The sequence below is a fragment of the Pantoea sp. 22096 genome (assembly GCF_052045955.1).
Classification (GTDB): Bacteria; Pseudomonadota; Gammaproteobacteria; order Enterobacterales; family Enterobacteriaceae; genus Pantoea; species Pantoea alfalfae.
This window is the reverse complement of record NZ_JBQEPW010000003.1, coordinates 402541-444840: the sequence shown is the minus strand read 5'-3', so window position 1 is coordinate 444840 and position 42300 is coordinate 402541. Positions and strand designations below refer to the sequence as shown.

37 protein-coding genes, 1 tRNA gene and 2 rRNA genes are annotated in these 42300 nt (G+C 54.5%); 18 read left to right on the top strand and 22 right to left on the bottom strand.

Annotated elements, in window-relative coordinates:
* The first annotated feature begins 109 nt into the window (after positions 1–109).
* The 3 genes from rrf (ACTJKZ_RS14730) (at position 110) to rrf (ACTJKZ_RS14720) (ending at position 465) form a co-directional block, all read left to right on the top strand.
* Positions 110–225 (top strand): 5S ribosomal RNA (rrf, locus tag ACTJKZ_RS14730).
* 14 nt (positions 226–239) lie between these two features.
* Positions 240–315: transfer RNA gene (locus ACTJKZ_RS14725), tRNA-Thr, on the top strand.
* Between the two features lie 34 nt (positions 316–349).
* Positions 350–465, top strand: a 5S ribosomal RNA gene (gene rrf, locus ACTJKZ_RS14720).
* A gap of 199 nt (positions 466–664) precedes the next feature.
* Here the strand turns inward: rrf (ACTJKZ_RS14720) and ACTJKZ_RS14715 are convergent.
* The 14 genes from ACTJKZ_RS14715 to msrP all read right to left on the bottom strand — a co-directional run bounded on the left by ACTJKZ_RS14715 (position 665) and on the right by msrP (position 13812).
* A complete protein-coding gene (locus ACTJKZ_RS14715; RefSeq protein WP_161735976.1) occupies positions 665–1426 on the bottom strand; it encodes an amino acid ABC transporter ATP-binding protein in 762 nt (253 codons plus the stop codon).
* Between the two features lie 8 nt (positions 1427–1434).
* Positions 1435–2535, bottom strand: a complete 1101-nt coding sequence (locus ACTJKZ_RS14710) for an amino acid ABC transporter permease (RefSeq protein WP_222924930.1) — start codon at positions 2533–2535, stop codon at positions 1435–1437.
* Positions 2536–2550: 15 nt separating this feature from the next.
* Positions 2551–3729, bottom strand: a complete 1179-nt coding sequence (locus ACTJKZ_RS14705; RefSeq protein WP_033784127.1) for an amino acid ABC transporter permease — start codon at positions 3727–3729, stop codon at positions 2551–2553.
* A 68-nt stretch (positions 3730–3797) separates the two neighbouring features.
* Positions 3798–4823, bottom strand: coding sequence for an amino acid ABC transporter substrate-binding protein (locus tag ACTJKZ_RS14700; protein WP_013359218.1), 1026 nt, complete (start codon positions 4821–4823; stop codon positions 3798–3800).
* Between the two features lie 544 nt (positions 4824–5367).
* Entirely contained in the window at positions 5368–5664 is a 297-nt protein-coding gene (gene fis / locus ACTJKZ_RS14695) for a DNA-binding transcriptional regulator Fis (RefSeq protein WP_003855228.1), read from the bottom strand.
* A gap of 23 nt (positions 5665–5687) precedes the next feature.
* On the bottom strand, positions 5688–6653 hold the full coding sequence (gene dusB, locus ACTJKZ_RS14690; protein WP_031592707.1) for a tRNA dihydrouridine synthase DusB: 966 nt from the start codon (positions 6651–6653) through the stop codon (positions 5688–5690).
* Positions 6654–7020: 367 nt separating this feature from the next.
* Complete coding sequence (gene prmA / locus ACTJKZ_RS14685; RefSeq protein WP_440829763.1) at positions 7021–7902, bottom strand: 50S ribosomal protein L11 methyltransferase; 882 nt, start codon at positions 7900–7902, stop codon at positions 7021–7023.
* Positions 7903–7918: 16 nt separating this feature from the next.
* Positions 7919–9364 carry a sodium/pantothenate symporter gene (gene panF / locus ACTJKZ_RS14680; protein WP_222924932.1) on the bottom strand — a complete coding sequence of 482 codons (1446 nt, stop codon included), beginning with the start codon at positions 9362–9364 and terminating at the stop codon, positions 7919–7921.
* Positions 9354–9596, bottom strand: coding sequence for a YhdT family protein (locus ACTJKZ_RS14675; RefSeq protein WP_285087379.1), 243 nt, complete (start codon positions 9594–9596; stop codon positions 9354–9356). The genes panF and ACTJKZ_RS14675 overlap by 11 nt, the downstream gene beginning before the upstream one ends.
* Positions 9597–9668: 72 nt before the next feature.
* A complete protein-coding gene (accC, locus tag ACTJKZ_RS14670) occupies positions 9669–11018 on the bottom strand; it encodes an acetyl-CoA carboxylase biotin carboxylase subunit (RefSeq protein WP_013359213.1) in 1350 nt (449 codons plus the stop codon).
* A gap of 11 nt (positions 11019–11029) precedes the next feature.
* Complete coding sequence (gene accB / locus ACTJKZ_RS14665; RefSeq protein ID WP_013359212.1) at positions 11030–11491, bottom strand: acetyl-CoA carboxylase biotin carboxyl carrier protein; 462 nt, start codon at positions 11489–11491, stop codon at positions 11030–11032.
* 25 nt (positions 11492–11516) lie between these two features.
* Positions 11517–11969, bottom strand: coding sequence for a type II 3-dehydroquinate dehydratase (gene aroQ / locus ACTJKZ_RS14660; protein ID WP_033734740.1), 453 nt, complete (start codon positions 11967–11969; stop codon positions 11517–11519).
* A gap of 232 nt (positions 11970–12201) precedes the next feature.
* Entirely contained in the window at positions 12202–12807 is a 606-nt protein-coding gene (gene msrQ, locus ACTJKZ_RS14655) for a protein-methionine-sulfoxide reductase heme-binding subunit MsrQ (protein WP_260060207.1), read from the bottom strand.
* Positions 12808–13812 carry a protein-methionine-sulfoxide reductase catalytic subunit MsrP gene (msrP, locus tag ACTJKZ_RS14650; protein WP_253420195.1) on the bottom strand — a complete coding sequence of 335 codons (1005 nt, stop codon included), beginning with the start codon at positions 13810–13812 and terminating at the stop codon, positions 12808–12810.
* A 284-nt stretch (positions 13813–14096) separates the two neighbouring features.
* Here msrP and csrD point away from each other — a divergent pair, with 284 nt between their 5' ends.
* The 8 genes from csrD to tldD all read left to right on the top strand — a co-directional run bounded on the left by csrD (position 14097) and on the right by tldD (position 26596).
* Positions 14097–16046, top strand: a complete 1950-nt coding sequence (gene csrD / locus ACTJKZ_RS14645) for an RNase E specificity factor CsrD (RefSeq protein WP_161735983.1) — start codon at positions 14097–14099, stop codon at positions 16044–16046.
* A gap of 311 nt (positions 16047–16357) precedes the next feature.
* The gene (gene mreB, locus ACTJKZ_RS14640; RefSeq protein WP_003855260.1) at positions 16358–17401 is read left to right on the top strand and encodes a rod shape-determining protein MreB; all 1044 of its coding nucleotides are present in this window, start codon (positions 16358–16360) and stop codon (positions 17399–17401) included.
* Between the two features lie 148 nt (positions 17402–17549).
* The gene (gene mreC, locus ACTJKZ_RS14635; RefSeq protein WP_161735984.1) at positions 17550–18578 is read left to right on the top strand and encodes a rod shape-determining protein MreC; all 1029 of its coding nucleotides are present in this window, start codon (positions 17550–17552) and stop codon (positions 18576–18578) included.
* Complete coding sequence (mreD, locus tag ACTJKZ_RS14630; protein WP_013359205.1) at positions 18575–19063, top strand: rod shape-determining protein MreD; 489 nt, start codon at positions 18575–18577, stop codon at positions 19061–19063. Before mreC ends, mreD begins: the two co-directional genes overlap by 4 nt.
* 8 nt (positions 19064–19071) lie before the next feature.
* Complete coding sequence (locus ACTJKZ_RS14625) at positions 19072–19665, top strand: Maf family protein (protein ID WP_161735985.1); 594 nt, start codon at positions 19072–19074, stop codon at positions 19663–19665.
* On the top strand, positions 19655–21124 hold the full coding sequence (rng, locus tag ACTJKZ_RS14620) for a ribonuclease G (protein ID WP_003855268.1): 1470 nt from the start codon (positions 19655–19657) through the stop codon (positions 21122–21124). Before ACTJKZ_RS14625 ends, rng begins: the two co-directional genes overlap by 11 nt.
* Positions 21125–21255: 131 nt before the next feature.
* Positions 21256–25086, top strand: coding sequence for an AsmA2 domain-containing protein YhdP (yhdP, locus tag ACTJKZ_RS14615; RefSeq protein WP_440829762.1), 3831 nt, complete (start codon positions 21256–21258; stop codon positions 25084–25086).
* A 64-nt stretch (positions 25087–25150) separates the two neighbouring features.
* The gene (tldD, locus tag ACTJKZ_RS14610; protein WP_222924936.1) at positions 25151–26596 is read left to right on the top strand and encodes a metalloprotease TldD; all 1446 of its coding nucleotides are present in this window, start codon (positions 25151–25153) and stop codon (positions 26594–26596) included.
* Between the two features lie 33 nt (positions 26597–26629).
* On the opposite strand, the gene aaeR is transcribed toward tldD, so the two are convergent.
* Positions 26630–27547 (bottom strand): HTH-type transcriptional activator AaeR, encoded by a 918-nt coding sequence (gene aaeR / locus ACTJKZ_RS14605; RefSeq protein ID WP_135907618.1) that lies wholly within the window; start codon positions 27545–27547, stop codon positions 26630–26632.
* Positions 27548–27779: 232 nt separating this feature from the next.
* On the opposite strand from aaeR, the gene aaeX reads away from it, so the two are divergent.
* The 5 genes from aaeX to ACTJKZ_RS14580 all read left to right on the top strand — a co-directional run bounded on the left by aaeX (position 27780) and on the right by ACTJKZ_RS14580 (position 32774).
* Positions 27780–27983, top strand: coding sequence for a p-hydroxybenzoic acid efflux pump operon protein AaeX (gene aaeX / locus ACTJKZ_RS14600; RefSeq protein WP_003855277.1), 204 nt, complete (start codon positions 27780–27782; stop codon positions 27981–27983).
* A 7-nt stretch (positions 27984–27990) separates the two neighbouring features.
* Positions 27991–28923, top strand: coding sequence for a p-hydroxybenzoic acid efflux pump subunit AaeA (aaeA, locus tag ACTJKZ_RS14595; protein WP_010256061.1), 933 nt, complete (start codon positions 27991–27993; stop codon positions 28921–28923).
* Between the two features lie 9 nt (positions 28924–28932).
* Complete coding sequence (aaeB, locus tag ACTJKZ_RS14590) at positions 28933–30885, top strand: p-hydroxybenzoic acid efflux pump subunit AaeB (protein ID WP_440829761.1); 1953 nt, start codon at positions 28933–28935, stop codon at positions 30883–30885.
* 113 nt (positions 30886–30998) lie between these two features.
* Positions 30999–32450, top strand: a complete 1452-nt coding sequence (locus tag ACTJKZ_RS14585; protein WP_161735989.1) for an NAD-dependent succinate-semialdehyde dehydrogenase — start codon at positions 30999–31001, stop codon at positions 32448–32450.
* 54 nt (positions 32451–32504) lie between these two features.
* Positions 32505–32774 (top strand): barstar family protein, encoded by a 270-nt coding sequence (locus tag ACTJKZ_RS14580; RefSeq protein ID WP_033734738.1) that lies wholly within the window; start codon positions 32505–32507, stop codon positions 32772–32774.
* Between the two features lie 65 nt (positions 32775–32839).
* Here the strand turns inward: ACTJKZ_RS14580 and yhcN (ACTJKZ_RS14575) are convergent, their stop codons facing one another.
* From yhcN (ACTJKZ_RS14575) to argR, 4 genes are all read right to left on the bottom strand, one after another.
* Positions 32840–33103, bottom strand: a complete 264-nt coding sequence (gene yhcN, locus ACTJKZ_RS14575; RefSeq protein ID WP_161735990.1) for a peroxide/acid stress response protein YhcN — start codon at positions 33101–33103, stop codon at positions 32840–32842.
* Positions 33104–33196: 93 nt separating this feature from the next.
* On the bottom strand, positions 33197–33463 hold the full coding sequence (locus tag ACTJKZ_RS14570; RefSeq protein WP_161735991.1) for a YdgH/BhsA/McbA-like domain containing protein: 267 nt from the start codon (positions 33461–33463) through the stop codon (positions 33197–33199).
* 83 nt (positions 33464–33546) lie between these two features.
* Positions 33547–33810 carry a peroxide/acid stress response protein YhcN gene (gene yhcN, locus ACTJKZ_RS14565; RefSeq protein WP_098052264.1) on the bottom strand — a complete coding sequence of 88 codons (264 nt, stop codon included), beginning with the start codon at positions 33808–33810 and terminating at the stop codon, positions 33547–33549.
* A gap of 474 nt (positions 33811–34284) precedes the next feature.
* The gene (gene argR, locus ACTJKZ_RS14560; protein ID WP_013359192.1) at positions 34285–34755 is read right to left on the bottom strand and encodes a transcriptional regulator ArgR; all 471 of its coding nucleotides are present in this window, start codon (positions 34753–34755) and stop codon (positions 34285–34287) included.
* A gap of 440 nt (positions 34756–35195) precedes the next feature.
* Between argR and mdh the strand changes: the two genes are divergently transcribed.
* Positions 35196–36134 carry a malate dehydrogenase gene (mdh, locus tag ACTJKZ_RS14555; protein ID WP_161734944.1) on the top strand — a complete coding sequence of 313 codons (939 nt, stop codon included), beginning with the start codon at positions 35196–35198 and terminating at the stop codon, positions 36132–36134.
* Positions 36135–36182: 48 nt separating this feature from the next.
* On the opposite strand, the gene mscM is transcribed toward mdh, so the two are convergent.
* From mscM to rsgA, 3 genes are all read right to left on the bottom strand, one after another.
* Positions 36183–39512, bottom strand: coding sequence for a miniconductance mechanosensitive channel MscM (mscM, locus tag ACTJKZ_RS14550; protein ID WP_161734941.1), 3330 nt, complete (start codon positions 39510–39512; stop codon positions 36183–36185).
* A 14-nt stretch (positions 39513–39526) separates the two neighbouring features.
* A complete protein-coding gene (gene asd / locus ACTJKZ_RS14545; RefSeq protein WP_440829760.1) occupies positions 39527–40426 on the bottom strand; it encodes an archaetidylserine decarboxylase in 900 nt (299 codons plus the stop codon).
* A gap of 170 nt (positions 40427–40596) precedes the next feature.
* Positions 40597–41646 carry a small ribosomal subunit biogenesis GTPase RsgA gene (gene rsgA / locus ACTJKZ_RS14540; RefSeq protein WP_161734935.1) on the bottom strand — a complete coding sequence of 350 codons (1050 nt, stop codon included), beginning with the start codon at positions 41644–41646 and terminating at the stop codon, positions 40597–40599.
* Positions 41647–41747: 101 nt separating this feature from the next.
* Here rsgA and orn point away from each other — a divergent pair, with 101 nt between their 5' ends.
* Complete coding sequence (gene orn / locus ACTJKZ_RS14535; protein ID WP_003855299.1) at positions 41748–42296, top strand: oligoribonuclease; 549 nt, start codon at positions 41748–41750, stop codon at positions 42294–42296.
* The last annotated feature ends 4 nt before the right edge of the window (positions 42297–42300 follow it).

The window sequence follows — 42300 nt, the reverse complement described above, 5'->3', positions numbered from 1 at the left end:
GCGCAGAGCGAAGACATCAGCGGGAGCATACTGAGGTATGTGACCGGTGTGGCTGAGCGATGGCAACGCGGTCATGGCGTAAAAGATTCGTTTCGTGCACCAAGATTTGCCTGGCGGCTGTAGCGCGGTGGTCCCACCTGACACCATGCCGAACTCAGAAGTGAAACGCCGTAGCGCCGATGGTAGTGTGGGGCCTCCCCATGCGAGAGTAGGGAACTGCCAGGCATCAAATTTAGTGTGCTGATATGGCTCAGTTGGTAGAGCGCACCCTTGGTAAGGGTGAGGTCCCCAGTTCGACTCTGGGTATCAGCACCAGTTAAGACACGAGTTCGGTAAATAAAAGAATTTGCCTGGCGGCTGTAGCGCGGTGGTCCCACCTGACCCCATGCCGAACTCAGAAGTGAAACGCCGTAGCGCCGATGGTAGTGTGGGGTCTCCCCATGCGAGAGTAGGGAACTGCCAGGCATCAAATAAGAGAGAGCCCTTCGCGTATGCGAAGGGCTTTTTTCGTTGTGGCAATCCGATAATCCGCACTAAAACTCCCTCATATCAGCCCGGTTTTCTGTGCCTTTATCACCGCATCGGCTCATTCAGCTGATTAAAGTGTATAAATGCCATAAAAAACCCGGCACCAGGCCGGGTGGTAAGATAACGGGGTCGGTAATCAGTGAATAACCTGCGATAAAAACGCCCGGGTACGCTCCGATTTTGGATTAGAAAAGAACTCCTGCGGTGGGGCAACTTCGACGATCTCACCCCGATCCATAAAGATCACCCGGTCGGCAACCGTTCGGGCAAAGCCCATTTCGTGGGTGACGCACAGCATGGTCATCCCATCCTCCGCCAGACCAATCATCGTGTCCAGCACCTCTTTAACCATCTCCGGATCCAGCGCTGAGGTTGGCTCATCAAACAGCATAATTTTTGGTTTCATACAGAGTGAGCGAGCGATGGCGACGCGTTGCTGCTGTCCGCCGGAAAGCTGACCCGGAAACTTATGTGCATGCTCTGCAATGCGCACGCGTTGCAGATAGTGCATGGCCAGTTCATCCGCTTCCTTCTTTGGAATCTTTCTCACCCAGGAAGGTGCCAGCGTGCAGTTTTGCAAAACAGTCAGATGCGGGAAGAGATTGAAGTGCTGAAATACCATCCCCACTTCTGTGCGTACGCGCTCAATGTTACGTACGTCGTCATTAAGATGGATACCGTCAACAATAATGCGTCCCTGCTGATGCTCTTCCAGATGGTTGATGCAGCGGATCGTGGTCGATTTGCCGGAGCCGGAAGGGCCGCACAGCACGATGCGCTCACGGGGTTTAACCTGCAGGTTGATGTCTTTCAGTACGTGAAACTGCCCGTACCATTTATTCACGTTCTCAAGCGAAATCATCAACGCGTCGGAAGAGTGTGTTATAGAGTCAGTCATGTAAAACCTCAGTGCGATGTACGCCCGGTGTGAAAGCGCTTTTCCAGATACTGGCTGTAGCGCGACATGCTAAAACAGAAAATCCAATAGACCAGTGCAGCAAAGACATAACCTTCAGTCGACATGCCCAGCCAGGTTGGATCGACCGTTGCCTGCTGGACGCTGCTGAACAGATCGAAAAGACCAATGATGATGACCAGGCTGGTATCTTTAAACAGCGCGATGATGGTGTTAACCAGGCCAGGGATGGTGAGCTTCAGTGCCTGGGGAAGAATGACCAACATCTGCGTTTTCCAGTAGCCCAGCGCCAGCGATTCTGCAGCCTCATACTGACCCTTCGGTAATGCCTGCAGGCCACCGCGCACCACTTCCGCCACATAAGCAGACTGGAACAGGATCACACCGACCAGCGCACGTACCAGCTTGTCGATAGTCGTACCTTCAGACATAAACAGCGGCAGCATCACCGATGACATAAACAGCACGGTAATCAGCGGAACGCCGCGCCAGAATTCGATAAAGATAATCGACAGCGTACGCACAACCGGCATCCGTGAGCGACGGCCAAGCGCCAGCAGGATGCCCAGCGGCAGCGCACCAGCAATCCCCACCGACGCGATAATCAGCGTCAGCGTTAACCCGCCCCACTGACGTGTTTCCACACGTTCCAGTCCCAGATAGCCGCCATACAGCAGGAACCAGACAATCACCGGATAGATGACGGCCCAGGCCGCAATGTAGCGTCCACGGTAGGGCAGGCTTTTGAGGAACATCGGCACAATCGACAGCAGGCCAATCACCAGCGCCAGGTTAATACGCCAGCGCAGCTCATGTGGATAAAGCCCATACATGAACTGACCGAAACGAGCATGGATAAAGACCCAACAGGCACCTTCTTTAGTGCAATCGGCGCGTGTCGTACCGATCCAGTTAGCCTGAAAGATCAGCCAGTTCAGCGCAGGCGGAATGACGTGCCAGATGACCCAGATGCAAAACAGCGTCAGTAACGTATTAAACCAGCTGGAAAACAGATTCTTACGAGCCCAAAGCCAGGCGCGACTGACAGGCGTCGTCGGGATGGGGGGCGTTTCATGCGTAGTGACAGACATAGTTATCCCGTTCTCTTAACGCTCAACCAGCGCAATTTTGCGGTTGTAGAAGTTCATAAGCAGCGATATCAGCAGACTGATAATCAGGTAAACGCCCATTGTGATAGCAATTGTCTCAATAGCCTGACCGGTCTGATTCAGCACCGATCCCGCGAACAGCGACACCATATCGGGATAACCGATAGCAGCGGCCAGTGAGGAGTTCTTCACGATGTTCAGATACTGGCTGGTGAGCGGCGGAATAATGACGCGCATGGCCTGTGGAATAATCACCTGACGCAGCGTCACCGGATTCGGCAGACCCAGCGATCGTGCAGCTTCGTGCTGACCATGTGGCACCGACTGAATCCCGGATCGGATCACTTCAGCAATAAACGACGAGGTATAGATCGACAGTGCCAGCGTCAGTGCTGCCAGTTCCGGAATCATCACCGAGCCGCCACGGAAATTGAACCCGCGTAGTTGCGGCACATCCCAGTGCGTCGCTGCTCCAAACCCAAGGTGTGCAAGCAAAGGAAAGAGGATGAGCATTGCAACGGCTGCGGGCCATGTACGACGTAACTCACCGGTTTTCAGCTGATGCTGACGGTTAAAGCGGTACAGGCCATAGCTGACAGCCACGGCCAGCAGCAGTGCGATAACAAACGGCCAGCTGCCTGGTGCATAGGTTGGCCACGGGACGTAGAGTCCGCGATTGCTGACATAGGCCAGGTCGAACGCATTCAGCGCCTGACGTGGGCCTGGCAGATTGCGTAATACCGCGAAGTACCAGAAGAAGATTTGCAGCAGAGGGGGGATATTACGGAAGGTTTCGATATAGATATTCGAGAGTTTCCGCAGCAGCCAGTTGTCAGAAAGACGGGCAAGACCGACCGCAAAGCCGAGAATTGACGCAAAAACAATACAGAGTGCAGAAACCAACAGCGTGTTGGTTAATCCGACCAGAAACACGCGTGCGTAGGTATCTCCCTCCGTGTACTCTATCAGATGCTGAACTATGCCGAAGCCGGCAGTGCGCTCAAGAAATCCAAACCCTGATGTAATGCCGCGATTGGCGAGGTTAATGATGGTGTTATGTACCAGATAACCCACCACACCAAGCACCGCGACGACGGCGATGAACTGATAAATCCAGGCGCGAACCGTGGGATTACCAAATGAAAAATCCCTTTTCACGGTTGGGCGTTGTGACATGTTGAAACCTCAGTAACGAAAGCCGGGGTAGGGCACCGCAGAATACGGTGCCCGATTGGTGAGGTCTGTTAACGTACCGGTGGTGCGTATTGAATCCCGCCCTGGTTCCACAACGCATTCTGACCGCGCGCGATCTTCAGTGCACTGTCTTTACCGACGTTGCGGTCAAAGCTTTCCTGATAGTTGCCGACCTGTTTGATGATGTTGTAGGCCCACTTATTATCCAGCTTCAGATCTTTACCAAAATCACCCTCAGCACCCAGCAGATGCGCCATATCTGGCGTGGTCGGCTTAGCTGTCATCTGATCAACGTTCTTCGAGTTGATGCCCATCTCTTCGGCATTCAGCATGGCGTAAAGCGACCATTTGACGATGGTGAACCAGTCATCATCGCCACGACGCACCAGCGGTCCCAGCGGCTCTTTGGAGATCACTTCTGGCAGGACGATAAACTCGTCAGGTTTGCCGAGCTTAATACGCAAGGCATAAAGCTGAGACTGATCGGACGCCAGCGTATCGCAGCGACCGCTGTCCAGCGCCTTAGCAGATTCGTCAGAGCGATCAAAGGTCACCGGCGTATATTGCATTTTGTTGGCTTTGAAGAAGTCTGCCACGTTCAGCTCGGTGTCGGTTCCAGCCTGAATACAGACGGTGGCACCATCCAGCTCTTTCGCACTTTTAAGTCCGGCTTTCTGGTGAGTCAGGAAGCCGATGCCGTCGTAATAGTTCACGCCCGCAAACAGGAAGCCCATGCCGCCATCACGCGATGAGGTCCAGGTGGTGTTACGTGAAAGTACATCCACTTCGCCTGACTGCAGCGCGGTAAAACGCTCTTTCGCAGTCAGCGGGGTGTATTTCACTTTGGTCGCATCGCCGAATACCGCGGCAGCAGCAGCACGACACACATCCACATCGATACCGGTAAACTTGCCGCCAGCATCTGCATAGGAGAAGCCCGGCAGGCCGTCACTGATACCACATTGAACAAAACCTTTTTTCTTAATCGCATCCAGTGTGGTGCCTGCGTGTGCCTGCTGAGCAATGGCAACCAGCGAGGCGGCAGCGATCAGCGTAGAGAGCATCATCTTTTTCATAAAGCATCCTGTGTGGCGGGATCATGTTGTTATGTTTGCGCACTTTAGTGTGCGTTTTTCCTGTCTGTGGCGGTCAGCCATTCACGACTCTGCAAAGCTGATGCCAGGTTTGCAGGATCCTGAATTCGTATGAAAGAACGGTTAATAATCAGAAGCACCTGGAAAGCTTCGCTAATATGGCGCACCAAAAGGAAGCAATGCGAGTCGACCCGATCACATTTAGTGCAAATAGTTTCACTAGATGAGAGCAGTGTGAGCGCTCGCTCAGGCAGAAATGTATGAAAGGAAGGCGTTACTTTTTTATGCGCAGGAAGTCACATGCCCAGCAGTGGCGGGCACAGGCAGCAAGACGGGCGACAGAACATTACTTAAATCAAATCCAGGCGGACAAAAGCGAGAAGGTGAAATATCACACCAGCGATTGCAACTATAGTTACCATACGGCAGGCAACTGTTTCACGCTTCCTGCCGTTACTTTGTGCGATGACGCACAAATAAAAACGCCAGCCCGAAGGCTGGCGTGATTAACAGACAGAACTAAAAATCAGTTCATGCCGTATTTTTTCAATTTCTTACGCAGCGTACCGCGGTTGATACCCATCATCAGGGCAGCACGGGTCTGGTTGCCACGGGTATACTGCATCACCATGTCCAACAGAGGCTGCTCGACTTCAGCCAAAACCAGCTCATACAGGTCGCTCACATCCTGACCATTCAGTTGAGCAAAATAGTTCTTCAGTGCCTGTTTAACCGAATCACGCAAAGGTTTTTGAGTTACCTGATCCTGTGAGTTAACGGTAGAAACGGTCAGTACGTCAGAATTTACGCGTTGTTCGAACATAGTTCTTTCAGCTCTTTATTTCGTTACGCAAGATTTTCGAAGTATGCCTCCAACGCCTCCAGCTGTTCGCTGGCATCCTCTATGGCGTTGAATGTGCGCCGAAACTGGTCATTCGGGGCGTGCTCCTGCAGGTACCAGGAGACGTGCTTTCGCGCTATACGGTATCCCTTGCCTGAACCGTAAAAGTCGTGCAGCTCACGTATATGCGAAACAAGCAAGCGCTTGACCTCTGCCATCGGCAGCGGGGCAAGCAACTCCCCAGTGTCCAGATAATGCTGGATTTCCCGGAAGATCCACGGTCTTCCCTGAGCAGCGCGTCCTATCATCAGAGCATCGGCCCCTGTATAGTCGAGCACCGCTCTGGCTTTATGCGGGTCAGTTATGTCTCCATTCGCGATAATCGGAATGGAGACACTCTGCTTAACTGTCCGAATGCTGTCATACTCAGCTTCTCCGTTGAACAGGCAGGCACGAGTGCGACCATGTATCGTCAGAGCCTGTATACCGCAGCGTTCAGCCAATTGGGCAATCGCGACACAGTTCCTGTTTTCAGGATCCCAGCCAGTACGAATTTTCAGCGTGACCGGCACGTTCACTGCATTAACCACTGCGGAGAGAATGGACTCCACCACGGTGGGATATTGCAATAAGGCTGAACCCGCCATTTTGCGGTTAACCTTCTTGGCAGGGCATCCCATATTAATGTCGATGACCTGTGCACCAGCCTCGACATTAATGCGTGCAGCTTGCGCCATTTCACTGGGATCGCAACCGGCAATTTGCACGGCGCGAATGCCTGGCTCATCACTGTGAACCATACGTAATCGAGATTTGTCGCTAGCCCAGACTTCCGGGTTAGAAGACAGCATCTCAGAAACTGCCATGCCTGCACCCATTTCGTGACACAGCGTCCTGAACGGCCTGTCGGTAATACCGGCCATCGGTGCTGCAATCAGTCGATTTCTCAGCTGGAGGTTTCCAATACGCATGAAGTCAGAATGGCCATACTGTGTCTGCAAGGCGGCGTATATTACGCATTTTTGCAGGAAGATGAAAGGCCAAACTTTGAACAATCAGCAAGAAAGATCAATGAAATCCGGATGATGATCGATGCTATTCATTATTATTATTAAATAACAATGATTTAGCTATTTATGCTGAAATTGTGAGCAAAAGTTTTTCCAGAAAAGTACGTCAATTCGCCAGATAAAAAACGTCACATGCCGTGATTAACGATACAAGCATCCATTTCAAATCGGGAAAGCCCGCAACTTACGCTACGGGTTGGCTGAATATTCTGTTAAGCCGCTTTGTTACGACGACGGCGATATCAGTGCAAACGGACAAACGCAAAAATCAGGATTTAATCCCGGTAATCCGGCACCATTCCTCTTTAACCGCAACCGGGTCGAGCGTGAACGCGCTGACATACGCTTCGCAGACGCTCTCTGCCTGGCTCTCTAACACGCCCGAGAGGCCCAGATGACCGCCAGACTTCGGCAGTACACCGATCAGCGGGGCCAGTTCACGTAGCGGGCCGGCCAGGATATTGGCCACCACCACATCAGCCTGCAGATTTTCGGGTTGCTGGTGGGGCAGATAGAGCGACAGGCGATCGGAGACGCCGTTGCGCTCAGCATTATCCCGGCTGGCCTGAATAGCCTGCGGATCGATATCAATCCCGATCGCCTGAGCCGCGCCCAGCTTCAGTGCGGCGATCGCCAGGATCCCCGAACCACAGCCGAAATCGATCACCGTTTTGCCTTCCAGATCCAGCCCATCGAGCCAGGTCAGGCAGAGCGAGGTGGTGGGATGGGTGCCGGTGCCAAATGCCAGACCGGGATCGAGCATGACGTTGACGGCATCAGGATCCGGCACATCACGCCAGCTCGGACAGATCCAGAGACGTTCGCCGAAGCGCATCGGGTGGAAGTTCTCCATCCATTCGCGCTCCCAGTCTTTATCCTCGATCTGCTCGATCCGGTGACGAAAACCGTCTTCCAGCAGCGGATGTTGTGTCAGTTCGGCAGTAATCAGGGCCATATCCGTTTCTGCATCGAACAGGCCGATAACGTCGGTATCGCCCCACAGGCGCGTTTCGCCTGGCAGCGGCTCATACACCGGCGTGTCGTTGGTATCCTGAAAGGTGACTGAAACCGCACCGATCTCCATCAGCGCATCGCTCAGCGTTTCCGCATGTTCACCTGAGCTGTTAATTTTGATTTGAATCCACGGCATAACGTCTCTCTTTCCGTCAATGTTGCGGCGCGTCCGCCACGTGCGGCGCGCGTCCAAACAGGTTACCCACCAGAAATGCCAGCAGGCTTAAAAGCAGGGAGGGCACGATAGGGTGAAAACCCAGAATCTGCAGGTTAAGGCTCGCCATAAAAGCGTAGCAGCCTCCACCCACTACCATGCCGGTGATGGCGCCTGCGGCATTGGCACGTTCCCAGTAGAGGCCGAGAACCAGCGGCCAGAGGAAAACCGCCTCCAGGCCGCCAAATGCCAGCAGGTTGAGCCAGATAATCATATCGGGCGGATTCCAGGCCGCAATCAGCAGCAGGATACCCAGTGCGAAGGTAATGGTGCCAGATAACAGCCGCAGTCGCGTCTCATTTTCCAGCTGCTGCGGGGCGATACGCAGGTAGAGATCTTTAATCAGCGTGGCTGAAGCCTGTAACAGCTGGGCATTGATGGTCGACATAATTGCGGCCATCGGGGCTGCCAGGAACAGCCCGGCCGCTAACGGTGGCAGAACAGTAATCATCAGTGTCGGAATAACGCTATCCGGCACGGCCAGATTCGGCAGTACCGCGCGGCCCAGCGCACCGGCCAGATGCATGCCCAGCATCAATACCACTACGACAATGGTGCCCAGAATAATGGCCCGATGGACGGCCTTACTGTCTTTATAAGAGATACAGCGCACCGCCGTATGCGGCAGGCCAATCACCCCAAAGCAGACCAGTACGACGAACGAACTGAGGAAGGTTGGCGTAATAATCTCGCCCGGCCCCTGAGGGGACAGCAGAGCCGGATCGATGTCGTGCAGTTTCTGCACCGCCGTACTCAGGCCACCTGCCTGATGAATCACTGCGAATAGCAGCAGAAAGGTGCCAATCAGCATCACAATGCCCTGCATGGCGTCGTTGAGCACGCTGGCACGGAATCCACCGAACGCGGTATAGAGCGCGATGGTGCCACCAAAAATCAGCAGGCCGGTGTCATAAGGAATGCCAGCGGCGGTTTCGAGCAGCCGCGCACCGCCAATAAACTGCACCGTCATGGCACCGATAAAGGCAATCAGCAGACTCAGACTCGCCAGCCAGATCAGCAGCGGGCTTTGATAGCGGGCATAGAGCATATCATTCAGCGTCACCGCATTGTGCTTACGTGCCAGAATGGCAAACTTTTTCCCCAGCACACCCAGCGATAGCCAGACGGCGGGCACCTGCACCATTGCCAGCAATACCCAGCCCAGTCCATATTTGTAGGCGGCACCGGGACCCCCAATAAATGAGCTGGCGCTGATATAGGTGGTAGTGAGCGTCATCGCCAGCACAAACCCGCCCATGGAGCGGCTGCCAAGGAAGTATTCAGTGAGGAAGCTGCCTTCGCGCTTTTTACGGACGGCAAACACCGATAGCGCGGCAATCAACACCAGATAAATCAGTAACGGCAGGATAATTTCACTGTTCACTTTGATCCTCCAGCGGCATGTCGCGGAAAATCACCCGCACCATCATCCAGCACAGAAAAATGAACAACAGGGGAGCAAACAGGCAGGAGAGTTCAAACCAGCGCGGCAGGCCGGTAACACCGATTGCATTGCCACCCAACCAGGCAGAGAGCCCCCAGGCAGCGAGCCAGAGCAGGGTGAGGTAAAGCGACCAGCGCGCCTCTTTATGTGCCTGTATAAAACGAGCATCCATGATTCAACCTTAACGCCAGCGGCAAAAGAAAAAGGCCGGATTAACCGGCCTCAGACTGACTCAGCGTTGCGATTATTTCTCGTGCAAGCCGAGTTTTTTCTCCAGATAGTGGATATTGGTTCCACCGTGCTGGAAGTTTTCGTCGGACATGATTTTCATCTGCAGTTCAACGTTGGTTTTGATACCGTCGATAATCAGTTCCGCCAGCGCATTTTTCATGCGAGCGATAGCCACGTCACGCGTTTCGCCATAGGTGATCAGCTTGCCGATCATGGAGTCGTAATAAGGCGGTACGGTGTAGCCTGAGTAAATATGCGACTCCCAGCGCACGCCAAAACCGCCTGGCGCGTGGAAGCGGGTGATTTTACCCGGGCTTGGCAGGAAGGTGACTGGATCTTCAGCGTTGATACGGCACTCGACCGCATGTCCGCGAATGATCACATCTTCCTGTTTAATTGACAGTGGCTGACCGGCAGCAATACGCAGTTGCTCTTTGATCAGGTCCACACCGGTGATCATCTCGGTTACCGGATGTTCTACCTGAATACGGGTGTTCATCTCAATGAAGTAGAACTCACCGTTTTCGTACAGGAACTCAAAGGTACCTGCGCCGCGATAGCCAATCTCAATACAGGCCTGGGAACAGCGGTTGCCGATAAAGCGACGCTGTTCTTCTGTGATGCCTGGGCCTGGCGCTTCTTCGACAACTTTCTGATGACGACGCTGCATGGAGCAGTCACGTTCGCCCAGATAGATCGCGTTGCCCTGACCGTCAGCCAGTACCTGAATCTCGATGTGGCGCGGGTTCTCCAGATACTTCTCCATGTAAACCATGTCGTTGTTAAAAGCCGCTTTGGCTTCCGCTTTCGTCATGTTGATGGATTCTTCCAGATCTTTGTCGCCGCGCACTACGCGCATACCACGACCGCCGCCGCCGCCAGACGCTTTGATGATGACCGGATAACCGATGCGCTTGGCAAAGGCACGGTTTTTTTCCATATCATCCGTTAGCGAACCGTCAGAACCGGGTACGGTCGGGACGCCGGCTTTCTTCATCGCATTGATTGCAGAAACTTTGTCACCCATCAGGCGAATGGTGTCTGCTTTCGGGCCGATAAAGATAAAGCCGGAGCGCTCAACCTGCTCAGCAAAATCGGCATTCTCAGAGAGGAAGCCGTAGCCGGGGTGAATCGCCACCGCGCCGGTGATCTCTGCTGCAGAGATCAGCGCCGGGATGTTGAGGTAACTTTTGACTGACTGCGCCGGGCCGATGCAGACGGTTTCGTCTGCCAGCAGCACGTGCTTCAGGTCACGATCCGCGCTTGAGTGTACCGCAACAGTCTTGATGCCCAGTTCTTTACAGGCACGCAGAATGCGCAGTGCGATCTCACCACGGTTAGCAATAACAATTTTATCCAGCATGATCTGCCCCGTTACTCGATGATAACCAGTGGCTCGTCAAATTCGACCGGCTGACCGCTTTCAACCAGGATAGCTTTCACCACGCCTGATTTGTCAGCTTCGATCTGGTTCATCATTTTCATAGCTTCGACGATGCACAGGGTATCGCCGGCATTCACTTTCTGGCCAACTTCCACAAAGGCTTTCGCATCCGGGCTCGGCGTACGGTAGAAGGTACCTACCATTGGTGAACGCACGATGTGACCGCTGATTTCAGCCGGTGCCGCTTCGGCAACGGCTGCAACAGGGGCAACGGCTGTCGCCAGAGCAGGCTGTTGAACCGGCGCAGCGTAAGCCTGCTGCATCATCGGGTAACCCACGTTTGCAGGTGCACGACTGATGCGAACGGACTCTTCACCTTCAGAGATTTCCAGCTCAGAAATGCCAGACTCTTCAACCAGTTCGATCAGTTTTTTAATTTTACGAATATCCATGAGTGGGGTTCCGTACTCAGTTTGATTAATTAGTTTGAGACAGGCGTTTTACTGCCGTTTGTAAAGCCCATGTGTAGCCGTCAGCGCCAAGCCCACAGATCACGCCAGCAGAAACATCAGAAAGATAGGAGTGATGACGGAAGGGCTCGCGGGCATGCACATTGGAGAGATGAACCTCGATAAACGGTATTTCTACCGCCAGCAGGGCATCACGCAGTGCGACACTGGTATGGGTAAACGCGGCAGGATTAATGATGATGTAATCCACATTGCCTTTGGCCTCATGAATGCGATCAATCAGCTGAAATTCAGCATTGGTTTGCAGGTGGCTCAACTCCACATTCAACTGGTCTGCCTGACGCGTCAAATCGTCAACGATCTGACTCAGCGTGGTATGACCATACTTCTCAGGTTCACGTGTTCCCAACAGATTCAGGTTGGGCCCGTTTAAAAGCAGAATATGTAATTTATGCGCCATCGTGCTGCCATCTCCCGCAATCATTGAGGCATCGCGTAAAATACCTTGCGAATCTTCATTTGTCACCTTTCAGGCTGAAAAAGAAGACCCGACGAGCAATAAAGCCGGGCATTATATCCGTTTCGTGTCATTTCGCAGCAAAATACTGGTCTTATCTGCGAAGATGATCGGATGTGGCCTGCGGGCCACATCTTTTATCAGAAAACAGCAGAGGAAAACAACGGGTGAAGTGCTAGCGGGGCCACCATTTGAGAAATTTTTTGTAACGCCAGGCTAACAGCAGTGCAGCAATGAGGGCATAGATAAGTGGCTGTGGGGACACGGTTTTCACCGACCAGATATAGTGAATCGGCACCAGAATCGCCACAAGATAGACCGCATTGTGCAGGGTTTGCCAGCGTTTACCGAGCCTGCGCTGAGCGCGCTGAAATGACGTTACCGCCAGGACCAGTAATATCAGCCAGCTGATAATTCCCAGCGTCAGATAGGGACGGGAGATGAGTTCGCTGCCCAGCAGACGCAGATTATCCACGCCCAATTCCAGCAGGTAGTAGCTCAGCAGGTGGAGAGAAGCCCAGACAAATGTCCAGACGCCAAGCAGGCGCCGGGTGCGGATTAACAGAGGCTGCCTGCCGTAGCGTGCCAGGGGTGAAACCAGCAGCGTACCCAGCAGCAGTTTCAGCGCCATGCGGCCGGTAAAATGCTGAATATCTTTTGCCGGGTCCGCACTCAGTCCACCCTGCATCACAGCAAGCACCAGATAAACCAGCGGCAACAGGGCTGCCAGGTGCAGGATCACCTTGAGCCACATGATCTGTTTTATCGACAGGCGGACCACTTAGTAATTCTCCCGTAAATCCATGCCGCGGTAGAGCGACGCCACCTGTTCGGCATAGCCGTTAAACAGCAGCGTTGGCTGACGTTCGACCTTCAGACTGCCGCCCGGGCCAATAAACCGCTCTGTCGCCTGTGACCAGCGTGGATGATTGACGTGGGGGTTCACATTGGCATAAAAACCATACTCGTCGGCGGCAATCTGGTTCCAGGTGGTCGGCGGCTGTTTGTCGGTCAGCGTAATTTTGACGATCGACTTAATGCCTTTAAAGCCATATTTCCACGGCACCGTCAGACGAATCGGCGCGCCATTCTGCGGCGGCAGCGCTTTGCCATAGACGCCAGTGGTCAGTATTGTCAGTGGATGCATCGCTTCATCCAGACGCAAACCTTCGACATAGGGATAATTGAGGCCACCGCCAATAAAGCGATCTTTCTGGCCCGGCATCTGCTCAGGATCGTAGAGCGTCTGAAAGGCAACAAAGCGCGCTTTGCTGGTGGGTTCCGCCAGCGAGAGAAGTTTATTCAGCTCAAAGCCTACCCAGGGCACCACCATCGACCAGGCCTCTACGCAGCGCATGCGATAGATTCGCTGCTCCATAGCAAAGCGTTTGAAGATGTCATCCATATCAAGGGTTAGGGGTTTCGCCACTTCGCCATCAATGGTCAGTTTCCAGGGCTCTGTTTTCAGTGTTCCGGCATTGGCAGCCGGATCGGCCTTATCCAGCCCGAACTCATAGAAATTGTTGTAGCCGGAAACTTTATCCGCAGGCGTCAGCGTCAGATCGGCCTGATATTGCGCCGGTTTGGTGAAGTCGAGCGGTCGGCCTGCTGGAGCAGGTGGGCGATCGTTGCCTTTGAACCAGCTGAGAATATCGGCATTAGCCACGCCCGGCATACCCATCGCCGCAGCGCTTAGTCCCAGCGTTTTCAGCACCTGGCGGCGCTTCATATTAAATATGCTTTCCGGCGTTACGTCGGCTTCGGTCAGACAGGGTATGCGTTTCATGGGGCTTCTCCAGACAGGATGTCATCAACCAGCATGATGACTATCGCTGATATCAGCCAGTTTCGCCCTGAAAATGTGAAATTTCCTGGCTGGCCTGTGCGATGAGAATGCGCTGAAAAGTGTCGGGATCAACGTCAGCAATCCTATCCCGACGATATACTTCGGCTTCATGCGACTCGGCGCTGTCGGCAGCGGCAAATTATGCTATTTTGCTCGCGTTTTCGTCAGGCTGACGGTACAAGGTGGGGTGATCCGGTTATCACCGCAGCAATACAGGCACAGGGATGCGATTAACCACAAAATTATCTGCGTTTATTACCTTTTTAAGCCTGCTGGCGATGTCATTGATGCTGGCAGGCTGCGCATTCAGTGTTTTCTGGTTCAGTCATCAGCGGGTTGAACATCGGGCGCAGGTGCTGGCGACCGAGGTCGATCAGGCGATGTTCTCCGAGACGCCAGAACAGCTTCATAACTGGCTTACGCGCATGATGCCAATAATGAATGCCGAGCAGATTTCCCTTCATAACGGCAGGCAGACTTTCCTCACACTCTCCCGACACGAAAACCAGATGCTGGAAGACGAACCCAATCGTTTTATCCAGGTCGATGTGCCTTTGATGCACCAGACCGGCTTACAGCTGCGGGTTGTGACCCTTGATCCTGCCAAAACCTGGCTGCGCTCCATCACCGGCACCTCTACGCTGGGCATTCTGTTTACGGTCATGCTGGTGATGAGTCTGCTGCTGCTGATGATGCATCGCTGGCTTAGTCGTCAGTGGCGTGGCATGGAGCATCTTGAAGGACGGGCACAGGCGATTATCAACGGCGAACGTGGGGTTGTGCCGAAACGGGATGTGGATGAGTGGCCACCCAGGGCGAGTCGCGCGATGGATATACTGCTGGCGGATCTGCAGGAAGCGGGCGAACAGCGCCTGCGTATCGACACGCTGATCCGCACCTTTGCCGCGCAGGATGGACGCACTGGCCTTAACAACCGACTGTTCTTTGATAACCAGCTCGCGACCCTTCTGGAAGATCAGGAAGCTGTCGGCACCCATGGTGTGGTGATGATGGTGCGCCTGCCCGATCTGGACGCGCTGAAAGATTCACTGGAGCCAGCGCTGGTTGAGGAGTACCTGTTCAATTTCGTCAACATGCTCTCTACCTTTGTGCTGCGCTATCCCGGCGCTTTGCTGGCACGCTATTTTCGCAGTGATTTTGCCGTATTACTGCCGCATCGCAGTCTTAAAGAGGCAAACAGTATTGCCGATCAACTGATCAATGCTGTTGATTCTTTGCCACCGATGCGCCTGGTCAATCGCGATGATCTGATCCACATCGGAATCACCGCCTGGCACAGCGGGCAGACCGTCCTGCAGGTGATAGAAAATGCCGAAATGGCCACGCGACGTGCAGCACTGCTGGGTGGTAATAACTGGATTAATGGTGAAGGAAACCCTCAGGACGCCGGGCGGGGCAGCGTGCGCTGGCGAACCCTGCTGGAGAATACGTTAAGCCGCGGTGGTCCGCGGCTGTACCATAAACCCACCGTTAATATCGAAGGCAAAGTACAGCATCGGGTCATGCTGACCCGTATCTTTGACGGCGATAAAGAGGTACTGGCCGCTGAATATATGCCGCTGGTACAGCAGCTCGGTATGGCTGATGGCTGGGATCGTCAGCTGGTCACGCGCATCGCGGCACTCTCTGAACTGTGGCCGGAAGAGACGCTGGTGATGCCGGTGACGATGACCTCGCTCCTGCAACGTTCATTTGTCCTCTGGCTACAGAATATGCTGCTGCAGTGCCCCAAATCACAAAGAAAACGATTTTTATTTGAACTTGCCGAGGCAGATGTCTGTCAACACATCGACCATTTAACACCAGTATTCCGTGCACTTAAGGCTTTTGGCTGCCGTGTAGCGGTGAATCAGGCGGGTTTAACCGTCGTCAGCAGTGCCTATATACGACAGCTGCCGCTGGAACTGATCAAGCTTGATGCAGGTCTGGTGCGCAACATTGAACGACGGACCGCCAATCAGCTGTTTGTACAGAGTCTGCTGGAGGTCTGTAAGTCCACGGGTATTCAGGTGTTTGCCACCGGTGTCCGCACCAAAGCGGAGTGGCAGACATTAGTGGCGCTGGGTGTGGCAGGCGGGCAGGGCGACTTTTTTGCCCCTTCGCTTCCGGTTAACAGTAACGTGAAGAAGTATTCCCAACGTTACCGTATTTAATGATTTGCTGTCGTAATGACAGAAATTGACGGTTTTTTTTAATGTTAAACCGCATCTGAACCCATAACCATCGTGCCGGAAATGTTAAATTTTATGTCGGGCATGGCAAGCGGAAATCACGTGAAATGCAGCACTGATGGCGTCTGGTCGCCATTCTGCTGCTACGGATCGCGGGTTCAGATGACTTAAACGCAATCAGGCGTCTTTTTTCACCGAAGCAGAACGTTTTTGCGCCTTGTGGCAGCTTCGTGTGGTTGGTAAAGTAAGCGGATTTTATTTTCCGCCCCCAGCTTGCAGGATTATCCCTTAGTATGTTTAAAAAATTTCGTGGCATGTTTTCCAACGACTTGTCCATTGACCTGGGTACCGCGAATACCCTGATTTACGTAAAAGGACAAGGCATCGTGCTGAACGAGCCTTCTGTGGTTGCTATTCGTCAGGACCGTGCCGGTTCACCGAAAAGTGTCGCGGCCGTGGGTCATGACGCCAAACAGATGCTCGGTCGTACGCCAGGCAATATTGCCGCTATCCGTCCGATGAAAGATGGCGTTATCGCTGACTTCTTCGTGACCGAAAAGATGCTGCAACACTTCATCAAGCAGGTTCACAGCAACAGCTTTATGCGTCCCAGCCCACGTGTGCTGGTCTGCGTACCCGTCGGGGCCACGCAGGTAGAACGTCGTGCGATTCGTGAATCCGCTCAGGGCGCCGGCGCGCGTGAAGTCTTTCTGATTGAAGAGCCGATGGCTGCAGCTATTGGTGCAGGTCTGCCCGTTTCTGAAGCGACCGGTTCAATGGTCGTTGATATCGGTGGTGGTACTACCGAAGTGGCGGTGATCTCCCTGAACGGTGTGGTCTACTCCTCATCCGTACGTATTGGTGGCGATCGTTTCGATGAAGCTATTATTAATTATGTGCGTCGTAACTACGGTTCACTGATTGGTGAAGCGACCGCAGAACGCATTAAGCATGAGATTGGTTCAGCTTATCCGGGTGATGAAGTCCGTGAAATTGAAGTTCGTGGCCGTAACCTGGCAGAGGGTGTACCGCGCGGCTTCACGCTGAACTCCAACGAAATTCTGGAAGCTCTGCAGGAGCCGTTAACCGGCATTGTCAGCGCGGTGATGGTTGCTCTTGAGCAGTGTCCGCCTGAGCTGGCCTCCGATATCTCAGAGCGCGGCATGGTGCTGACCGGTGGTGGTGCGTTACTGCGCAACCTGGATCGCCTGCTGATGGAAGAGACGGGTATTCCGGTTGTTGTTGCTGAAGATCCGCTGACCTGTGTGGCTCGCGGTGGCGGCAAGGCGCTGGAAATGATCGACATGCATGGCGGCGATTTGTTCAGCGAAGAATAATTGCCTCAACCGGCTGAGAACGCAATGATCATGCGAGGGAGTGACATGTGAACCGGCGAAATGTGTGCCGGTACAGTGCGTTCAGCCCAGGGAAGCACGGTGTTTGGCCGTCGCTTCCTCTCCTGTTGTCGAGGATCACGCAGATTATATGAAGCCGATTTTTAGCAGGGGACCTTCCCTGCAGTTGCGTCTTTTCCTGGCGGTCATCGTGGCAATTGCCATTATCGTTGCCGACAGCCGTGTGAGCTCTTTCACCCAAATACGCAACTATCTGGATACGTCGGTCAGTCCGTTTTACTTCCTGGCTAATGGACCACGTCAGCTGCTGGATGGCGTGTCAGAGTCGCTGGCGTCGCGTCAGCAGCTGGAGCAGGAAAACAAAGCGTTACGTCGTGAGCTCTTCCTGAAAAACAGTAACCTGCTAATGCTGGGGCAATATAAGCAGGAAAACGCACGCCTGCGTGAACTGCTGGGTTCACCGCTGCGTCAGGATGAGCAAAAGATGGTGACGCAGGTGATCTCTACCGGCACCGATCCTTACACCGACCAGGTGGTGATCGACAAAGGCAGCGTTAACGGTGTCTATGAAGGTCAACCGGTCATCAGTGATAAAGGCGTGGTCGGTCAGGTTATCGCCGTCGGACAGCTCACCAGCCGTGTTCTGCTGATCTGCGATGCGTCACATGCGCTGCCTATTCAGGTGTTGCGTAATGACATTCGTGTGATTGCCGCTGGTAACGGCTGTACTGAAGATCTCCAGCTTGAGCATCTGCCGGGTAATACGGACATTCGGGTCGGCGATGTGCTGGTGACGTCAGGTATCGGTGGTCGTTTCCCTGAGGGGTATCCGGTGGGCGTGGTCTCCTCAGTGAAAGTGGATACGCAGCGCGCTTATACGGTGATTCAGGCGCATCCGACCGCGGGTCTGCAGCGTCTGCGTTATCTGCTGCTGCTGTGGGGCGCGGATCGTAATGGCGATATGCCGCTGCCGCAGGATGAAGTTCATCGCGTTGCGAATGAGCGTCTGATGCAGATGATGCCGCAGGTCTTACCGCCTGCGGGTGAAATGGGCCCGCCTGCGCCTGCCGCACAGATGGGGCCGCCTGCTCCATCAACAGGCAGCAGTGGCAGTAGCGGACAGAACAACTCCTCGCGTTCACGCGGGGGGCAGCCTTGAGTCGATATCGCAGCCAGGGACGTTGGGTCATCTGGCTCTCTTTCCTGGTCGCGTTAGTTCTGCAGATCATGCCATGGCCGGATGAAATTTATATGTTCCGGCCTTCATGGCTGCTGCTCATCCTTATCTACTGGGTTCTTGCACTGCCGCATCGGGTCAACGTCGGCAGCGGATTTATGCTGGGTGCCATCATGGATCTGATTGCCGGGTCCACGCTTGGCGTACGTGCGCTGGCGCTCAGTATCATCGCCTACCTGATAGCCTTTAAGTTCCAGTTATTCCGCAACTTAGCGTTGTGGCAGCAAGCGTTAATGGTTATGGTGCTGTCTCTGGCGATGGATGTGATTGTCTTCTGGGCAGAATTCCTGGTAATCAATGTTTCATTCCGACCTGAAATTTTCTGGAGCAGTGTCGTCGACGGTATTCTCTGGCCCTGGCTATTCTTACTTATGAGAAAAATTCGTCGTCAGTTCGCTGTTCAATAAGGAAATTTATGGTAACCCTCTATCTTGCTTCCGGTTCACCGCGTCGTCGTGAGCTGTTAACTCAACTTGGCCTGACATTCGAGCGCATTGTGACTGACGTTGAAGAACAGCGTCAGCCGAATGAAGCGGCGGAGAGCTATGTCCGCCGTCTGGCCAATGACAAAGCGCAGGCGGGTGTAAAACTGGCCGCGCAGGATCTGCCGGTGCTGGGCGCGGATACGATTGTCGTGCTGAATGGTGACGTGCTGGAAAAACCGCGCGATGCCGCCGATGCCCACGCGATGCTGCGTAGACTCTCCGGTCATACGCATCAGGTCATGACGGCAGTGGCGCTGGCCGACAGCCAGCAGGCGCTGGATTGCATCGTGACGACTGATGTGACATTCCGCACCTTAACGGAGAGCGACATCGACGACTATATCGCTACCGGTGAGCCGATGGATAAAGCGGGTGCATACGGCATTCAGGGCAGGGGAGGAAACTTTGTCCGCAAAATTAACGGAAGTTACCATGCAGTGGTCGGATTACCGTTGGTTGAGACAGCGGAGTTGCTCAGCCATTTTCACTCACTGCGTGCCGTAAGGGGTCAACATGACGGCTGAATTACTGGTTAACGTCACGCCTTCTGAAACACGCGTTGCCTACATTGATGGCGGCATCCTTCAGGAAATCCATATTGAGCGTGAAGCGCGGCGCGGCATTGTTGGCAATATTTATAAAGGACGGGTAAGCCGTGTTCTGCCCGGCATGCAGGCGGCCTTTGTTGATATAGGCCTGGAAAAAGCCGCCTTTTTGCACGCCTCAGATATCATGCCGCATACGGAATGTGTGGCGGGCGACGAAAAGAAAAATTTCATCGTGCGCGATATTGCCGAGCTGGTGCGTCAGGGACAGGATCTGGTGGTTCAGGTGGTCAAGGATCCGCTTGGCACCAAAGGCGCCCGGCTGACCACGGACATTACCCTGCCTTCGCGTTATCTGGTCTTTATGCCAGGCGCATCGCATGTCGGTGTCTCTCAGCGTATCGAGAGTGAGAAAGAGCGCGATCGGCTTAAAGCGGTAGTCGCTGACTACTGTGACGATCTGGGTGGCTTTATTATCCGCACCGCTGCAGAAGGGATTGGCGAAGAGGAGCTGGCGCAGGACGCGGCTTTTCTCAAACGTCTCTGGACCAAAGTTAGCGAGCGTAAAAAGCGCAATCAGACCCGCTGCCTGCTCTACGGTGAGCTGGCTCTGGCCCAGCGTATTCTGCGTGATTTTGCGGGCGCAGCGCTGGATCGCATCCGGGTCGACTCCCGCCTGACCTGCGATATGCTGGTGGAATTTACCGGTGAATATATCCCGGAAATGGCCGGTAAGCTAGAGCTCTACAATGGTAAACAGCCTATTTTCGACCTGTTTGACGTCGAAAATGAGATTCAGCGCTCGCTGGATCGCAAAGTTGAACTAAAGTCAGGCGGATATCTGATCATCGATCAGACCGAAGCGATGACGACCATCGATATTAATACCGGTGCATTTGTTGGTCATCGCAATCTCGATGAGACGATATTCAACACCAATGTTGAAGCCACTCAGGCGATTGCGCGTCAACTGCGCCTGCGGAATCTGGGCGGCATCATCATTATCGACTTCATCGACATGAGCAATGAAGATCATCGACGCCGGGTACTGCATTCACTGGAAAGCGCGCTCAGTAAAGATCGGGTCAAAACCGGGATTAATGGTTTTTCGGCGCTGGGTCTGGTAGAGATGACGCGTAAGCGTACCCGTGAAAGCATTGAGCATGTCCTGTGCCAGGATTGCCCGGTCTGTAAAGGGCGCGGCACCCTGAAAACAGTTGAAACGGTCTGCTATGAAATCATGCGTGAGATTGTGCGGGTTCACCACGCCTATGATTCTGATCGTTTCCTGGTGTATGTTTCACCGACGGTGGGTGAGGCGTTAAAAACCGACGAGTCTCATGCGCTGGCTGAAGTGGAAATCTTTGTCGGTAAGCAGGTTAAAGTTCATGTTGAAGCGCTCTACACTCAGGAGCAGTTCGACGTGGTAATGATGTAACGTCAGCCCGTTATCAGGCTGAATAAACGCCCTTGTTTGGGATAAAATGCGCGTTTTAACGCTTTTATCTGAAGACGGTCGGGTATGAGAACCAACTATCCGTCGTTTACGGAACACAAGGAGAGGCGTGAGTGAGGCAGTTGCCGAGGATTTTGTTACTGCTGGTCGCGGCAATCATCGTGATTGTCGCGCTGCTGGTCAGCGGATTGCGTCTGGTAATGCCGCATCTCGACAGCTATCGCAACAACCTTCTGCAATTCATCTCCGACAAAACGGATGTGCCGGTCAACGCCAGCCAGTTACAGGGTAAATGGGAGAATTTCGGCCCAACCCTGCAGGTTCATGACCTCAGCGTCGATCTGCATGAAAACGGCAAACTCACGATTAAACGTATCAATCTGGCGCTCGACGTCTGGCAGTCTCTGCTGCACTGGCGCTGGCAGTTTCGCGATCTGACCTTCTGGCAGCTGCATCTCGACACGAATCGCCCCTTACTCGACAACGACAAAGAGAAAAACAGCTTCCGTCCGGCGCAGATTAACGAACTTTTCCTGCGTCAGTTTGACCACTTTGATCTGCGCGACAGCACCATTCGTTTCCGTACCCCTTCCGGCCAGCATGCTGAGCTGGCGATCCCCCGACTCACCTGGGTCAATGAAGATAACCGCCATCGCGCCGAAGGCGAAGTCAGTCTGTCGAGCTTTACCGGTCAGCACGGCGTGGTTCAGGTGCGGCTCGACCTTAACGACAGTAACGGTTTACTTAATGACGGCCGCATCTGGATGCAGGCCGATGACGTCGACATGCGTCCATGGCTGGGCCGCTGGGTGCGCGACAATACCCGGCTGGACAGTGCCCGCTTCAGCCTGGCGGCCTGGGTTAACCTGCGCGATGGTGACATCTATGCTGGCGATCTGCTGCTGCGCAAGGGCGGTGCCAGCTGGCAGGGCGAAACCGGACGACACCGCATAGAGGTCGATGGGCTGACCGCGCATCTGTCACGCTTCCAGAATGGCTGGGTGGTCAATGTGCCGCAGACCCGGCTCAGCACTGACGGTCAGGCCTGGCCCGCCGGTCACTTCTCGCTGTTATGGCGTCCTGAAGATAAGCAGTTGCTGGGGCCGGATGGTCAGCAGGAGGTGCGGGTGCGCGCCACACAGCTGGTGCTGAGTCATATTGCGCCGATCGTTCCGTTATTTGCGCCGCTCTCTCCGGCCCTGTTTGAAAACTGGCAGACGCTGCAGCCACAGGGCACCATCGATGGCCTGGCGCTGGATATTCCATTACAGCAGCCTGAAAACACCCGTTTACAGGTGAAGTGGCGTGATTTCAGCTGGCAGCACTGGAAACTGTTGCCGGGCATCAGTCACCTGAGCGGAGAAGCACGCGGCAGCCTGAGCCATGGTCAGGTCAGTGTGGATATGGGCGCGGCAACCGTTCCCTATGGCGATATGTTCCAGGCTCCGTTAGAGATTAAGCGGGTGACCGGGGCACTGCGCTGGCTTAAAGATGAACATGGCCTGACGCTGGCGGGTGAAAAGCTTAACCTCGAAGCGCGCTCACTCTGGGCGCGTGGCGACTTCAGCTACCAGCAGAATAGCGGCGGCGAGCCCCGTCTGGATATTCTGGCGGGTATCCGACTTACTGATGCGGGCGATGCCTGGCGCTACTTCCCGGTGCCGCTGATGGGTAACAGCCTGACGCACTATCTGAGTGGGGCGGTGAAGGGTGGCAGGGTGGACAACGCCACGCTGCTGTTTGCCGGTAATCCGGCGCTGTTCCCGTTCAAGCACAATGATGGCATGTTCCAGGTCTGGGTGCCGCTTCGCCAGGCGACCTATGCGTTTCAGCCCAAATGGCCGGCGTTGAGCAATCTCGATGTCGACCTCAACTTCCTGAACGATGGTCTGTGGATGAAAGCGCCAATGGCGCACCTGGGCGAAGTAGACGCTCACAACGTCACGGCGGTGATCCCTGACTACCTGAAAGAAAAACTGATCATTGATGGGGATATCAGTGGTGAGGGCCAGCAGATCGCTGACTATTTCGATCAGACGCCGCTTAAACCGTCACTCGGTGCCGCACTGGAGCAGCTGAAAATTAAAGGCCGTGTCGGTGGCCATCTGAATCTGAACATCCCACTGGATGGAGAGCAGGTGCACGCCCGCGGTAATGTCGATCTGAACAACAACGCGCTGTTTATCAAACCGTTAAAAACCACCATCAACAATCTTTCTGGTCGCTTCCGTTATGACAACGGCAATCTGGCCAGTGAGGATCTGCGGGCGAACTGGTTCGGGCAGCCGATGGGCGTTCGTTTCAGCACCCACGAGAACCCGGATGACTTTGGCGTTAACGTCAAACTTCAGGGTGACTGGCAACCCGCGAAAATCAGCCAGGTTCCGGCAGCCGTCAGCAAGCAGCTCGGCGGGCATCTGCCGTGGCAGGGCGACGTCAATATTACGTTACCGCATCATGGCGGGGCGCGTTATGACGTGACGCTGAACGGTAATGCTAAAGAAGTAAGTAGTCACTTACCTGCGCCGCTCAATAAGAAAGCCGGTGAGGCGATGCCAGTTGCCATTCAGGCCAGTGGTGACCTGAACCATTTCGATCTCAGCGGCAGCGTCAATGCAAACCATCGTTTTAACAGCCGCTGGTTGCTGGAACCGACGCTGCGCGTCGATCGTGGCATCTGGCTGAATGATGCACAGAAAACGCCTGCGCTACCCGACCATAAGGGCATGGTACTGAATCTGCCCGTGCTGGATGGCGAGGCCTGGGTAGCGATGATGGCTGCCGGCGGTTCTGCAGGTGCGGGGACGACAGGCGGCGGCAGCGACTTCCAGACGGGTGGCGTCACGCTGCCGGGTAACATCACGCTACGCAGTCCGGCGGTCACGCTGGCGGGGCAGCAATGGCATGACGTTGAAGCGACACTGGCACAGCGTTCAGGCGGCAATGGCCAGGTCAGCGTCAGTGCGAAAGAGCTGCGCGGTGAACTGGCGATGGCCCCCAAAGCGCCATGGCAGGTGAACCTGGATTACCTCTACTACAATCCGCAATGGGAAAACGAGACAGGCAAGGGCGGCAAAGCGCCTTCTCAGCAAACCACAAACATTAACTTCAGCCAGTGGCCCGCCTTACAGCTGCGCTGTAAAGAGTGCTGGGTACTGGGCCAGAAATATGGCCAGGTCTCCGCGGTGCTGCAGCCTAAAAGAGATACGTTAGCGCTTACTAACGGAAAAGTGGATACCGGCAGCTCCCAGCTTAAAATTAACGGTGAGTGGGTTAATCGCCCGGACGACCAGCGCACCTCGCTGAAGGGCACGCTTAAGGGACCGAATATTAATAACGCGACCAACTGGTTTGGCGTCAACACGCCGCTGCGCGATGCGCCCTTTAATATTGCTTACGATCTGCACTGGCGCTCTGCACCCTGGCAGCCCTCTGCAGAGACACTGAGTGGCACCCTGAAGACCCACTTTGGCAAAGGCCAGATTGCAGATGTGAATACCGGCACGGCGGGAAAAATCCTGCGTCTGGTGAGCTTCGATGCGCTGCTGCGCAAGCTGCGCTTCGACTTCAGCGACACCTTCACCAACGCGTTCTATTTCGATTCGATTAACGGCACGGCCTGGATCGAAAACGGCGTCATGCGCACCGATAACCTGCTGGTAGATGGACTGGAAGCAGACATCGCCATGCAGGGCAATCTCGACCTGGTGAAACGTCAGATCGATATGGAAGCGGTGGTTGCGCCTGAGATTTCTGCCTCTGTCGGAGTAGCGACCGCCTTTGCGATTAATCCGGTGATTGGCGCGGCGGTATTTGCTGCCAGTAAAGTCCTGGGCCCCCTGTGGAACAAGATATCGCTGCTGCGTTATCACATCAGTGGCCCACTGGATAAACCGGAAATCAATGAAGTACTGCGTAAACCGCGTGAAACAGACAACAAGTGAATTTGACGCCGTACCGGAATTACCGCAGGCTATGATTATCTGAGCACATAATGAGTGAGAAACGATGACTCTGAACCTGGTAAGTGAGCAGTTACTGACTGCTAACGGCATTAATCAGCAGGACCTATTTTCCCTGTTAGGGCAGCTTTCAGAACGTCGTCTGGATTATGCCGATCTCTATTTTCAGTCCAGCTTTCACGAATCCTGGGTGCTGGAAGACAAAATCATTAAAGATGGCTCATACCATATCGATCAGGGCGTCGGCGTGCGCGCGGTCAGCGGTGAGAAAACCGGCTTTGCCTATGCCGACCAGATTACGCTGAATGCGCTGCGTCTCTCCTCTGAAGCGGCTCGCAGCATTGTACGCGAACAGGGAAACGGCAAGGCCCATACGCTTTCTGCCGTGATGAACCGTTCACTCTATTCGGCGGTCGATCCGCTGAGCAGCCTGACGCGTGAAGACAAAATTGCCCTTCTGCATCGCGTCGATAAAGTCGCCCGCGCGGCTGACCCACGTGTGCAGGAAGTCAATGCCAGCCTGACCGGTGTTTACGAGCAGGTGCTGGTGGCGGCCACTGATGGCACGCTGGCGGCAGACGTTCGTCCGCTGGTTCGCCTCTCTATCAGCGTTCAGGTTGAAGACCAGGGCAAGCGTGAGCGCGGCGCAAGCGGCGGCGGTGCACGCACCGGTTATGCGTTCTTCCTTGAAGATGAAAATGGCGACGTGCGCGCTGACGCCTGGGCGCGTGAAGCGGTGCGCATGGCGCTGGTTAATCTCTCTGCGGTGGCGGCTCCTGCTGGCGCATTGCCGGTAGTGCTGGGTGCGGGCTGGCCGGGCGTGCTGCTGCATGAGGCGGTCGGTCACGGTCTGGAAGGTGACTTCAACCGCCGTGGCACCTCGGTGTTCAGCGGTAAAATCGGTCAGCAGGTCGCGTCTGAGCTGTGTACCGTGGTGGATGACGGCACCCTTGAAGGGCTGCGCGGCTCACTTGCGGTGGATGATGAAGGCGTTCCCGGTCAGTACAACATGCTGATTGAGAACGGGGTGCTGAAAGGCTACATGCAGGACAAGCTGAATGCGCGACTGATGGGCGTCAGCCCGACCGGGAATGGACGTCGTGAATCTTATGCACATCTGCCGATGCCGCGCATGACTAACACCTATATGCTGGCAGGCAAATCATCGCCGCAGGATATTATTGAAAGCGTTGAGTACGGCATCTATGCGCCGAACTTTGGTGGCGGTCAGGTGGATATCACCTCCGGCAAATTTGTCTTCTCAACCTCAGAGGCTTATCTGATTGAAAACGGCAAAATCACCAAACCGGTCAAAGGTGCCACGCTGATTGGCTCCGGCATTGAAGCGATGCAGCAAATCTCGATGGTAGGTAATGACCTGGCGCTGGATAAAGGCGTGGGCGTCTGCGGTAAAGAGGGCCAGAGCCTGCCGGTCGGTGTCGGTCAGCCCACCCTGAAGCTGGATAAACTGACCATCGGCGGCACCGCCTGATGTGACCTCAACAACCCGCCGCCCGGCGGGTTGTCAGCTTTTACGGTGTTGCTGATACTGTTCAGCCACCTGTTCAAAATAGCCGGTCAGATAATCGATGCAGACCTGCACCTTCAGCGGCAGTTTATCCTTCTCGGTATAGAGCGCATACACCGGACGCGGATCGGACTGATAGTGCGGAAACAGAATATCGATCTCGCCTGCGGTGATCTCATCAATCACCCACATCATTGGCACATAAGCGATACCATTGCCCGACTTCAGCCATCGAATCAGCGTCAGCGAATCATTTGTTACGAAACGTCCCTGTGGTGCCAGGCGGGTCACCAGGCCTTCCGGTGCAATCAGCTCAAAATTGTTGTCGGGCCGTACGCTATATTCCAGCCAGGAAAAATTATCGATATCGCCCGGCTTCTCCGGCGTGCCGTGCTGGGCAAGATAGCTTTTTGCGGCACACACCACCATCGGCATCGCGCCAAGGCGACGCGAAAAGAGACTGGAGTCTTTTAATGCGCCCACCCGAATCACCAGATCCAGACCATCCGCAATCAAATCCGGGGCCGGAACGCCAGTAACCAGATTCACACTCAGCCCCGGATACTCCCGCAGCATATCGCTGGTCATACCGGCTAACACATTCTGCGCCATGGTCGAGGAACTGCCGATCCGCAACACGCCAATCGGCGTATTGTTAAACGCGTAAAGCTGTTCATGCACCTGCGTCGCCTCCGCCAGCATACGGCGGCAGCCCTGATAATAGATTTTACCCGCTTCGGTCAGTCCGATACTGCGGGTACTGCGATTCAGCAACTTAACCTGCAATGCATCCTCCAGTTTCGCGACGATCTGGCTGATGGATGAGACGCTCAGATGGAGCTGACGAGCCGCCGCGGTAAACGAACCGAGTTCGACCACTCTGGCGAAGACAGACATACCTTTCAGTCGTTCCATTATTTACTCTGGCTTAAAAGTGATTTAGATCACATTCAGTAGAAAACGTATAGTCAGGCGCGTTATTATAAGCGCGCCGGGGTATTTCCCGGTGATTCTTCATTGCCTGATACCCTTCGATGATACGCTATTATTAAGCCAGCTGCGGTTCGGATAACGCTGCCAGAGGGGTTTCCTGCGACATCTGAAAAGGCAACGAAGTATCCCGGCAAGGTCGAACTAAGGATTTGTGATGAGTGTGCTTCCGGTATTTGTCATGTTTGGGCTCTCTTTTCCGCCCGTTTTCATCGAATTGATTATTTCACTGATGCTGTTCTGGTTAGTGAAACGCGTGCTGACGCCGAGCGGCATCTACGATCTTGTCTGGCATCCGGCACTTTTTAATACAGCGCTTTACTGCTGTGTGTTTTACCTTGTCTCCCGTTTATTAGTCTGAGGTTGAAGTGAAAGCACTCATAAGAAAAATCGCGCGCTACGCGATCACTATTCTGCTGGTCATCATCGCAGTGGTTATCATCTTCCGCGCCTGGGTGTTCTATACCGAATCACCCTGGACCCGTGATGCACGTTTTGCGGCTGACGTGGTGGCGATTTCGCCTGACGTCACTGGCCTGATTACTGAGGTTCCGGTACATGACAACCAGCTGGTGAAGAAGGGCGATACACTGTTTGTGGTTGACCGCCCTCGCTATCAAAAGGCACTCGATCAGGCACAGGCGGATGTTGAATATTACCAGGCCCTGGTGAGTGAAAAACGTCGCGAAGCCGGCCGCCGCAACCAGCTTGGCACCTCTGCGATGTCGCGCGAGGCGATCGAACAATCCAATAACGACCTGCAAACCAGTGAGCATCAGCTGGCAAAATCGGTGGCGACGCGCGATCTGGCGAAGATTGACCTTGAGCGCACCACCGTGAAAGCACCCTCCGATGGCTGGGTCACCAACCTCAACGTCTATCAGGGCGAATTTATTACCCGTGGTTCTGTGGCGGTGGCGCTGGTTCAGCAGCACTCTTTCTATGTGCTGGCTTACCTGGAAGAGACCAAACTGCACGGCGTTGAGAAGGGCTTCCGCGCGGAAGTGACTCCACTTGGCAGCAACATTGTGTTGCGTGGCACCGTGGACAGTGTCGCGGCGGGTGTCACCAATAGCAGCAGCTCGGTCGACAGTAAAGGCATGGCAACGGTAGATTCCAATCTGGAGTGGGTCCGTCTGGCGCAGCGTGTGCCGGTGCGCATCCGGCTTGATCAGCAGCCCGGCAATCGCTTCCCGGCGGGCACAACAGCGACAGTGGTGATCACCGGTCAGGCCGATCGTCAGCCTGAACAGGTTTCACCGATGGTCCGACTGTTCAATCGCCTGCGTGAGTTTGGTTAAGAGGGCGATATGATCGAGTTCCTGCGGTTCCCGGTAAAGCTCACCTTTGCGCTGGTGTTAGCGCTGATGGTGGGTTTTCACTTTAACCTTGAAACGCCGCGCTGGGCGGTGATGACCGCCGGGATCGTGGCAGGTGGTACGGCATTTGCGGCAGGCGGCGATCCCTATTCCGGGGCACTACGCTATCGCGGCGTTTTGCGTATTATCGGGACATTTATTGGCTGTATCGCCGCGCTGACCATCATGATTGCCACCGTGCGTGCACCGGTCGTGATGCTGCTGCTGTGCTGCATCTGGGCAGGACTCTGCGTCTGGCTCTCTTCGCTGATCAAGGTAGAAAACTCTTACGCGCTCGGACTGGCGGGCTACACCGCGCTGATTATTGTGGTGACGGCTAATGCCAGCGGCGGTCTGACGCTGGTGCCACAATATGCGGTAGAGCGCTGCAGTGAAATCGTACTCGGCATTCTTTGCGCTATTCTGGCCGACATGATTTTCTCACCCCGTTCGATTAAAAAAGTGATCAACGCGGAAGTTGATTCGCTGCTGGTGGCCCACTACCAGCTGCTGCAACTCTGCGTCGCACACGGTGATAAGGAAGAGGTCGACAAAGCCTGGAGCGCGCTGGTGCGGCGCACCACGGCGCTGAATAGCATGCGCAGCCAGCTGATGATGGAGTCATCACGCTGGAAGAACAGCAACCGCCGCTTGCAGATGCTCAATACCCTGTCACTGACGCTGATAACGCAGGCTGCCGAAACCTTCCTCATTCAGAATTCCCGCCCGGACTACATTCCGCCCCAGTATCGGTTGATGGTTGAAAAACCGGCCTCGACGGTTGAAGAGGTGCATAAGCGGATGAAAGTGATGCGCCGGGTGATTGGTGCCAGCGGCAAATCAACGCCGGTCACGCTGGCCAGCTGGGTAGGCACTGCTACCGAATATCTGTTGCTGCTGAAAGGAATCAAAAGTAATAGCCGGATCACCTCGCTGGAAGAGGAGATTCTGCAGCGCGAAGTGGTGATTCAGGCGCGTTCGGCTGAAACACATCATGCGATGATTAACGGTATCCGCACCTTCGTTGCAACCGCGTTGGGTTCACTGTTCTGGCTCTATACGGGCTGGACCTCTGGCAGTGGCTGTATGGTAATGCTGGCCGTAATTACCGCGCTGGCGATGCGTATGCCTAACCCGCTGATGATGGCCAAGGATTTTCTCTACGGCATGACGGTCGCGGTTCCGCTGGGGGCGCTCTATTTTATGTATGTTCTGCCCGCGACACAGCAGAGCGCACTACTGCTTTGCATCGCTATCGGCATACTGGGTTTTATCGGCGGCATCTTTATTCAGCGGCGTCAGCTCGGCACGCTGGGCGCGTTGATTGGTACGCTCAACGTGCTGGTTCTCGATAATCCGATGGAATTTCACATTAACGTCTTCCTCGATAATGTGCTCGGTCAGGTTATCGGCTGCTTTGTCGCGATGATGGTCATTCTGCTGATTCGGGATAAATCGAAGGCGCGCACCGGCCGCAAACTGCTGAACCGCTTTATGTATGCAGCGGTCTCGGCCATGACCACCAATCAGGCGCGTCGGCGTGAAAATCATCTGCCAGCGCTCTATCAGCAACTGTTTTTGCTACTGAACCTGTTTCCGGGTGATATCAATAAATATCGCATCGCTCTGACGCTGATCATCGGTCATCAGCGATTACGCGACGCAGAAGTGCCAGTTAATGCTGATCTCTCTGCGTATCACCGACAGCTGCGTTACACCGCCGATCGGGTGATCTCCGCCAGCAGCGACGACAAGCGCCGTTACTACTTTGAACGTCTGCTTAAAGAACTGGATGTCTATCAGGAAAAACTGGTCCATTACGAGGCACCCGTCAGCGTAACGGAACCGGTCAAACGACTGGCGACGATGCTGGATAAGTACCAGAACACACTCATCCAAATCTGAATCTGGCCGCTGCGACCTGCAGCGGCCTGTGCAATCCCCACCCATCACAAAATCTGTCGCTTTTGCCAACTATACTCTCCAGACGGAAGAGCAAAACTGACAGGAGCGAATCAATGAAATCACTGCAAGAGAGCGAACTGTTCCGGACCGGCTATTTAGCGGACGGTCAGTGGCATCAGGCGGCGTCCACGTTTGACGTGACTAATCCGGCAACCGGCGAGGTGATTGCGCAGGTGGCAAAAGCCGGTAAGGCGGAAACGGAACAGGCTATTGCCGCAGCGGAACGTGCCTTTCCCGCCTGGCGGGCGCAGACCGCAAAAGCGCGCGCTGAAATTCTCAATCGCTGGTACCAGCTGATCATTGAGAACAAGCGCTGGCTGGGGCAACTGATGACCACTGAACAGGGCAAACCCCTGAAAGAGGCCGAAGGGGAAGTGGAGTACGCCGCCAGCTTTATTCAGTGGTTCGCCGAGCAGGCGAAACGGGCGAACGGCGAGATCATTCCGCCCGCAAAACCCGGATCCCGCATTCTGGCGACCCGCGAACCGATTGGCGTAGTGGCTGCCATTACGCCGTGGAATTTCCCGATGGCGATGCTGACCCGCAAACTGGGGCCAGCGCTTGCTGCGGGCTGCACCGGCATCATTAAACCTGCCAATAACACGCCACTCTCTGCTTTTGCCCTGCTGGCACTGGCGAAGCAGGCGGGCGTGCCGGATGGCGTGCTGAATGCGGTGGCGGGTGATACCCATGCTATCAGCGATGCGATCATGGCCAGCAAAGCGGTGCGTAAAATCTCGTTCACCGGCTCAACGCAGGTGGGCAAGCTGCTGATGCGTAATGCCGCCGAAACCATGAAGAAAGTGTCGATGGAACTGGGAGGCAATGCGCCGTACATCGTATTCGACGATGCCGACCTTGATGCCGCCATACAGGGTGCCATTGCCAACAAATTCCGTAATGCGGGTCAGGTGTGCGTCAGTGTTAACCGCTTCTATATTCATAACGCTGTCTATGATGCGTTTACTGAGCAGCTGGCAGCCGAAGTCAGCAAGCTCAAAGTCGGTAATGGCATGGATGAAGGCGTGATTGTCGGACCATTGATTGAAGCGTCGGCGGTGGAAAAAGTTGAGCAGCACGTTAAAGACGCGGTAGCAAAAGGCGGCAAACTACTGGCAGGTGGTGAGCGCCATGCGCTGGGTGGCAACTTCTGGCAGCCTACGGTCATTACCGAGGCGCATGAAGGCATGCAGCTTGCGCAGGAAGAGACCTTTGGTCCGGTGGCTGCCTGTTTCCGCTTTGATGATGAAGATGACGTCATCCGCCGCGCCAATGATACGCCATTCGGCCTTGCTGCTTACTTTTATACCCAGAATCTGCAACGGGTGTTTCGCGTTTCAGCGGCGCTGGAAAGCGGCATGATCGGCATTAACGAATGTGCCGTTTCCACCGAGCTGGCGCCGTTTGGTGGGGTGAAAGAGTCGGGTCTGGGCCGCGAAGGTTCGGTACTGGGTATGGAAGAGTATCTGGAGGTCAAAGCGCTGCACCTGGGCGGTTTGAGCTAACGGCATGAACGGGCGGCAGAGGTCGCCCGCAGACGGAGCATGGGAGCCGTCAGCATGAAAATCGAGCGTTTTGATTTTAATGAAATAGTCGACCAGGCCCATTTCTTTCGCCAGTTCAGCGAGCGATTTGCGCTGGAGGAGCGCCGCATCTGCGATCTGGATGGATTGTGGGATGTTGTGACAGGGGATCTGTTACCGATGCCGCTGGAGATTGAGTTTGTCAATCTGGGTAGAGGACAGCGACGGCGTTATGGCGCGCTGATTCTGTTATTTGATGAAGCGGAAGAGGAGCTGGAAGGCCGGCTGCACTTTAATGTCAGATAATACATCAGATGAAAAAAGGCCCCCGCGAGCGGGGCCAAAGGGTTCGTCATTAATCTGACGAGGAATTACTTATAAAGCTGCGCGGTGATGTGATAGTTATCACCGGTACGCGCCTCGATCACTTTATAGGCGCTGGCACCCTGCTCATCCGCTTTCTGTGAAAGCTCTGCGCGGTAATCCATCGGTGATCCCGCGGTTCCACTGATGGTCACGGTACCCGCAGGCTGCAGATTCTGCGCCTGATCGCCGGTTACCAGCTGTGCGGCAGAAGCGCCGAACGCAATAACGGAAAGCAGACTGACTGTAGCAATGGTTGTTTTGATATTCATGATTATCTCCTCATTACATTCAACAACCTGCGGTTACTCGTAAGGGCGGGTCGTCGATATTTGTGATGCGCCTTCAGACGTCATCACAGTTAATTATTTATAAAGCTCAGCGGTGACATGCCAGGTGTTGTCCTGGTTGTTTTCAATGATGCGATAGTGGCTTGCGCCCTGTGCATCTGCTTTCTCTGACAGCACCTGGCGGATATGCGTCTGGTCGCCGTTACGTCCACCGATGCTGATGGTCTGATTCATGGGCTGCAAACCCTGCGCCTGTTCATTCGATACCAGGCTGGCGGCGCTGGCACCCACTGAGAACAGGGACGCCAGACTAAGAGCAGCAATTGCTAATTTAGTTTTCATGGTCAACTCTCCTGAAGATTTTGCTTCAGCTCTCCGGAGCGCAAAAAGGCGCGTCAGACAGAAAGCTGCTGGCATTATTGGGTTTAGTTATACAACGCGGCGGTAGCGTGATAATTGCCGTTGTTGTAAGCCTCGATCACGCGATAGGCTTTTGCGCCCTGCTGATCCGCTTTGTCACTGAGCTTCTGTTTGATATCCATCGGTGAACCCGCGACGCCGCTGACACTGATGGTGCCGACAGCCTGCAGATCCTGTGCCTGCGCGGCATCAATAGATTCTGCTGCTACTGCACCAAATGAGAGTGCAGAGAGAATGCTCAGGGTAGCGATGGTAGTTTTTACGTTCATAGATATTTCCTCGTCGTCTATTTTTATCTTTCTAGTTAGTGTGATTTGCATCACGAAAAGAAGTATAGAACTAATAACGATAGAAATTAATACCCGGCTAATAATGTTTTTTTGTGATTCTTTATCCTTATGCCTACTTTTAATAACTTAACGTTATAAAAACAGCATAAAAAATAGCCTTTACGACGATTTTAATTACAAAAACAGTGAGATAGATCACTTTAGCGTTTAGTGCGAAACTATGAAGCGTATTGGGCTGGAGTTTGATCTGGATCCGGGCAATGGTGCCGGATCAGTGATGTAAAGCAGTGTAAAATAGCGCAGAAGGTTAAGCAGAGTAAACGATCTGACCAGGAGTCAGGTGTATTGAATCAGGCTTATCAGTATTAAACAGCGGAGCAGTGTGACGCAAAACTATGGGCAGAGAGAACAAACTGACGACCTGGGGCAGGATAGCAGGCCGTCAGTCAGCGGTCAGAGTTCCTGTTCAAACAGGTTGAGGATCGCGCTGTGCAGCTGCTTAACCGTAAAGTCGCGCGCACGGGTAATAAAGATTGTGTCATCGCCAGCGATCGTGCCAAGAATCCCATGCGCTTTGCCCAGCGAATCCAGCATACGTGCAATCAGCTGTGCTGCGCCCGGACTGGTATGAATCACCACCAGCGCATCGTTGTAGTCGATATCCAGTACCAGGTTTTTTAACGGGCTGGTGGTGGTCGGCACGCCCAGTTCAGCGGGCAGGCAATAGACCATTTCCATCCTGGCATTACGGGTGCGTACTGCGCCAAACTTGGTCAGCATCCGCGAGACTTTGGACTGATTGATATTTTCAAAGCCCTCATCCTGAAGCGCCTGAACAATTTCGCCCTGGGAACTGAATTTTTCTTCTTTTAATAAGGCCTTGAAAGCCTTGATCAGATCGTCTTGTTTCGATGGGTTTCGCATAGGTTACCAATAAATAGAGAGAATAACCGCGCATCCGCCCGCGGCAGAGTGGTGATTATGCATTTAAATGCATTTTTATGCAATCGGTCGATTGATGAGCAGAGTTCGGGCGGCTAGCGGGCGGCGATAATAGCAAATAAATTCGCTCAGACCAAAACCCCCGTCACAGCCCCGAAAGGCGAAGGTTGCAAAGTTGTTATATTATTGGTGGTGTAGTATCAGAAGTAGTAACAGAAAACGCACACAGCCGTTCTCTGTCTGACGACGGCAAAGTTGTCGGTCATTCAGGCGCAATGATAAGTAACTTTTGAATCCGGCGAGCAAGTGTGAAAACACGTAGAATTAACAGCGGATATTTATCATCGCCTGAGCAGTTGATTAAGGTCTGACACAGATAGAATTTCGGCCCATCTCTGCCCCACCTTAATAAGGAGTTAAGAATGAAAGTTGCCGTTCTCGGTGCCGCTGGCGGCATAGGCCAGGCGCTCGCACTTCTGCTCAAAACCCAGCTTCCCGCAGGTTCAGAACTCTCACTGTATGACATTGCGCCGGTTACGCCTGGCGTTGCCGTTGATCTCAGCCATATTCCTACTGCTGTAGCTATTGAAGGTTTTAGTGGAGAAGACGCCACGCCTGCCTTACAGGGTGCCGATGTGGTACTGATTTCTGCTGGCGTCGCACGTAAACCCGGTATGGATCGCGCGGACCTGTTTAATGTAAACGCAGGCATTGTTCGTAACCTGATTGAGCAGGTTGCCACCACGGCCCCTAAAGCGCTGATTGGCGTGATTACCAATCCGGTCAATACCACTGTTGCTATCGCGGCAGAAGTGCTGAAAAAGCACGGCGTTTACGACAAAAACCGTCTGTTCGGTGTAACCACGCTGGACATTATTCGTGCTAACACCTTTGTGGCCGCGCTGAAAGGTAAGCAGCCGGATCAGGTGGAAGTGCCGGTGATTGGCGGCCACTCTGGCGTAACCATTCTGCCGCTGCTGTCACAGGTCAAAGGCGTCAGCTTCAGCGATCAGGAAGTGGCTGATTTAACCAAACGCATTCAGAACGCCGGCACAGAAGTGGTGGAAGCTAAAGCGGGTGGCGGATCGGCCACGCTGTCGATGGGCCAGGCGGCTGCACGTTTCGGTTTATCACTGGTACGTGCGCTGAAGGGCGAGGCGAATGTTATAGAGTGTGCTTACGTGGAAGGCGAGGGCGAATATGCCCGCTTCTTCTCTCAGCCGCTGCTGCTCGGTAAAAACGGGATTGCTGAACGCAGACCAATTGGCACACTCAGCGCTTTCGAACAACAGGCGCTGTCAGGCATGCTCGATACGCTGAAGAAAGATATTGCTCAGGGTGAAGAGTTCGTTAAGCCGTAACTGACGGATCAGACTTGCAATAACGCCCGGCTTTGCCGGGCGTTTTCATTACAGGCCGCCAGATTTGAAGGCGCGGGCTGCGGGCGTACCGTTGCTGGCAGGTAGCTTCTTGCCCAGGGTTTCCATGCGCATCTGGAATGGTGGGAACGGCATTTCAATACCGTGTTGTTCAAATCCGAGCAGAATCAGCTGGTGCAGTTCATGACGCAGCGGCATACGGTGCCCCATCTCTGCAGCATGTACCCTGATCTCAAACAACTGAATCCCCTGCTGCAAATCGACGAGGAAGGCTTCCGGCTGTGGCGTATCAAGCACATAACTGCAGCGCTCAGCCGCCTGAACCAGAATGGTGGTTACCTGTTCACTGCTGACTTTGGCCGGGGCCGGGATGGTGAGCACCACACGCGTTACGGAATCGGACAGCGACCAGTTAATAAACTGCTCGGTGATAAAGGCCTTGTTTGGCACGATGATCTCTTTGCGGTCCCAGTCGGTAATGGTGGTAGCACGCGTATTAATACGAGTGATGCTGCCGGTCAGGTCGCGGATCGTCACAGTATCGCCGATACGAATGGGCTTTTCGAACAGGATAATCAGACCGGAGATAAAGTTGGCAAAAATCTCCTGCAAACCAAACCCGAGTCCCACACCCAGTGCGGCAACCAGCCACTGTAGCTTCGACCATTCAATACCAATCATGGAGAAACCAATCAGCCCGCCAATCAACAGCAGCAGATATTTGGTCAGTGTGGTAATGGCGTAACCGGTACCCGGCGTCAGATTAAGATGCTGCAACAGTGCCAGCTCAAGCAGCGCGGGCATATTGCGCACCAGCTGAGTGGTGATGATAAACACCAGAATAGCAATCAGTACTGAACCAAGGGTGATGGGCTGAATCGACTCCACGCCCTGTACGGACGTACTGACATCCCACAGCTGAATATTCTCCAGGAAGCCGAAAGCCGAGTGAATTTCTGACCACAGCACGATCACCGAGACCAGGGCAATCAGCGTCAGGATAGAACGCACCAGCCGCAGCGACTGCGCACTGATCGCATCGAGATCAATCACCGGTTCTTCGATTTCAATCGCGTCGGTATTCAGCGCGCTTTGCTCTTTCTCTTCTTCACTACGCGCCCGGTTAGCCAGCATATCGGCACGGCGCTGACGGGCGCGGTCAAAACCAAGACGGCGACGCTGAATCAGCATCCAGCGCCGGATAATGTGATAGATAACCAGCAGCAGGAACCAGATGGCGACTGAGGTTTCCAGTCGCGCCAGCAGCGCCTGCGCGGTCGCCAGATATCCCACTGCGGAGGCGAGGGCAGCCATCAGCGGCATGGCGATCATCAGGTTCCACAGCATCCGGTTCACCATATTCTCGCCATTCCCCTCTTTATCGAGATAGAGCGGAATACCGGATCGCTTCAGGCTTACCGTAACAATGCTGATTGCTCCGCAGATCAGGATGAAACAGAGGCGACCCAGCGACGAGGAGAACTGCCGATCTTCCAGGTTGCCAAAGGCGATCAGCAGCATAATCAGCGGCACAATCAGGCCGATGCTCAGCGAGTAGTAGCGCATGGCGCGCGCTACCCGGTTCTGCGGCCAGCGGAAATGCACAATGAACAGACCATTCGGGCGGGCAAAGGCGGCACTGATCATAAATGCCCACAGCAGCGGCAGCGTGGCGGTAATGCCATCGCCAATCGCCACGGCGATAGGGTAGGGCCAGGCGTTCTGCAAGCCGTAACCCAGTGCGCCCCATAACACCGGCAGCGGCAGCGCCACCAGAATCGACCAGAACACGGTACGAATAGTCAGGCGGAAACGATCCTGGGTGACCTTGCCGACTTTGCTGGCAGAACGTTCAAGAAAGGCATTGAAGTGGCGGCGCGAACTGATGCTGAAACCGACCAGCAGCAGGGCACCAATAATCGGCAGCACCGAGTTGCGGCTGGTAAACATCATCGCCATGGCTTTGCCAAGCTGGCCCAGCGTATCCAGCGACAGCAGGCGGGAAAGATCTTTAGCCAGATCCAGCGGATAACTCAGACCGATCGGACTGACGTCAGCGGTCCAGAACAGATAGCGGTGCGTCGCGTCTTTGACTTCCGTCAGCGCATCCTGCAGCTGGGTGTTGCCGACCTTGAGCTTAGTGATCTCCAGGATCAGGGTGTCACAGCCGGAGATCAGGGAGTTGAGCAGTTCACGCTGGGTGCGTAGCTGCGCATCAAGAATACGCTTCTGTTCTGCAGTGAAGGGCTGACCATCTGCCTGCCGTCCTTTGCGCAGCGTCTCCTGACGCTCCAGCAGATCTTCGTAATAGAGACGCTGTACGCGAAGCTGTGCCATCTCATTATCAATCTGCTGAGACTTAGGCATCTCCGGCAGACGCGCGACCTGCGCCCGAAGCGCTTCGCCCAACAGATTAGAGGCGCCCAGCCACTGCGACTGTTCTCTCAACGTAGAGAGCGCCTGACGGACCTGAATAATCTGGTTGGTGGCCAGCCGCTGCTGCGATGCCACCAGATCCATACGCTGCGCCTGCTGATTCAGCGCAACAGAGAGTTCGCGGTTAACCCGAAACTGATCGCTAATCGCCGGCGGCAGATCGCCGCTATTTTCCGCCAGTTGCTCGGTGCGGGCGAGAGCGACTTCCGCTTCACGTTGCCGCTGATCATTGAGCTGGTTGCGCAGTGCCTGCAGATAGTTATCAAGCTGCGTCGCTTTACGCTGGTGAACTTCAGCCCGCATCCGCGCCAGTTCCTGACGGTTATTGGCGGAGAGCTGGGCCAGCTCAAGTTCATCAACGAGCGCTTTATTTGCGGCGCTTTCCGCCTGGCGAGCGGCCAGTTGCAGCTGGCCCTGTGGTGAACTGGTGCTGACGCCCTGCAGCCGGCGTTCACTCTCCGTCATCGCCCGGCGCGCTTCAGTCTGCTGCTGCGGCAATTGCGACAACGAATCGCTGATTTCCCGCGCCCGATCCTGCTCCTGGCGTGCCTGACGACCCTCTTCCAGCAACTGGCTGCTGACCTGCAGAATCTCCTGATCCAGCTCGGCGCTGCTCATGTTGCTGCGTACGGTTTTTCCGCTGTCGCTTAGTGTGGCGATCTGCTGACGCAGTTCGCGCGCCAGACGCGGAAAGTCATCAATCACCTGCTGATATTGCGCCGCGCGCTCCAGCGAGTCATCGCGTTCGGAGAGGAAGTTTAAGGCAGCTTCAATCGTCTGGATCTGTTCCGCCTGGGATGGAGAACTTTTGGCCGATTTTATCTCTTCCAGCTGCTGTTTGAGCTGGCTGGCATCAGGAAGGCTGGCCGCGAAGGCCGGGCTGCTGAGCCACAGGCTCAGCAGCAGGAGGAGAATCGAACGCACAGAGGACACTCAATTTAGTCGATGATGACGTCGGAAATGTCTGTTGCAACCGGCAGCACAATCGCCAGCGGTTGACCCAGACGGGTTTTGCTTTCTGCTTCCAGACTTTCAGCCAGTTTGACGCGACCAGGCGCGAACAGGTTGATGACCGTCGAACCGAGTTTAAAGCGACCCATTTCCTGTCCTTTCAGCAGTACTACCGCACCTTCATCATCCGCTGCCGGATAGTGCCAGCGTTTGATCACACCTTCACGCGGTGGGGTGATGGTGCCCGCCCAGACGGTTTCAATGCTGCCGACAATCGTCGCCCCCACCAGAATCTGCACCATCGGTCCGATATCCGTTTCGAAATAGCAGATGACGCGCTCGTTACGGGCAAACAGATTGGGAATATTACGAGCGGTCAGCGGGTTGACTGAATAGAGATCGCCAGGCACATAAATCATCTCCCGCAGGATACCGTTGCACGGCATATGCACGCGGTGATAATCGCGCGGAGCCAGATAGGTGGTGACGAACTCACCATCCACAAATTGAGCGGCCATCCGCTCATCTCCCGCCAGCAGAGCATTGATGGTGTAGTGATGACCTTTAGCCTGGAAAATCTGATCGCCATGAATATGGCCGAGCTGGCTGATAGCACCATCTGCGGGCAGGGCGATCAGGCTGGCATCGGCATCCACCGGACGCGCATCGTCTTTCAGCGGACGGACGAAAAAGTCATTAAATGTCCGATAACTGGCGGTATCGGGCTTGCGCGCCTCCGCCATGTCGACTTTGTAAAACCAGACAAAGATGTCAATGACCAGTTTGGTCAACCAACCACCGCGGCGACTGGCGCCCCAACCGGCAAGTTCAGTCAGCCATTTCTTCGGGAGAATATGATTCAAGCCGAGTTTTAAACGATCAAACACCTTAGCCTCCTGGCTATTTCAGGACATGGTAAAAAGGGGGCGGATTGTAGCAGTGCCCCGTTCAGATGGCGACTATACCTGATTTCCGGCACGCTGCACGGTCCGGACGCATGATCGGAATCTGCTTCGCAAAATGCAGCGACTTATCCGCTCAGACGCGGTTATACCGATTAACTTTCACCCTCAGGGAAATTTTTACGCGTTTTTACCTGTGCCATGCTCTCCAGAATACGGTGGTAGTTATCGAAACGGGATCGGTTGATTTTTCCCTGTTCGACCGCTTCACGAATCGCACAGCCGGGATCGCTGCCATGTTTACAGTCACGGAATTTGCAAGAGCCCAGGAAAGGGCGGAATTCAACAAATCCTCGGGTAACCTGTTCCGGTTCCAGATGCCATAAACCAAACTCACGCACACCAGGAGAATCAATCACGTCGCCGCCGTGCGGGAAATGATACAGGCGCGATGCGGTTGTAGTGTGCTGGCCTAAGCCTGAGCCATCCGACACTTCTTTAGTGAGAATCGCGACCTGCTCTTCTTTATCGAAGCCGAGCAGGGCGTTCAGCAGGCTCGATTTGCCGACGCCAGACTGACCGGCAAAGATACTCACGCGGTCGGTTAAGGCCGCTTTCAGATCGTCCAGGCCATTTTTCGCCCGGCTGGAGACCATCACCACGCGATAGCCAATATCACGATAGATATCCATCTGCTGATCGACTAAGACGCGCGCTTCGTCATCCAGCAAATCGGTTTTGTTCAGGACCAGTAAGGGTTCAATGTCCAGCGTTTCGCTGGCCACCAGATAGCGATCGATGATGTTCAGTGACAGTTCCGGCAGGATTGCAGAGACGATGATGATCTGGTCGATATTCGCCGCCATCGGCTTCACGCCGTCATAAAAATCGGGGCGGGTTAATACGCTGGTGCGTTCGTGCACTGCTTCAACTATGCCTTTGCCGCCGCTGGTCGCCGGACGCCACAGCACGCGATCGCCCGTGACCAGCGAACGGATAGTCCGGCGGATATTGCAGCGGTGGGCGACGCCTGCACTATCTTCAACATCAGCATGCATGCCAAAACGACTGACAACGACCCCATCTGCAGCTTCACCAAACAGGTTGTCATCCGCTTCCGGACGCTCTTTGCGCTGGTTGAGACGGCGATCGTGGTTAGCGCTTACGCGGCGTTGTTGGCCCTTCGACAGTTTATTTTTACTCACTCACCCTCACAGCGTTAGCCAGATTTCGCCCGGCTGGGCAAAACGTCTATGATACACCTTATTCATCGTGAATGACGACTACCGCAACCGCAGGAAACAGCATGGCTACTGGAAATGAACAGAATCTGATCTGGATTGATCTTGAGATGACCGGACTGGATCCGACGCACGATCGTATTATTGAGATTGCGACCCTGGTGACGGACGCCAACCTGAACATTCTGGCGGAAGGGCCGGTCATGGCCGTCCATCAGTCCGATGCGCAGCTGGCGCTGATGGATGAGTGGAATGTCCGCACCCACACCAACAGTGGTCTGGTTGCGCGAGTGAAGGAAAGTCAGATTGACGATCGCGCAGCCGAACTGGCGACCATTGAATTCCTGAAACAGTGGGTGCCGGCTAACACGTCGCCAATCTGTGGCAACAGTATCGGGCAGGATCGCCGCTTCCTGTTTAAGTATATGCCTGAGCTGGAAGCGTACTTCCACTATCGTTATCTGGATGTCAGTACCCTGAAAGAGCTGGCTCGCCGCTGGAAACCGGAGATCCTGCCTGGCTTCAAAAAAGGCGGAACGCACCAGGCGCTGGATGATATCCGCGAGTCGGTGGCGGAGCTGGCCTACTACCGCGAACACTTTTTGCAGCTTTAATCGA

Excerpts from the sequence above, each read along its gene's own strand:
- ACTJKZ_RS14715 (WP_161735976.1), bottom strand. The coding sequence starts at position 1,426 with ATGACTGACTCTATAACACACTCTTCCGACGCGTTGATGATTTCGCTT.
- ACTJKZ_RS14710 (WP_222924930.1), bottom strand. The coding sequence starts at position 2,535 with ATGTCTGTCACTACGCATGAAACGCCCCCCATCCCGACGACGCCTGTC.
- ACTJKZ_RS14705 (WP_033784127.1), bottom strand. The coding sequence starts at position 3,729 with ATGTCACAACGCCCAACCGTGAAAAGGGATTTTTCATTTGGTAATCCC.
- ACTJKZ_RS14700 (WP_013359218.1), bottom strand. The coding sequence starts at position 4,823 with ATGAAAAAGATGATGCTCTCTACGCTGATCGCTGCCGCCTCGCTGGTT.
- fis (WP_003855228.1), bottom strand. The coding sequence starts at position 5,664 with ATGTTCGAACAACGCGTAAATTCTGACGTACTGACCGTTTCTACCGTT.
- dusB (WP_031592707.1), bottom strand. The coding sequence starts at position 6,653 with ATGCGTATTGGAAACCTCCAGCTGAGAAATCGACTGATTGCAGCACCG.
- prmA (WP_440829763.1), bottom strand. The coding sequence starts at position 7,902 with ATGCCGTGGATTCAAATCAAAATTAACAGCTCAGGTGAACATGCGGAA.
- ACTJKZ_RS14675 (WP_285087379.1), bottom strand. The coding sequence starts at position 9,596 with ATGGATGCTCGTTTTATACAGGCACATAAAGAGGCGCGCTGGTCGCTT.
- accC (WP_013359213.1), bottom strand. The coding sequence starts at position 11,018 with ATGCTGGATAAAATTGTTATTGCTAACCGTGGTGAGATCGCACTGCGC.
- accB (WP_013359212.1), bottom strand. The coding sequence starts at position 11,491 with ATGGATATTCGTAAAATTAAAAAACTGATCGAACTGGTTGAAGAGTCT.
- aroQ (WP_033734740.1), bottom strand. The coding sequence starts at position 11,969 with ATGGCGCATAAATTACATATTCTGCTTTTAAACGGGCCCAACCTGAAT.
- msrP (WP_253420195.1), bottom strand. The coding sequence starts at position 13,812 with ATGAAACGCATACCCTGTCTGACCGAAGCCGACGTAACGCCGGAAAGC.
- csrD (WP_161735983.1), top strand. The coding sequence starts at position 14,097 with ATGCGATTAACCACAAAATTATCTGCGTTTATTACCTTTTTAAGCCTG.
- mreB (WP_003855260.1), top strand. The coding sequence starts at position 16,358 with ATGTTTAAAAAATTTCGTGGCATGTTTTCCAACGACTTGTCCATTGAC.
- mreC (WP_161735984.1), top strand. The coding sequence starts at position 17,550 with ATGAAGCCGATTTTTAGCAGGGGACCTTCCCTGCAGTTGCGTCTTTTC.
- ACTJKZ_RS14625 (WP_161735985.1), top strand. The coding sequence starts at position 19,072 with ATGGTAACCCTCTATCTTGCTTCCGGTTCACCGCGTCGTCGTGAGCTG.
- rng (WP_003855268.1), top strand. The coding sequence starts at position 19,655 with ATGACGGCTGAATTACTGGTTAACGTCACGCCTTCTGAAACACGCGTT.
- tldD (WP_222924936.1), top strand. The coding sequence starts at position 25,151 with ATGACTCTGAACCTGGTAAGTGAGCAGTTACTGACTGCTAACGGCATT.
- aaeR (WP_135907618.1), bottom strand. The coding sequence starts at position 27,547 with ATGGAACGACTGAAAGGTATGTCTGTCTTCGCCAGAGTGGTCGAACTC.
- aaeX (WP_003855277.1), top strand. The coding sequence starts at position 27,780 with ATGAGTGTGCTTCCGGTATTTGTCATGTTTGGGCTCTCTTTTCCGCCC.
- aaeB (WP_440829761.1), top strand. The coding sequence starts at position 28,933 with ATGATCGAGTTCCTGCGGTTCCCGGTAAAGCTCACCTTTGCGCTGGTG.
- ACTJKZ_RS14585 (WP_161735989.1), top strand. The coding sequence starts at position 30,999 with ATGAAATCACTGCAAGAGAGCGAACTGTTCCGGACCGGCTATTTAGCG.
- ACTJKZ_RS14580 (WP_033734738.1), top strand. The coding sequence starts at position 32,505 with ATGAAAATCGAGCGTTTTGATTTTAATGAAATAGTCGACCAGGCCCAT.
- yhcN (WP_161735990.1), bottom strand. The coding sequence starts at position 33,103 with ATGAATATCAAAACAACCATTGCTACAGTCAGTCTGCTTTCCGTTATT.
- ACTJKZ_RS14570 (WP_161735991.1), bottom strand. The coding sequence starts at position 33,463 with ATGAAAACTAAATTAGCAATTGCTGCTCTTAGTCTGGCGTCCCTGTTC.
- yhcN (WP_098052264.1), bottom strand. The coding sequence starts at position 33,810 with ATGAACGTAAAAACTACCATCGCTACCCTGAGCATTCTCTCTGCACTC.
- argR (WP_013359192.1), bottom strand. The coding sequence starts at position 34,755 with ATGCGAAACCCATCGAAACAAGACGATCTGATCAAGGCTTTCAAGGCC.
- mdh (WP_161734944.1), top strand. The coding sequence starts at position 35,196 with ATGAAAGTTGCCGTTCTCGGTGCCGCTGGCGGCATAGGCCAGGCGCTC.
- orn (WP_003855299.1), top strand. The coding sequence starts at position 41,748 with ATGGCTACTGGAAATGAACAGAATCTGATCTGGATTGATCTTGAGATG.